Source organism: Mycolicibacterium neworleansense (assembly GCF_001245615.1).
Taxonomy (GTDB): Bacteria; Actinomycetota; Actinomycetes; order Mycobacteriales; family Mycobacteriaceae; genus Mycobacterium; species Mycobacterium neworleansense.
Window position 1 is genome coordinate 226,933 of record NZ_CWKH01000001.1, and the last position, 57,671, is coordinate 284,603.

The following is a 57,671-nucleotide window of genomic DNA, read 5'->3' on the forward strand; positions in this document are numbered from 1 at the left end:
GGTCGACTTTCTGGCCATCGGCCCGATGCCGGTGTTCAACGTCGCGGATCTCGCCGTGCTGGCAGGTGTGGTCTGGTTGATTGCGTTGTCGTTGTCGGGTTTTCCGTTCGACGGCACCGCTCGGAACTCGGGGCCGCATGCCAGAAGTTGATTCGGATCTGCGGGTCGTCCCAGCGGACAGCCCGCCCAGCGTTCCATGGCACGAGACGAGGGCGGCGGTGGTCGCTGCCGGGATCGGTGGCGTACTGGCCATCGGCGCACTGGTGTTCGCGATCCTGATGACGTCGCACCACTCGGTGTCCCCGGTTCAACCTGAGCGGCTCACCCCGGTCTCGCGCACGAAGCCGGCATCGTCGCGGGCGACGACAACGACTACCAGCACGTCGCCGCGGGCACCGGTGAGCACCAGTGACGACGCCGGACCATCAAATGCGCCTGCGCCGCCGCCGGCGGAAGCCCCGGTGGACACCACCCTGTTGCCGACCACCACCATGTCGAACCCGTACGCCACGACGCCGGCGCCCAGTGCGGGAGCGGTCTAGCCGATGCCGAACGGGCCGAAAGGCCCGATCGGGCCGAGGATGACAGAGGCGTCATCGGGTTCATTGGGGCAGGACACGTCGACGTACACCGTGATCGTGGATCTCGGGGCGGGCGGTGAAGACCGGTCGGGGTTGTGGATGCCCTTGACCGAGCACTCCGACAACGGCATCGTGCTGACCCCGCCTACCCAGTTGATCTCGACGTTGTAGCCCTGATCCTCGAGGTCGCTGATCACCGCATCGGCCGATTGCCCGGTGGCCGTGGGATCCGCCGCGGCTAGTGGAGCGGCGGCCACGGCGAGGATGCCGGAGCAGCACAACACCAAGGGGGAGAACGCATTAACGCACCGCGATGCTCGCGCCATGATGACCTCCCGGCGGGCCGGACCGCCGTGCCAGTCTATGCCGACAGGGGGTGGCGTGCGCCGGTCAGGAGTTCGAGGACTCGTCCGGGCACTGCACATCCACGTAGACCGTCACCGATGACTTCGGCAACGGGGGAACCCCGCGGTTGGGGTTGTGGATGGAATTGACCTGGCATCTGTCCAGCGGCAATGTGCTGGCGCCGCCCACCCAGTTGATGGCCACCGTATAGCCCTCGTCACCGAGCTCCGAGATGATCTGGTCGGCTGGTTGACCGCCCGGGGTGGGTTCCGCAGCCGCCGGTGGCGCGGTCCCGAATGTGATGGCCGGAACGATCACGGCCAGTCCGGCAATGTGTGAATTCCGCGTGTGCGTCAGCATCCCGACCCTCCTGGCGGTCGGGTCTCATGCTGTCGCTCTCACCGGTTGGCCCGGCCGTCGCCAGTAAGTGTATTCCTCCTGTACGGCAGGTGAACGCAAAGTTACGATACTTTGGTTGGGCGACGTTCGGGCTGGTCAGGGTAAGACGGGGGTGAAACGGTTCGGGCAGCGTCCGGGGAGATGTCGGACGCTGCCCGAACCGCTCATGGCGCCGGAGGTGCGGGAGCCGGCGGGACTGGCGGTGCGGCCGGGTCCACCGGTGCGGCCGGGTCCGGAAGGTACTGGGCGAGTCCCGGTGGGACATTGGTGCCCGGCAAAGGCGCCGTGCCGGGCAATGGCTCACCGAGTTGCTGCTGGGGCATCTGGCCGAGCAGCGAGCCCTTCAGGTTGCCGTTGCGGTACAGCTCGTGCAGCTGTTTGAGGTAATCGCGCCCCGAGATGTCGGCGTTCTCCTCACCCGGTGCCACCCCGACCATCGTTCCCTGGCCCGGGGCGGCGGGCTTCTCGTTCTGGGGGAGCAGATAACCGTTGTTGAAGGCACGCAGGCTGGGTGGGGCGGCGGCGGGCGGACCGCCGGGGGCCGCGTTCTGCGCCAGCAAGTTGTTCGGATTCAGGTCGACGCCTTGCGGCAAACCGAGCGGCCCGCCGGTCGGCGTGCCGTTCTGCTCGAGCAGGGACAAGCCGGTGGGTCCCAGCGGAGCGCCGATCCCCGGCACCATCGGCCCCTGGGGTGGAGGCGGAGGAGCGGGTGCGGGAACCGCCGGTTCGACAGGGGCATCCGGGGCCGGATCGGCAGCGGCGGTCGCCGAGGAGGCGACCGCCGCTCCGAGCGCCAGCACGCCGGCCACCATGATGCGATGTGACGGCTTCAGCGTGGGTTTCATGACAGTGGGTTCAGCCCGGCTCAGACGGACTTGGTGACGCCGTAGTAGGCCACCACGTCGTCGGTGTCGGTCGTGGAGCTGGTCAGGGTCGCGTAGGACCGCAGGAACGACTGGCCGACGCAGCCGTCGAGCTTGATGTGGACGTCCTTGAGTGTGACGCGAACGGGTGCGGCCTTGAACGACTTCTTGTTCACCGAAACGTTGTTCACGGTTCCGGGCTTGAGGTGGATCTCGATCGTGCCGGACAGCGGGACGCTCAGGCCGGTGGGGATCAGGCCGCCCAGGGTCGATCCGGAGGTGGACAGACCCACCGAACCGATGAGGCGGACCTGGCCCAGGTCGATGCCGCAACCGATCTGGTATCCAGTGTCCAGGGTGCCGCCGTTGAGGGTGGTCTTCCCTGCGCCGCTGACGGTTCCGGTGAAGGTGCCGGCCACCATGTACTCGCGCGAGGACACGGCGGTGGTCAGCGGGGCGACGGGCAGCTGGCTCTCGTTGCTGGCCGCCACGGTGAGCTTCCAGCCGTCGGGGGTGGTGACGACACCGGGCTCGGCGGAGGCGACTACGCCGTTGTCGATCGGCGGGCCGTCGACCGCGGCGGGGTCCGGCGGCGGGGGCGGGGGATCAGCCTGTGCAAGGGGCGCAATCGCTACAGGGGCCAACATGCAGACTGCAGCCAGGGTGGCAAAACGACTCAACATGCGTGAACTTGCGCCTCTCGTGGTTCTGGATCCTGATGGTCTGCGACGCGTCATGGTCGTCAGAAGCCATGGCATCCAAGGAATCTGTCGCGACGAATCATGAACCGGTCGCGTTTCGAAACGGTGAACAACGCCCCAACAGTTGCCGCCGCATTCCCATCCAGCTGGAGTCCGCCAAACTGTGAGCTTGCTGGTAATGGCGTGGGCCACAATGCCTTCCTTATATAGATAGGCGATTCCGCACCGCGCACACAATGGACGATCGGTAGAGGTGACGCGTTGGTCGTCCGTTCACCTTCTGGACACTTGACCCCTCGACGGTATGGGAGCAATGCAAGCGAGGCCTGCCCGCGTTCGGTCGACGAACGGATGGATGGGGCGGGTTTCTACCTTTGGAGGACACAGGTGACATCACAGCGACTCGGGCGAGGACTTGCTGTCTTCGGTATCGCACTGGGAGTCGGATTCGCAGTGATGCCAACGGCGTCGGCCGAACCCGATGGTGCCGTCCATACCGATCCCGCGCCGATCCCGGCGCCCGCCCCGAGTCCCGCGCCGGTGGGTTCGCCCGATCCCATGGCCGCTCCGGCTCCGGTCGGTGTGCCCGATCCGGCCGCGCCGCCGGTTGCCGCGGGTGACATCGGACCCGCCGCGGTCACCGCGTGCTCGCAGTTCGCCGATGCGCTGGACAACGCCGCCACGTTCTATGGGGACTTCGCCGACACGATCGAGGGCACCGAGCGTCCCGACTACGCGGATCCGATCGTGAACATGTCGAATACGAGTGGTCGCACGGCACTTCGCGAGTCGGCCGCGCAGGCGATGAGTGCGGCGAACACGCCCGGGCTGTCGCCGGACATCGCCAGCCCGATGCGCTCGTGGTCGCTGGACGCCACCAAGCTGCTGTTGAAGATGGGGCTGCGCGGTAGTGGGAACACCCTGAATGTGACCGCCAACGAGCTCAACGAGGACGCGCACAACGCACAGATGGCGTGCGCGCTGGCCGGCACGCATGCCTGATTCGGCTCCGATGCGTGCGGTATTGCGCTGTGCAACAGCCATTCTGGTGACGGCGCTGGCCTTGAGTGGCTGTTCGGGTGGCGGCAAGGACGAGTCGGCTGCGCCCAAACTGCTCGGGGACGCCGACCTCGACGGCCTGCTGCTCAGTGCCGACGAGATGAACACCCTGATGGGGACCACCGGGATGACGCCACGTCAGACGGTGCGGACGATGGGCGATCACCGCAACCTGCTGCCCAACCTCAACTGCCTGGGAGTGTGGCAGGTCAACGAGGCGGCGATCTACGGAGAAGGCTGGACTGCGATGCGTCAGCAGCTGCAGCGCTCACCCAACAATGACAACTGGGACAACCTGGTGGTCCAGTCGGTGGTGTCGTACCCGTCGGAGCAGCAGGCGCGCGATTTCTATCGGCAGTCGGCCGACCGCTGGGCCAAGTGTTCCGATCACAATGTCAACATCAACCTCAACGGGCAGCAGCTGCCCAAGTGGCGCAGCGGGCCGCTGACCGAGACGGACACTCAGTTGACGATGCCGTTCACCCGGGGCACGGGAGAGCAGCTCCGCTCCTGCCAGCGGGTGCTGGCGGTCGAGGCGAACGTGATCATCGACGCCCAAGCCTGCAAGCCGGCCAACTCGACGGTGACGCAGGCCGCCCAGGTGGCCGACGAGGTCAAAGCGCTCATTCGCGGCTGAGCCCGGGCCCGCCCTGGTGGCGGGTAGTCTGTTGCTCGCAGCTGGTTTGCCGGTACCGGGGTGTTTGCGGTGCCGGCATCGAGCGCCGCATGCTGATCGAGATGCGGCGTGAGAGGGAACCCGGTGGGAATCCGGGACTGTCCCGCAGCGGTATGCAGGAACGACCGCCGTCATCAGCACTGGCCCGCAGGAATCTGCGGCTGGGAAGCGACGGCCAGTAGGAGCACGGATTGCGTGCGCGCCTGTGAGTCCGAAGACCTGCCAGCCGTACCGGGCGCGCCGCGTCCGGTGGTTCATCGCCTCGTGGAATGGGCAGTGACCGAACGCGGTTCGCTCGTGGCGGGTGGCCGTGGTCGGTTCGGTGTCTCCTGGCGGTGGCCATCCCTCGCATGTTGAAGGACGTCGTCATGAGCACAACCGCAACACCCTTTTCCGCCACCATTCTGGGGTCACCCCGAATCGGGCCCAAACGTGAACTCAAACGTGCCCTCGAGAAATACTGGGCAGGTCGTATCGAGCGCGCAGAACTCGAGTCCGTCGCGGCGAGCTTGCGGCGCGACACCTGGGAGTCTCTCGTCGCGGCCGGGCTGGACTCGATTCCGGTCAACACGTTCTCCTACTACGACCAGATGCTTGACACCGCAGTTCTGCTCGGTGCCCTGCCAACCCGGGTGAACGGCATCGCCGACGATCTGGATCGCTATTTCGCTGCGGCCCGCGGCGACGACGAGAATGCTCCGTTGGAGATGACCAAGTGGTTCGACACGAACTACCACTACCTCGTGCCCGAGATCGGGCCGGAGGCCATCTTCACCCTCAATCCGGCCAAGGTGCTAGGGGAGTTGGAAGAGGCACGTGCACAGGGGATTCCGGCACGTCCGGTAATCGTCGGTCCCATCACCTTCCTGGCGCTGTCCAAAGCCGTCGATGGTGCGGAAGCGCCGCTGGCTCGCCTCGGTGACCTCGTAGAGGTCTATGCCGAACTGCTGGAACTGTTGGCAGATAAGGGAATCGAGTGGGTTCAGATCGACGAGCCGGTGTTGGTGACCGACATCGTCGACAATGCAGCCGAACTCGCCGAGCGAACCTACACTCGTCTTGGCGAACTGGCCAAGCGGCCGTCCGTTTTCGCCGCAACCTATTTCGGTGAGCGCAGCGATGCGCTGGCCGCCCTGGCGCGTACCCCAGTCGAGGCCATCGGCGTCGATCTGGTTGCCGGAACCGGTGCCGCGCCGGCCGCAGTGCCGGAGCTCGCCGACAAGCTCGTGGTGGCGGGTGTGGTCGACGGGCGCAATATCTGGCGCACTGACTTGGAGGCAGCTCTGGGCAGCCTCTCCAAACTGCTGGGCAGCGCCAAGACGGTGGCGGTGTCGACATCGTGTTCGACACTGCATGTGCCTTACACCCTCGATGCGGAGAACGACCTGGACGCTGCGCTGCGGAGCCGGCTGGCCTTTGGCTTCGAGAAGGTCGCTGAGGTGGTGGCGCTGGCGCGCGGTCTCAAAGACGGACGTGAGACCATCTCGGCGGAGATCGCAGCGTCCAACGCGGCCCTCGAGTCGCGCACATCCGATCCACGGCTCCACAACGGCCAAGTCCGGGAACGGATCTCAGCGATCGTTGCTTCGGGCGCCAAGCGGGGACCGGCCGATCGGCGGCGGGCCGCCCAACAGGGCCGGCTGAAACTTCCTGCGCTGCCTACCACGACGATCGGGTCCTACCCGCAGACCTCGGCCATTCGTATTGCCCGCGCCGAGCTCAGGTCCGGGAAGATCGACGCCGCGGAGTACGAGCGTCGGATGAAGGCCGAGATCGCCGACGTCATCAAACTGCAGGAGCAGCTGGGCCTCGACGTGCTGGTGCACGGCGAGCCCGAGCGCAACGACATGGTGCAGTACTTCGCCGAGCAGCTCGACGGGTTCTTCGCCACGCAGAACGGTTGGGTGCAGTCCTATGGCAGTCGGTGCGTGCGTCCGCCGATCCTGTACGGGGATGTGGGCCGGCCCGAGCCGATGACGGTCGAGTGGATCACCTATGCCCAGTCTCTGACGGCCAAGCCGGTCAAGGGCATGCTCACCGGCCCGGTGACCATTCTTGCCTGGTCGTTCGTTCGCGATGACCAGCCACTGGCGGATACGGCTGCACAGGTGGCACTGGCGATTCGGGACGAGACGGTCGATCTGCAGGCGGCCGGCATCGCGATCATCCAGGTCGACGAGCCCGCACTGCGTGAGCTGCTGCCGTTGCGCTCGAAAGACAAAGAGGCGTACCTGAACTGGGCGGTGGACGCGTTCCGCTTGTCCACCTCGGGGGTGGACGATTCCACCCAGATCCACACCCATCTCTGCTACTCGGAGTTCGGTGAGGTGATCGGCGCCATCGCAGATCTCGATGCCGATGTGACCTCGATCGAAGCGGCCCGGTCCCACATGGAGGTGCTCGATGATCTCAACGCCGCCGGATTCTCGAACAGCGTCGGACCCGGTGTGTACGACATCCATTCGCCGAGGGTCCCCGGAGTCGAAGAGATAGCCGCGTTGCTGCGGGAGGCGCTCGATGCGGTTACGGCCGAACGACTCTGGGTCAACCCGGACTGCGGGTTGAAGACTCGTACCACCGACGAGGTGACCGAGTCGCTCAAGCACCTGGTCGCCGCGGCCGCCGAGGTTCGCAGAGGATAGCGGGTCAGCTCGTGGCAGCCTGAGCATCCAGCCAGGCTGCCAACGGCGCGCCGATCGGGGTCGCGTAGGCTTTTCGAATCGCCGAGCGTGGCTGTCGTGTGCGCGAAGTGGTCGATTTCTGTGCACAAGACCCACGCTCGGTACGGCTTACCTCCTGCGCGTCAACCGAATTCGATGACGTTGGTCGGTGCCCGGAATCGCGCGAGCCTGCGGGATCGGTAGATCAGACCTGCGGCGCGCGACAAGACCTTGCCGCGCCCCGTGGGCATGTCAAGCTCGTGTACTGCGAGAACTCCAGGTATGGAACGTAATTCGTCATACCGGTCGGCGGTGAAGGAGAACGGCATCGGCGGCGCGGTGTAGTGCTTGCTGAGTCTGATACCGCGTCGTTGTGAGTACCAGCTCAAAAAGCTCGGGACGCTGTCGAAAACCAGTTGCCCGCCGGGGAACCGGGCAGCGCATGCGGCAATCAGGTCGAACACGGCGTGCTGCTCCAGGTACTGGAACAATCCTTCGGCGGTGATGAGCACACCGTCGGTGGCGTCCACCTGGTCCATCCAGGAGTGGTCGAGCGCGGATTGCGCCAGGTGTCGCAGCCTGTCGGATGGCGGCAACAATTGCTGACGCAAGAGCACGATCGGGTCGAGATCGACTGAAATCCAGGTCATCTCGCCGTTGTCGAGGCGCCAGAAGCTGGTCTGCAGTCCCTCGGCCAGGGCGACCACGGTGGCGCGGGGATGCGTCCGGAGGTACCGCCGAGACGCGATGTCGAATGCCAGAGCTCGGAGCGCGGTGGCCTGGTGGGTACGGCCGAAGTGGTGATAGTCGTAGCCGAGATCTTCTCGCAGGGTGATCGCCAGCGGGTCGTCGATGATGCCGTCAGGCCGGGCGGCCTCTGTCGCTCGCTGGTGCAGAGTCAGGAGTGCGGTCTCTGATACCGCGGTCAGATGACGCGCGTCGACGACTGGCATGGCACGACCGTACCTGCCGGCGGATTGGCGGCACACCCACCGTGCCGTGTCGAGAGTCGTTGCCCCGGTTGACAGGTGATCGCGACATCTCGGGAACTTTCTGTGGCTCGTGACCGACTAGCTCGAGGACAAGGCTCGTGCGAGGAGGTGATGACGTGACTGCCCCGATCTGGCTGGCGGTACCCCCCGAGGTGCATTCTGCGCAGTTGAGCACGGGCCCGGGTCCCGGATCTCTTCTCGCCGCAGCCGCGCAGTGGGAGGCGCTGAGTACTCAATACAGCGCGGCAGCAGCCGAACTCACACAGATCCTCGCTGACGTGCAGATCAACAGCTGGGAAGGGTCCAGTGCAGCGCAATACGCAGCTGCCCATGGACCCTACCTGGCGTGGCTGGAAAAGGCGTCAGCCGACAGTGCGGTCACCGCCGCACAGCACCACACAGTCGCAGCCGCATACAGCAGTGCACTCGCGACCATGCCTACCCTGGTCGAACTCGCCGCCAACCATGTCACCCACGGCGTGCTCCTGGCCACCAACTTCTTCGGTGTCAACACCATACCGATTGCGGTCAATGAAGCCGACTACGTGCGGATGTGGCTACAGGCCGCCGAAACGATGATGACGTACCAGGCCATCGCGGCGAGCGCCTCCGAGGCGGTCCCGCCACCCCAGCCGGCCCCGTCGATCCTGGCGCCCGGAGGCGAAGCACAAAGCGAGCAGCAGAACACTTCGGGTTCAACCTCGGACAGCCAGCCCCTGAGCGACATCTGGAGGCTGATCTCCGAGCTCATCTCAGGTGCGGGCAATCCCGAAAAACTTCTCGAGACGTTTCAACAGCTCTTCGACCAATTGGGATTCAACCCGGCCGAGGCCGCCATCCTCGCGGTCATCGCGCTGGTGCTGTACGACATGCTCTGGTACCCGTATTACGCCTCGTATTCGCTACTGCTGCTGCCGTTCTTCCTGCCTGCGCTCAGTGCCCTCAGCGCACTGAGTGCACTGGCGCACCTGCAGAACAAGGTGCCGCCCCTCGTTGTGTCGCCGGCGCCCGTCGAGGTCAACACCGGCCATCGCACCACTCCGACCGTCGGTGCCGGCGCGATATTGGGCCCGCCCGGGCTATCCAGCGCCGTTCCCCAGACCGGCGGTTCCAGCTCTGGTGCGCCGGCCGGCGGCGGTGCAACGGGCCCGACAGCGTCTCCGATCGCCGGCTACGTCGTCCCTGGTCTGGATCCGCCCGCCGTGGCATCGGGACCCAAGTCGGGCACGAAATCCCCTGATGCGATCGCAGATACCTTCAGCACCGTTGCTGCGGCGCGAGCAGCTGCTGTCGCTCGTGGCCGTCGAAGGCAGACCGGCCGGAAACGAGACCGCGCGCGAAGTTACCGGTACGAGTTTCTGTCCGCCGACGACACTGTGGATGCCACCGTCGAAGAGCCGGACCCGACCCGATCCCGGTCGCGGTGGTCCAGCGAAAAGGGGACGACCACTCTTGGCTTCTCCGGGGCTGCACCGGTCACCACGACTGCATCGGCCTCAGGGATGGTGCGCCAGGCGCGCACCGGCGCCGGGGAAGCCGTCCCGATGCTTCCCGGTACCTGGGTGGTCGATTCAGATGAGCGACGCGAATAGCTGGAACTCTCAACCCATTTGATCCGACCAATCTTTCAGTCGCACACCGGCGCAGCGCAGTGCCGCACGAGGAGAAGACATGACGCTGAATGTGAAAGGGGAGGGTCTCGGGGCGCAAGTCACGGGAATCGACCCCAAGAATCTCGACGACATCACGAGGGAAGAGATCCGGGAACTCGTCTACAAACACAAACTCGTTGTTCTGAAAGACGTTCATCCCGCTCCCGAAGAGTTCCTGAAGCTGGGCCGCATCCTCGGCGACGTCGTCACGTACTACGAGCCGATCTATCACCACATGGACCACCCGGAGATCTTCGTCTCCTCGACAGAGCAGGGGCACGGCGTACCCCGGACCGGCGCCTTCTGGCACATCGACTACATGTTCATGCCCGAACCGTTCGCATTCTCGATGGTGGTTCCGCTGGCAGTGCCCGGAAGCGACCGCGGGACCTACTTCATCGACCTCAACAGGGTGTGGGAGTCCCTTCCGGACGCCGTACGTGACCCGGTGCGTGGCACGTTCGCCACGCATGATCCGCGGCGCCACATCAAGATTCGCCCACACGACGTGTACAAGCCGATCGGTGAGGTCTGGGACGAGATCTCTGAGACCACGCCGCCGATCAAATGGCCGACGGTGATCAGGCACCCGAAGACGGGACAGGAAATCCTCTACATCTGCGCGTCAGGCACCACCAAGATCGAGGACGAGCACGGAAACGTGCTGGATCCTGCTGTACTACAACAGCTCATGACTGCCACCGGGCAGCTCGATCCGGATTTCGTGTCACCGTTCATCCACACCCAACACTATGAGGTCGGCGATGTCGTGTTGTGGGACAACCGGGTTCTGATGCACCGGGCGAAACACGGCACCGCGCCGGGCACTCTGACCACTCATCGGCTGACCATGCTGGACGGCCTCACGACACCGGGATATGGGGTATGACCATGAGCACCGTCGAGACGCTGCCCCTGACGACGAGTGGCCACGGCACCGCGCACATGGCGCCGATCCCCGAAGATCTGCTGATCAAGGTGCTGGAACCCTATTCCTACAAAGGGTGCCGCTATCTGCTCGACGCAGAGTACGAAGCCACGGAGACATCCGTCTTGGCCGTCGGGAATTTCAGTATCAAGGAGCCCGCATACATTCGGGACACCGGCCACTTCAACGCTGCCGAGTGGGTCTTGTGCTTCAACCAACTCGCATACAGCGCGTTCGCGCCGGCAATCCTCAACGAGGTCATACCCGAATTCCGGGGGTGGTCGATCGAGGACTACTTCAACTACCAACTCCCCAGCATGTTGATCAAGACGACGGCATCGCGGTTCAGGCGTCCGATCAAATCCCAAAGGTTCTCGGCACGGCTGCTGTGCAAGGACTTCGAGGTGGTGGATCGAACGATTCGCTACCTGAAGATTCCGTGCACAGTCGAATTCTGGGATGAGGACGGCGGCGCCGCATCCGGCGAGGTCGAACTCGCGGCGCTCAACATTCCCTGACACCTGTACGAGAGCGGCATGGCTATGACACCCCCACCACCGACGGTGTTGGAACGCATCTTCGAGCGGGCAAGGCGGCGGCCCGAGGCGATTGCCCTCCGTCGTTGTGACGGAACCAGTTCTATCCGCTACCGCGACCTCATGGTCGAAGTAGACAGGCTGGCAGCCGATCTCGTCGCCGCGTCGGTCTCTCGGGGAAGCCGAGTGTTCGTCATCTCGGACAACGGCCCCGAGACCTACCTGGCAGTGTTGGCCTGCGCGCGAGTCGGGGCCATCTCGGTCATGGTGGACGGGGGAATGCCCGCGGCGGCGATGAACCGGTTCGGCGAGATCACCACTCCGGGTGCGACCCTGGTCGCACCCGGGTGTCGGATGCCTACCGCCGAGCTCTCAGGTGCGCTCCGGTCGATCCCCACCTTCGAGGTCGAGATCGCTCAAGACTCTGCTGTTGTTGATGGCGACCCGGTCTCGCGTCCGGTGCCCGTCGGTCCCGTCGGAGGGGCGGACGATCCGCTGGCGATGATCTTCACCAGCGGCACCACAGGGACGCCAAAAGCAGTGCTCCTGGCCAATCGGACGTTCTATTCCGTGGCCGACATCCTGCAGCAGGATCAATTGACGTGGGTGGACTGGGTCGTCGGCGAAACCACCTACTCGCCACTGCCTGCCACACACATCGGCGGACTGTGGTGGATCCTCAACTGCCTGATGCAGGGCGGGTTGTGTATCACCGGCGGCGAGAACGGGTTGTCGCTCGGGGAAATTCTCAACGCCAACGGCGTCGCGACCACCTGTCTGGTGCCCACCCTTTTGACCCGGCTGGTGTCCGAGCTGCGCTCCACCGGCGCTCCGGTTCCACCGTCGCTGCGGATGGTCGGATACGGCGGCTCCCGCGCGATCGCCTCCGACGTCAGCTTCGTGGAAGCGGCCGGCGTTCGTACCGCCCAGGTCTATGGGCTCAGTGAGACTGGTTGCACCGCACTGTGCCTCCCCACCGATGACGGGTCGATCGCCAGGATCGAGGCCGGAGCGGTGGGGCGGCCCTATCCCGGCGTGCAGGTTCACCTGGACGGCGACGGCAGCGGACCGCCTTCGCGTCCGGGCGCAGACTCGGCTTCGTCAGGCACGCTGTGGATCAAGTCGCCGGCGAACATGCTGGGGTACTGGGGAAATCCCGACCGGACGGCCGAGGTCCTGGTCGACGGATGGGTCAACACCGGCGACATTCTCGACAGGCACGACGACGGCTTCTTCTATATCCGGGGCAGGTCGTCAGAGATGATCATCTCGGGCGGAGTCAACATCGCGCCCGATGAGGTCGATCGAATTGCCGAGGGGGTTGCCGGAGTCGGCGAGGCGGCCTGTTATGAGATCCCCGACGGGGAGTTCGGCGCGTTGGTGGGGTTGGCTGTGGTCGCGTCGACGGCTCTGGATGAGTCAGCGGCCAGGAAGCTCAAACACGCCATCGCCGCGCGCTTCCGGCAGGAGTCGGAACCGATGGCCAGGCCGTCGACCATCAGGTTCGTGCATCAGATCCCACGAACCCAGTCCGGCAAGATCATGCGGACCTCTCTGGGCGCGGTGGCCGGTGGCTGACGGTCTGAGGGGCAGGATCCTGGCTGCGCTCTCGGAGGTGCTCTATGTCGACGAGTCGGATCTCGTCGACGGCGATGCGACAGACCTGCGGGACCTGGGGCTGGACTCGGTTCGATTCGTGCTGTTGATGAAGCAACTCGGCATCGACCGGAATTCAGACATACCGCGGCGCCTGGCGGACAACCTGTCGATCGCCGGCTGGGTCGAGGAGTTGGAGAAGCTGGGTGAGCCTGTCTGAAGATCCTCATGCGCAACGGATTCCGCTGAGCCGATCGCAGCAGAACATCTACAACGGTGTGGTGCAGGACCATGATCCCCTCCTGTACCTGATCGGGAGGCGCTACCGGTTCCAGCCGACACCACAGCTGGAATTCCTGGCCGCTCTGCGGAAGACCATCTTCGCCAACCCTGTTCAGTTGTGTGTTCTGGTTGCGCCTTCCGATCCAGACGAGTATCCCGGCCTGGAGCTCCGGCTGGACGTCGATGACATCGTGCACGTGCGCGGCGATCACGACAGCGAATCGCTGACCTGTGAGTGGGAATCGGGCATCTTCGCAAAGCCGTTGGCGCGCTTCACCGTGCATCTCGACGACGCCGGAATGGTGTGTGGACTTGATGCCCAAGCGCACCACATCCTGCTCGACGGGGGAGCGATCGGCATTGTCGAAGCCCACCTGGGGCGCTTCCTCGCCGGTGACGGTTTGGCTGATATCGACTGCGTCCGTCAAGGTCTGTGCGGTGTCGCCGGCGCACACCGCCGAGAGGCGATCCAGATCGACGAATCGTTCGAGCGGCTGACCTCTGTCGTGCGGCGAGAGCTCAGCGCGGCCGCCGAGGAAGGGCGCCACGGACATGCCGCTGCCGACGCTGTGGTGACAGCGGCCAGGGGCAACCTCGTCGAATCCGACGTGATCACCGGGGAAGACTACGACCAGATCCTCGATCTGGCCGACCGCGAGAACGTCCCGCTCAACGTGCTCGTCGCGGCGGCGGCAACGGCAGTGGACGCGAGCATTCGGCACAGCACCGAATGCCTCCTGGTGCACGCGGTCGACAATCGCTTCGGTCATCCTGACCTCGATGTCGCTACATGCCTGGTCAATTCGATTGCGCAGCCTGTCCGGTTCTCGCCGCATGCATCGGTGATGGATGTGGTGCGCGCGGTGGACCGGGGCTATGTCAGAGCCGGCCGGCGCCGCTGGCTGCGCGAAGAGCACTACCGCCGGATGTATCTGGCGATCAATCGGACAACGTCCGTAGAGACGTTGGCGCTCAACTTCCTCCGTGAGCCGTGCGCGCCTGAGCTGTCGCCGTTCTTGTCCGACGCACCGGTGACGTCGGATATCGGCCCGATCGAGGGCATGACCGTGGCGGCGGTGCTCGACGAGCAACGCCGCGCGCTCACCCTCAACATCTGGAACAGAGCTGATGTGTCGCAGAACGGCGCCGGTCTGGCGCGCCGGGTCGCGGCCGCCCTGAGATCAATGACGACGATGTGGGATTCGCCAATCGCGATGACCGTGGGCGAATGGTGCGCGATCGCCGGTGACGGAGCACCGCGTTCGGTTACGGAAAACCCTGGACCCGAGGACCCTGAACCCGAGGGCTCGGTGGCATCCGCCTGGTTTCTCTATCGCCCCGAGTCCGTCGCGGAATGTCGTCGACGTCGTCCTCATGTGGATGCCTGGATCGCCGCGCTGCTTGAGATCAATGTGGCACCAGGCGATGTGGTGGTGTTCACCGACGACGACACGGACAAGACGATCGACCTCTTGATCGCATGTCACCTGGCGGGCTGTGGATACAGCGTCTGTGACGACAGCGATCAGGTGGTCGGGCGGGCCGAACGGATCAGCCGGTACGGCAACGGCATCTCAGCGCACATCATCGATGTGGAGGGGGCGGCCATCGCGCCGATCCTCGGCGGGGAGCGCCGGCGCCTGGTGGAGGCTCGCGTCGAACAGACGGCCGACGACCCGGACCTCGCCACCAGGACCGCCTACGTCATGCCTACGTCCGGATCGACCGGGGAACCCAAACTCGTGCACGTCAGCCATGGGTCGCTCGCGACGTTCTGTGCTGCGGTGACCAGGGCGTACGGCTGGGGGCCAGACGACACCATCCTCCAATGTGCGCCGCTGACATCCGATATTAGTGTCGAGGAAGTCTTCGGTGCCGCTGCCGGCGGGGCGACACTCATCCGCTCGGGCGCGGTGAAAGCCGGTGATCTGCAGGCGCTTACCAGGGATCTGATGGCCTGTAAGGCGACCGTAGTGGATTTGCCCACCGCGTTGTGGCAGCTCTGTTGCGAGGACGTCGACACCATGGCCGGCATCGGCCGCTCTCAGGTGCGGCAGATCGTGATCGGCGGCGAGGCCGTCCGTCCGGGTGCCGTCGACAAATGGGTCAATACCGCTGCCGCCGAGAATATTTCGCTGGTGTCGAGCTATGGCCCGACTGAGACCACGGTCGTGGTGACCTACCTGCCGATCGTCGATCGGGGCCGGGTGGTCGAACACGATGCGCGCCTTCGGCTGGGCCGGCCGCTCGTTCCGAACTCGGTGGTGATCGCATTCGGCGAGGTCGTGGTGGTGGGGGACATGGTGACCGAGGGCTATCTCGGAGTGGACAGCTCCAGTTTCGGCTGGGTCACCACAGCTGACGGCCGCCGGCAGCGTGCCTTCGCGACTGCCGACCGGGTGACGATGGACGGCGCCGGGTACCCGAGGTTCGCCGGCCGGAAAGACGCGCTCGTCAAGATCTCGGGCAAGCGGGTCGACACCGCCGTGATCACCAGTCGGATCGCGGCGGACCCGGTGGTCATCGATGTCGCCGTTGAACTGCACAACGGTGGTCTGGGGGTCTGGTTCGAGACGCTGCGGACCCGCGGTGGTGACGAAGACCCGGCCATGGCAGCACGTATCAGCAACGTCCTGGTGGATTCGCGGGTGCCATCCTTTGTCATTTCAGGCGTCGTGAGTATCCCCAGGAAACCCAATGGGAAGATCGACATCGCAAGGCTGCCGACATCGCCCGGTTCAGGACCGCACGGGCGGGTAGACCCCGAGGCCGGAGAACGGGCGGCCGGCCTTGCCCGAATGTGGAGCGCCCATCTGGGCCGGTCGATCACCCCCGGTGCATCGCTGCTGGGCGAGGGCATCGGGTCGCTGGACCTCGTCAGGATCCTGCCGGATACGCGCCGATTTCTTGGTCGGCAGGTGTCGATCCTCGATCTGATCAGTGCCGATACCGCAGCGAACCTGGTGAACGACCTGTCGGTGAGCGACGGGTGGATGGACAGCACCACCGCCGCGGAGATCGACCGTGATTTCACCGCACTGGCGACGCAGGACCGCCGCCCGGTGCCGGGCCCACGGCGATCATCGGGCAACCGGAGCGCTGAACCGATCCTGATCGTGGGCGCGTCCGGAATTCTGGGATGCGGGTTCGCGGAGGCGATCCTGGAGTTGACGCACTCCGGCGTGGCGCACCCGGATGTGGTGTTGGCCATGAGGTCAGCGCCGCCCGTCGACCGGGTCTGGACGGAGCTTCGGCACACGCCGGGTGTGCGCATCGAGCGCCTCGTCCCCGGGTTCAGTCCGGCCGAGTTGGGGGCGTTGATCCGGGAGACCGGGGCCGGCACCCTCGTCAACTGCATCGGCAACACCAAGGTGGTGGTCCCATACCGCGAACTCCGTTCAGCCAACGTGGAATTGGTGACCGCCATGGCTGAACAGTGCGCGGCTTCGGGTACCCGGTTGGTGCACCTGTCGACCTATGTCGTCAATGGAGATGTCACCGCAGCAGAGGTGGTCGACCCGCGTCAGGCTCCATACCCGTACGCGGCCTCTAAGGCGCTCGCGGAATTGGCGGTGGACGGGGTGAGCGCAGAGCTCGACTTCGCGATCGTGCGCTTACCCCGGGTCCTGGGGACGCCCGAACAGCTTCGTGGGTCCGCTGACATCCTGGCGTCGGTCGCCGACGCATGTCATGCACTGCAGGCCTATCCGGCGATTGAATTGACCGAAGAGGTGACGACCGGGCACGCGGCGGCAGGGAGCATTCTCGGCAGGTTGCCTGAGTTCGGCGGACCTGACGAGTTGGGCTGCGGGATCGATGTGATGCGCGGGCAGGCAGTCGTGTACCGGGAGTTGCTCGAAACCGTGGCCTCCGAAGAGGTCGACAGTCGCGAATGGAAGCGTCGGTTGGACGAAAGCGATTGGGCGAGGGCCAATCCGCGCCGCTGGTCGGTGATCGACGCTTGGATCGGATTGGGTGTGAAGCTCGGTGGACGCACCTATGCGGAGTACCTGGCCGCATACCCGGCTCTGCCGTTGGGCATCCACACCGTCGGTGAACTCGTGGCGACACCGCCGCCGGTGCAGGCACTGCTCGCCCAGGGATGTTCGGGAACTCGACGCGGTTGTCCGACGACCAATCAACGAGACACCACATGACAGTGAGGGATGGCAGTGACAGACGTAGCCGCACACAGTGCCGAGGCACCAGGCACCCGACAGATCCGCCTCGACGTGACGGGCATGTCCTGCGGTGCGTGCTCACGCCGGCTGGAGAAGGCGCTGAATGCGATCGAGGGAGTGGACGCCTCGGTCGACATCTCCACCAAGATCGCCACCGTCGATGCCCGTCACGACATCAGTGTCGCCGACCTCTGTGAGGCGGTTGAACAGGCCGGATACCGCGCCGAAGAGCGCATCGCCGGTAACGACGACTCGTGTTCGCCGGACGCGCCGGCCCAGAAAAGTCCCTCGATGGTGGCCAGGGCCATCCGCTGGGTGACCGTCGGGCACATGGGCGGCTGAATTTCTGCCGGGAACTGTCGGCGTGGCGCGAACGACCACTTCTATCGAGGACCGTTCGACCGCTGAGGAGCCATGGGCGAGAACCCGTCGACATCCACCGATGAGACACCGACGCCGGAGGCGCCGACCTCGCCACCGGTGGGGACAGCGCCCTACCGCGCGTTCCTGCTGCGCCTGCACTTCTATGCGGGGATCTTCGTCGGGCCGTTCCTGCTGATCGCCGCGGTCAGCGGCGGGCTCTACGCCATCGCGCCCACCATCGAGCAGTTCGTCTACCGCGACCAGCTTCAAACGAACAGCAGCGGCGACATGCTGCCGGTGGCCGAACAGGTCCGGGCCGCCCAGGCGCAGCGACCCGAGTTGACGGTCACCGCAGTGCGCCCGGCGTCCGGGCCCGGTGAGACCACGCGGGTCATGTTCGATGATCCGTCGCTGGGTGAGTCCGAGCGTCATGCTGTGTTCATCGACCCGGTGACCACCGTCTCGCGGGGAGAGCTCACGGTCTACGGCAGCAGCGGTGCGCTGCCGCTGAGGACTTGGATCGATCAGTTGCACCGCAGCCTGCACCTCGGGGAACCGGGTCGTCTGTACAGCGAACTGGCGGCCTCGTGGCTTTGGCTGATCGCGCTGGCCGGGATGTTCCTGTGGTGGAACAGATATCGGGGCACTCCGCGGCCCGGCGACCCGAAGCCCAGACTGCTGACGCTCGACCGCACCGCCCGGGGGAGGACGCGGACACTGAACTGGCATGGGGCGGTGGGGGTCTGGATCGCGGTCGGATTGCTGTTCCTGTCGGCGACGGGACTGACCTGGTCACGGTTCGCCGGCGACAACGTCACCGCGCTGCGGGCGGCGTTGTCGTGGACAACCCCGACCGTGTCGACGGCGATCGACGGCGCCCCGGCAGCAGCTCACCAGCACGGTGAACCGTTGGTCGGTGACATCGACCGGGTACTGAAGGCAGCCCGTCAGGCGGGTGTCGGCGGCGACGTCGAGGTCGGCATCCCCTCGAACTCACACACCGCGTTCACCGTGGCGCAGATCCGGCAGCCGTGGGTGATGTCGAACAACACGGTCGCCGTCGACGCAGCTTCCGCGACGGTGACCGACACATCGTGGTTCGCCGACTGGCCACTGGCGGCCAAGCTCTCCGCCTGGGGCATTCAGCTGCACATGGGGCTGCTGTTCGGGATCGCCAACCAGCTCGTGCTGCTGGGCCTGGCACTCGCGTTGGTCGCCGTGATCGTGCGCGGTTACCTGTTGTGGTGGCAGCGACGCCCCACCGCCGGCGGCCGGCCGGTGGGTCCTGCGCCGCGGCGCGGTGTGCTCACCGGACTACCGCCAGGGGCAGCGGTGGCCGTGGTCCTCGCGGTCGCCGCGGTCGGCTGGTTCATCCCGCTGTTGGGGGTCAGCCTGGTCGTGTTCGTAGCGGTGGACGTCGCGGTGGGATGGCGACAGCACCGCAGGCAGGGGCGGGGGCGCTAGCCGGTCAGATCGTCGCGTTCGGCGGCCGCGATCAGATCTTCGCGAGCGCGGGCCACGCGGGACCGAATGGTGCCGACCGGGCAGCCGCACACCTCGGCGGCTTCGGCATAGGACAACCCGAGCACCTGGGTCAGCAGCAGAGCGTGCCGGCGGTCGGGATCCAGGCCGTCCAGCAAGAGCCGGATCTCCACCATCTTCTCGAACCCCCCGACGGGGCGGTAGCTTTCGAGCACCTGCTCGACGTCCACGCCGTGCTGGGTGCGCGGCCGGCTCTGCTTGTGCCGAATCTGGTCGACGACCACCCGCCGCGCGATCGACAGCAGCCAGGTGCGGGCAGACGACCGGCCACTGAACCGGGGGAGCGCGGTGATGGCGCGCATGAAGGTCTCTTGGGTCAGGTCGTCGGCCGACCCGGAATCCCCCAGATAGGCCACGGTTCGCCAGACGTCGGTCTGGGTGGCCCGGATGAATTGCTCGAGCGCGGCCGAATCACCGCGGCCGGCGGCGAAGGCCAGCCGCGTAACGTGGTCCTCGCCGCGTTCGGTAGTCACGGTCATCGACACTATTCGATCCCGCCCGGGAACTCGGCAGCGGCCCGGAACGACTATCTATATCGGTGATGTACGCCACCGAGCTGGTGGCTGATCTATTGGGAGTGGTCGTGACGACAGCAACTGTCCCCGGCGAGGACGTGACCCAGCGCATAGCGCTGGACGTCACCGGAATGTCGTGCGGGGCCTGTGCTGCCCGCGTGGAGAACAAACTCAACAAGGTCGACGGGGTGCGGGCGTCAGTGAACTTCGCCACACGCGTCGCCACGGTCGAGGCTGCCCCCGAGGTCGGTGTCGAACAATTGTGTGCGGTCATCGAGCGAGCCGGTTACCAGGCGGCCCCCCGGGTCGAGCGATCCACCACCGACGTCGACCCGGACGCCGACCATGCGCGCAGCCTGCTCCTGCGGCTCGCCATCGCCGCCGTGTTGTTCATCCCGCTGGCCGATCTCTCGGTGATGTTTGCCGTGGTGCCCGACACCCGATTCGCCGGGTGGCAGTGGGTGCTCACGGCGTTGGCGGCACCGATCGTGACGTGGGCCGCATGGCCGTTCCACCGCGCAGCGCTTCGCAACGCGCGGCGCGGAACCTCCACCATGGAGACCTTGATCTCCATCGGCGTCACCGCCGCCACGGTGTGGTCGATGTACACGATCTTCTTCGATCACCAGACCTATCACGCCGCGGGCGTCTGGCAGGCCCTGCTCGGCAGCGACGCCATCTATCTGGAGGTCGCCGCGGGGGTGACGGTTTTCGTGCTCGCGGGCCGCTATTTCGAGGCCAGGGCACGCTCGCGGGCCGGGGGAGCGCTGCGGGCGCTGGCCGCGCTCGGCGCCAAGACGGTGACGGTGCTGCTGGCCGACGGCGGCGAACTCGTATTGCCCGCCGACGAGCTCAAAGAAGGACAGCGATTCGTCGTCCGGCCCGGTGAGGCCATCACGGCTGACGGCCTGGTGGTGTCCGGCGCGGCCGCCGTCGACGTCAGCGCCATGACCGGGGAGTCGAAACCGGTACAGACGCAACAAGGTTCGAGCGTCGTCGGCGGCACTGTCGTACTCGACGGGCGGTTGATCGTCGAAGCCGCCGCGGTGGGGCCGGACACCAGGTTTGCCGGGATGGTCCGGCTCGTGGAGCAGGCGCAGGCCCAGAAGGCCGACGCGCAGAGACTGGCCGATCGCATCGCCTCGGTGTTCGTGCCGTGTGTGCTGGTGATCGCGGCGGCCACCGCCTTCGGCTGGCTGTTGGCCGACGGCGATGTCAACCGAGCGGTATCGGCCGCCCTGGCGGTGCTGGTGATCGCCTGCCCGTGCGCCCTGGGGCTGGCCACGCCGACGGCGATGATGGTGGCCTCGGGCCGGGGAGCCCAGCTGGGCATATTCCTCAAGGGACATCGCGCCCTGGAGGCGATCCGTGCGGTCGATACCGTCGTGTTCGACAAGACCGGCACCCTGACCACGGGGCAACCTCAGGTCATCACCGTCACCGTGGCCGAGGGATGGACCGAGGATGGGGTCCTCGGGCATGCGGCCGCCGTCGAGTCGGCCTCCGAACATCCGGTGGCGCATGCCATCGTGACGGCTCGCGCCGGTCGCGAGATCGCCGAGGTCCAGGAGTTCCAGGCATTCGCCGGCCACGGTGTGGCCGGCTCGGTGGACGGGGCGGCCGTGGTGGTCGGGCGTCCGGCTTGGGTGACCCGCGACCGGGTGGTATCGGCCAACCTCGCGGCTGCCCGCAAGGCGGGCGAATCCGCCGGTCAGACCGTGGTATTCGTCGCGTGCGGTGACACCGTGTGCGGTGCCATCTGCATCGCCGATGCCGTCAAGGAGTCGGCGGCGGGTGCGGTCGAGCAGCTGCACACCCAGGGCATGAAAACGATGCTGTTGACCGGAGACAACGCCGCGACGGCCGCCGCGATAGGGGCGGCCGTGGGAATCGACGATGTGGTCGCCGAGGTACTGCCCGAGGACAAGGTCGGCGCGATCGAGAAACTGCGCGAGCAGGGCCGGGTGGTGGCCATGGTCGGCGACGGGATCAACGATGGTCCCGCGTTGGCCTGTGCTGATCTGGGCCTGGCCATCGGCCGAGGGACCGATGTGGCCATAGGCGCCGCTGACATCATCCTCGTCCGCGACAACCTCGATTCGGTCCCGCAGGCGCTGGGCCTGGCCAGGGCGACGATGCGGACCATCAGGGTCAACATGATCTGGGCCTTCGGGTACAACGTCGCTGCGATTCCGATCGCCGCGGCCGGCCTGCTGAATCCGCTGATCGCGGGCGCGGCGATGGCGGTGTCGTCGTTCCTGGTGGTGTCGAACAGCCTGCGGCTGCGCAATTACGGCAAGGTCCAAGCGAATTCGTTGCGGGATTCGGACGTTCAACCGCCGGCGCCGGCCGGCGCCGCGCGCATGTCCGGCTGAGACGAGTCCAGCGGGACCAGGCAGATACCCAACCAGGTCGCGGTCAACGCCGCAGCGCTCAGGGTGCCCACTGCCGCCGGAACCCAGGAGGCGGTGTGGGCGGTGTGATGCCACCAGAATGCGCCCGCACCGTCAACACTGGCCAGCGCCGACGCGCATGTCGCAAGACAGCACCACCGAAATCGGCGTCGCACCAGAGCGAAAGCCGACACCGAAGCCGCGAGAGTGAACAGGGCGGTCGCCACCAGCGATATCCAGTGACCGTTGCGCGTTGCGCCGGCGGGTACTTCGCCGGTGGCCTGCAAGACCACGGCTGTCGCCGCCAAGCCGGTGGCAAGTGCCGCCACGACTCGGGCCCGCGCGGTGCTGATCCACACGTCCTCGAACACCCGGCGCTCGATGGCCCGCAACTCGGATTCGACCGTGGCTGCGATATCCCTTGATGTCACCGAGATACCCCGCTCATCAATGTATTCGACGGTCCGGAGGCGAGCAGCGCATTGCGTTCGCTGGGCGTCAGACCACCCCAGATACCGTGCTGTTCGGCAGCGGCGAGTGCATGGTCACGACATGCCGAGAGGACGGGGCAATCTTCGCACAGCTGCTTGGCCCGCTGAATTCTGCGGGCCCGGGTGGGCCGGTCTTCGCCATCTGCGCCGAAGAACATCGCCTGGTCGAAATTTCGGCACCTGCCGAGCTGCTGCCAGTCCCACAGCTCGACGCGGGGCACGGGCAACTGGTGTGACTGGTGCATGCGCAGCACATCCTCTACGTCTCGTCGTTCTGCCGATCGGCGACCTGGGGGATCGACGGATGGTGGTGCGGCGTAGGTCTCGATCGCCTCAGTGATTGGTCGGGAACACGGCGGCATTAGTTCCTTTTGCGGCCTGACCGGGACCTGCTGGGCGTAGCCTCATATGCATGACCAGCAATGAAACAGTCGAGTCGGCGAAGTGCGACAACCCGAACTGTAAGTGTGAGAACTGCACCTGCGGGAGCAATTGCACCTGCGGTTCTGGCGCCGCCGACTAGTTGTGATGTCCAGGGGCGCTGTCCTGTTGGGTATCGGTCAGCCTGTGTGACAGGTGCAGGCTTCCGGCCCGGACGATTCGGTTCAGCTTGGGGCGCGGCTCAGCGACGGTTACGGGAAAGTTCGTGCAGCATCGCGTTGTACGCATCGAGCTCGTCGTCGTACCCGCGATCGCTGTGGCGATCCTCACGTGCTCCCGCCCGGCGATCCTGACGCGCCCACTGGGCCACCAGGGCGATCACCACGATGAGCACCGGCAGCTCGCTCGAACCCCACGCGATGGCGCCGCCGAGGTGTTGGTCATCCGAAATGCTCTGCAACCAAGGCAGATTGACAGACCGGTAGAAACTCTCACCGAGCGATGACGTCATCGTCATGGTGGCGATGCCGAAGAAGGCGTGGAACGGCATCACGGCGAAAAGAAGCCCGAGCCGCCCGAGGAAGGGGAGTCGTCTCGGTCCGGGGTCGATCCCGATGATTCCCCAGTAATACAGGTAGCCGGTCAGCAGGAAGTGCACGCTCATGAACTCGTGGCCCCAGTGATACCGGATCAAGGTGTCGAACAACGGGGTGAAATAGACGAGGTACAGCGACCCGACGAACAATATGAAAGCCGTCACCGGATGCGACAGGAACCGCGTCACCGGCGCATGCACGAACCACACCAACCATTCACGTGGCCCCGGCGTTCCGCCTTTCGCCGCGGCGGGCAGGACTCGTAGCGCGAGCGTGACGGGGGCCCCGAGCACCAGTAGTACGGGGACGAACATGTTCAGCGCCATGTGCTCACCCATGTGCACGCTGAACATCGCCGATCCGTAGGCACGCACTCCGGAGCTCGTGGTGATCAGCAGTGCTGCACAACCCAGGCACCAGGCAACAGTGCGTCCCACCGGCCACTGGTCACCGCGTCGCCGCAGCCGTGTCACCGCGATGAGATAACCCACCGCAAGGGCGATGGCTGTCGTCCCGATCAGCGGATCGAACCTCCACTCCGTGACGAGGCTGACCGGGCTCGGGGGTGAGTCGAGCTGGTAGCCCAAAAATATGTCCCACGTTGAGAACTCGTGAACGGTGAACCGGGGCGGTACGCCGCTCGCGGCGAGCGTCAGCGCAGCGGTGACGACGATCATCGCGCCCGCAGACACGGCGTCGACCCACCGCGACGGGGCACGACGCGTCAGAAGAAGCGCCCCGTCGCCGACCCACACCAGTACCAGCAGCACACCGGCGACGGCCACGGCCCGCCCGTAGGCAGATCCCAGGATCGGTAGTCCGCCCAGCATCAGCGTGGCCAGCACGGCACCGTAGATGATGGCGACCGCTCCGCACGTCAGCTGCAGCATCTGGACCCGGCGCCGGAACGCGACGTCTCGCAATACGGCGGAAGTGATTTTCGTTCCGGCCAGGACCGCGACCGCCACTGAGAAGACGATCACGGCACTGGTGGCGATGTCATGATCCGGGCCCTGTCCGGCATTGCCCGTCACGGCTACCGCGACCACCCCGATCAACGCCGGCAGCAGTGCCACGCAATGACCCATCCAGTGGAGGGTGAACCGCACGCCGACCGCCAACACCAGCGCGCATATCGCTGTCACGCACCAGCCGCGCGCGACCTCTGATGCCGCGATGGTGCTGCCGAGGCCGGGTCCGGCGACCAGCCGGCCGATGGGAATTCCCGCGTCGGCGGACGCCGAGACGACGACCATCGCGGAGGCGCAACAGGCCCAGACGATGGCGATGCGTTCGACGAGCAGATGCGCCGCGAAGGACACCGTGTCGATTCGCCCGTCCTCGCGAGGTGTCGCGGTCGTCACGATCCAGACGAGCGCTCCGAGGCACAGCGCGCCCGCCAGGGTGCCCGCCCAGTGCCCGAACAACCGGGCTGCGCTGGTGGCCGGTCCCGGGTCGGCGATCCCTGCCGCGGCCAGCCGTTGTGCGCCCAGGTGCACGGCGCTCACGGACAACACCGCAGTGCACCCTGTGACGATGCCGAGCAGTGTCAGGCGTTCCCGCCACACCCCGGCCGCAGTGGACATGCGCACACGCGCCATAGTCGAACCGGCCTTCCGCCGCGCAAACGAGTCAAACGTCGCGGCCATGCGATTCTACGACAATGCGTCGTAGTGCTGATGGGCGCGGGAACTTCGGCGCCCGCATCCGCGACCAACAACGGGGGACGACCGTCCCCACACACGTGTAGACAGGACCCGGAATGATCGCCGATCTTGCGCTCCGCTGGGCGGTAACGGTGTTGTTCGCCTTCAGCGCGCTTGAGTGCACCTTCGCGTTGATGGGTTCTCGCGGCCGCCCGGGCACTGCGGTGAGTCAGCTGCTCCATTTGGCGATGGCCATCGCGATGATGGTGATGGCCTGGCCGCGTGGGGCCGAGCTGCCCACGCTGGGCCCGATGTACTTCTTCCTGGGCGCCGCTGCCTGGTTCCTGGCCGGATTGCTGAGGTCCGGGACGACCCAGGGGCGGGTGGCCGACGGCTATCACGCCGCGATGATGCTGGCGATGGCCTGGATGTATGCCGTGATGAACGGCAATGTGCTTGGGCACCAAGCAGAAACGGCCGCCGCGGGTAGCCACGGCGCGCACGCGATGCACATGACGGGGCACCATGGCGGCGGTGCGGCGATGGCGATGGAACAGGTCTCGGTGCAGCCGCCCTGGATCCCTGCCATCAACTGGCTGTTGACCATCGGCTTCGTGATCGCCGCCACGTTGTGGCTGTACCGCTACTTCGCGGCACGTCACGGGGCCGAAACGCCGCCGTTCTCGCACTTCGGCACACTGTGCCGGGCAATGATGGCCGCCGGGATGGCGATCATGTTCGGCGTGATGCTGTAGCCGCTCAGGCGGCCGGGTCGTCGGCGGCGCGGAGGTGACGCCGGGGCGGTGTGGCTGGGCGCGATTCGTCATCGTCACCACGTGCCCGGGGTGATGGGTCATGCGAATGCTCGGCGCGCGACGCCAAGATCGACACGATCGCTGCCAACGCCACCGGCACATGACTCAGCACCCGGACCGGAGTCACCAGCCCCGCCAGCGCGTCTGACACCACGTAATACGCGAGGAATCCGCAGTAGATCGCCAGCACGCAGGCGAGACCGGGCGCGATCCGACGGCGGAAGGCCATCGCCACTGTCGCGATTCCCAGTGCCGCCGACCACGCCGTGGACTCATTGAGCAGGTGGGCTCCGCTGGCCGACCCGTGATGTGCGGCGACCATACCGAAATTCATGCCGACCGCCTGCGCGACCGCCAAACTCACCTGGGCGATCCCGATGACGACGATCGCGGTGGTCAGCAGATGCCGGCTCAGCCGGTTCCAGAGGCCGCCCAGCGCACCGGGCTTCTGGTTCGGGCGTCCACTCACCGCGCCGATCAATCCGTTGTTGGCCAGGTCGCGCAATTGCAGCCCCAGCGCTTCGGCCCGGTCGTACCAGTCGGCACACTCCGGGCAGTCACGTAGATGCTCGTCGACGCGCGCAGAGGGGACCGGCTCACGCTCCCCATCGAGGCGCGCCGAAAGCGCCTCTCGTGCCACCACGCAGTCCACCGGGCCATTCTCCCGCATTGGTCTCGGTGATTGCACATCTGCTCGGCCCACAACCACGAACGCCGACAGCGCCGGTCACACCGTCGGCGAGTACGGCAGATTGCTGCTGGTCTGCGGGTCGACATGCACCGGCCTGCCCACATAGGGAAAGGCCCGTTGCGGGCAGGCCGGACGGTCGCAGATCCGGCAGCCCGCTCCGATGGGCACCGTGGCTTCGGGATCGCTCAGATCGATGCCCACCGAATAGACGAGCTTGTCGGCATGGCTCAGATCGCAGCCGAGCCCGATGGCGAAACTCTTGGGCGTACCCCGGTACCGGCTCGGTGCTGATGCCGACGTTCTTGCGATCCAGAAATAGCTCCGGCCGTCAGGCATCTGAGCGACCTGGGTCAAGAACTCGCCTGGACGGGAGAACGCTTGGTGCACTACCCACAGCGGACAGTTGCCGCCCACCCGGGAAAAGTGAAAAGCAGTGGCGGACTGGCGTTTCGATATGTTTCCCGCGCTGTCGGTACGGACGAAGATGAACGGGACCCCACGCGCATCCGGCCGCTGCAGGGTCGACAGGCGATGGCAGATGGTCTCGAATCCCACCTCGAAGCGGCGGGCGAGCTGATCGATGTCGTACCGCAACTCCTCGGCGGCGGACAGGAACATGCGGTAGGGCAGCAATAGGGCGCCGGCGAAATAGTTGGCAAGCCCGATCCGCGCGACGTCCTTTGCCTCCGAGCTCAATTGGTCATCGGTGGCGACGATGGAGTTGATCAGTTCAGAGTGCAGCAACAAGGCGATCTGGGTGGCCAGCTGGAATGCGCGTTGGCCGGGCAGTAACCACCGGGCCACATGCAGCGTCCCGGCCTCGGGCTGGTACCGGCGTTTCACGCTGGAGCCCAGGACATCTCCGTTGTCCACGATCACCGAGACGCCGAACTCGGTGGACAGCAGATCGGCCAATTGCCGGTCGAGCCCGCCGACCTGGAGGCGGTGCCGGGCAAAGAGATCCTCGGCGGCGCGGTCGAGGACGTCGATGTAATTGCGCCGGTCGTAGAAGAAGTCACGCACCTCTTCGAACGGCATCGGCTGCTGGGTACCGGCTTGCGCATCCAGGTTGGTCCGGCCGTGGACCGCCTCCAGTTCGGCGGTGGCGTCGTGCAGGCGGCGATGCATGCTCACCATGGCCTGGCCGACCTCGGGCATGCGCGCCACGAGCTCCTCGATCTGGGCGGTCGTGGCGCCGTCGGCGAGGACTTCGCGCAGGTCAGACACCAACCGCGCGTCGGCGTCGGGGGCGAAGTACTGGGTCGGTAGGTCGAAGCGATCGGACAGCGCCAACAACACGGGGACCGTGATCGGCCGCTGGTCGTTCTCGAGTTGGTTGACGTAGCTCGTCGACAGTCCCAGCGCGCGCGCCAGCGCGACCTGTGTAAGGCCTCTCTCGTCGCGTAGCCGTCGCAGACGGGCGCCGGCGAATGTCTTGGTCACCGGTGACGAGGCTACCCCGATCTGGTTTCACAACATTTGCAAAAGCGGCCGCCAAAGGACACAAAAATACGCATTTACAGGTGGTTTCCCTGGTGACCGCGTCTGCGTACCGTGCGGAACATGCTTGAACATGACGTCAGAACCCGGCGCAGTGCCGAAGACTTCCCGCGCAGTGAACACCTGGCTTGGAAGATCGCCGAGATCGCCGCCGACCCGGTGGCCGTGCTGCCCGAGACCGAGGCGATGGTGATCAACCGCATCATCGACAACGCCGCGGTGTCGGCCGCGTCGGTGATCCGCCGGCCCGTGACGGTGGCCCGGGCCCAGGCACTGGCCCACCAGGCACCGCGCGGTGCCACCGTGTTCGGCGTCGACGGCACGGTTTCGCCCGAATGGGCGGCCTGGGCCAACGGCGTCGCGGTTCGCGAACTGGACTTCCACGACACGTTCCTGGCCGCCGAGTACTCCCATCCGGGTGACAACATCCCCGCGCTCGTCGCCGTGGCACAGCAACTCGGCGTGAACGGCGCTGATCTGATCCGCGGCATCGCCACCGCCTACGAGGTGCAGGTCGATCTGGTCAAGGGAATCTGCCTGCACAAGCACAAGATCGACCATGTCGCCCACCTCGGGCCGTCGGTTGCCGCCGGCCTGGGCGCCATGCTGCGGCTGGATCCCGAAACCATCTACGCGGCAATCGGTCAGTCGTTGCACCTGACCACCGCAACCCGCCAGTCGCGCAAGGGACTGATCTCCAGCTGGAAGGCCTACGCGCCGGCATGGGCAGGAAAGGTGGCCATCGAGGCCGTGGACCGCGCGATGCGCGGCGAAGGGTCGCCCGCGCCCATCTGGGAGGGTGAGGACGGTGTGATCGCCTGGATGCTCGCAGGTCCCGAGCACACCTACCAGGTTCCGCTGCCCGCCCCGGGCGAACCCAAACGCGCCATCCTGGACACGTACACCAAGGAGCACTCGGCGGAGTACCAGAGCCAGGCGCCGATCGACCTGGCCCGCCGCATGCGCGAGCGTATCGGCGACCTGGATCAGATCGCCACGATCGTGCTGCACACCAGCAACCACACGCATGTGGTGATCGGTACCGGATCCAACGATCCGCAGAAATTCGATCCGGACGCGTCCCGCGAGACCCTGGACCACTCGGTGATGTACATCTTCGCCGTCGCGTTGCAGGACGGCACCTGGCACCACGAGCGGTCTTACGCCCCCGAGCGGGCTCACCGTCCCGACACCATCGAACTGTGGCGCAAGATCTCCACCGTGGAGGATCCGGAGTGGACCCGGCGCTACCACTCGAACGACCCGACCGAGAAGGCGTTCGGTGCCAAGGCAATCATCACCCTCAAGAGCGGTGAGACGATCGTGGACGAACTCGCGGTCGCCGATGCGCATCCGCTCGGAGCCCGTCCCTTCGAACGCGAACAGTACGTCGCGAAGTTCGCCGAACTGGCCGAGGGCGTCGTCGAAGCCGAAGAGCAGCAACGGTTCCTGTGCGCGGTCCAGAACGTTTCGGCGGCCAAGTCCGGTGGGCTCGGTGCGCTCAACGTCCGGGTCGATCCGCGGGTGTTGGACAAGGCGCCGACGATCCCCTCGGGGATATTTCGATGACGGGGCTACTCGGCTCCGAGGTCCCGGCCTCGGAGAAGCGCCGGAAGTTTCGTCGAGGCCTGGAGTCGGGGCGGCTCCTGCGTTTTCCCGGTGCGTTCTCCCCGCTGGTGGCCAAGCTCGTCGCGCAGATCGGTTTCGACGGCGTCTACGTTTCCGGTGCGGTGCTGTCCGCCGACCTGGGTCTGCCCGACATCGGGTTGACGACGCTGACAGAAGTGGCGGGCCGTGGCGCCCAGATCGCTTCAGCCACAGACCTTCCGACGTTGATCGACGCCGACACCGGATTCGGCGAACCGATGAGTGCGGCCCGAACGGTGACGTTGCTCGAAGACGCGGGCCTGACCGGACTGCACCTCGAAGATCAGGTCAATCCCAAGCGATGCGGGCATCTCGACGGGAAAGCAGTGGTGGAGACTTCCGAGATGGTCAAGCGGCTGCGCGCCGCTGTCTCGGCGCGGCGTGACCCGGACTTCATCATCTGCGCCCGCACCGACGCTGCGGGGATCGAGGGGATCCCCGCAGCGATCGACCGGGCCAAGGCCTACGCCGGCGCGGGGGCCGACCTGATCTTCACCGAGGCGCTGCACACTCCGGCGGATTTCGAGCAGTTCCGGGAAGCGGTCGATGTTCCGCTGCTGGCCAACATGACCGAGTTCGGAAAATCCGAGCTGCTGACGACCCGGCAGTTGTCCGAGATCGGCTACAACATGGTGATCTACCCGGTGACCACGCTGCGCTTGGCGATGCACGCAGTCGAGGTAGGACTGCGTGAAATCGCTTCGGCAGGAACACAATCCGGACTGATCGATCAGATGCAGCATCGAAGCCGGCTGTATGAGCTCCTGCGCTACCACGACTACAACCAGTTCGACTCGGACATCTACAATTTCTCGCTGCAAGGGGCGACAGCATGACCGTTACCGCGAACGACACAGTCAAGCCGAGTATCCACAAGGGTCTGGCCGGTGTGGTGGTCGATACCACCGCCATCTCCAAGGTTGTCCCGGAGACCAACTCGCTGACCTATAGAGGCTACGCGGTGCAGGATCTGGCTGCGCACTGCAGCTTCGAGCAGGTCGCCTACCTGCTGTGGCACGGGGAACTCCCCACAGATCAGGAACTGGGGCTGTTCTCGCAGCGCGAGCGGGCTTCTCGGCGCATCGACCGCTCGATGCAATCACTATTGGCCAAGATTCCCGACAACTGCCATCCGATGGACGTGGTCCGGACCGCAATCAGCTATCTCGGCGCCGAGGATCCCGAGGAGGACGACAGCAGCCCGTCCGCCAACTTCGCCAAGTCGTTGCGGATGTTCGCGGTGCTGCCCACCATCGTCGCCGCCGATATGCGCCGGCGGCGGGGATTGGAGCCGATCGCGCCGCACAGCCACCTGGGCTACTCGGAGAATTTCCTCAACATGTGCTTCGGCGAAGTGCCGGATCCGGTGATCGTCAAGGCTTTTGAGCAGTCGATGATCCTCTACGCCGAGCACAGCTTCAACGCCTCCACCTTCGCGGCGCGCGTGGTCACCTCAACGCAGTCCGATATCTACAGCGCCGTTACGGCCGCCATCGGGGCTTTGAAGGGGTCGCTCCACGGCGGCGCCAATGAGGCAGTGATGCACGACATGCTTGAGATCGGCAGCGCCGATCGCGCCGCGGAATGGTTGCACGGCAAGTTGACCCGCAAGGACAAGGTGATGGGGTTCGGTCACCGGGTCTACAAGAGTGGCGATTCCCGGGTGCCCACCATGAAGGCCGCGCTGGCCAGTGTGTCCGAGGTTCGCGACGGTCGGCGGTGGCTGGACATCTACGACCGCCTGGAGCAGAACATGCTCGCCGCCACCGGGATCAAGCCCAACCTCGACTTCCCGACCGGGCCGGCCTACTACCTGATGGGATTCGATATCCCAAGCTTCACACCGCTGTTCGTGATGAGCCGGATCACCGGCTGGACCGCCCACATCATGGAGCAGGCCGGGTCGAACGCCCTCATCCGGCCGCTCAGTGACTACAGCGGGCATCCACAGCGGGCGCTGACCTAGTACCAGCAAGCTCGGAAAGGAAACAGTGGTCGACAAGGTTCTGGTCGCCAACCGCGGAGAGATCGCCATCCGCGCGTTTCGCGCGGCCTACGAGCTCGGTCTCGCAACGGTCGCGGTCTATCCGTACGAGGACCGTAATTCTCAGCACCGGTTGAAGGCTGACGAGTCGTATCAGATAGGTGAGGAAGGACATCCCGTCCGGGCCCATCTTTCGGTCGACGAGATCATCCGGGTTGCTCTCCACGCGGGCGCCGACGCGATCTATCCCGGTTATGGGTTTCTCTCGGAGAACCCCGAGTTGGCCAGGGCATGCGATCAGGCCGGTATCGCGTTTGTGGGGCCTTCGGCCGACGTGCTGGAGCTGACCGGCAACAAGGCCCGCGCCGTCGCCGAGGCCCGTAAGGCCGGACTGCCGGTGCTGGCATCGTCGGACCCGTCGAGTTCGGTGTCCGAGTTGCTGGCCGCCGCCGAGGCGATGAGTTTCCCGCTGTTCGTCAAGGCCGTCGCCGGTGGCGGTGGCCGGGGGATGCGGCGGGTCAACGACGTGGGCGATCTGAAGGAGGCGATCGAGGCCGCCAGCCGGGAAGCGCAGTCGGCGTTCGGGGATCCCACGGTGTTCCTCGAGCAGGCAGTGATCAACCCGCGCCACATCGAGGTGCAGATCCTGGCGGATACTCAGGGCAACGTGATCCACCTCTTCGAACGGGACTGCAGCCTGCAGCGGCGCCACCAGAAAGTCATCGAGCTGGCGCCCGCCCCCAATCTGGATCCTCATCTGCGGGAACGGATCTGTGCCGACGCGGTGGCGTTCGCCCGCCAGATCGGGTACTCGTGCGCGGGTACGGTGGAATTCCTGCTCGATGAGCAGGGACGGCACGTGTTCATCGAGTGCAATCCCCGGATCCAGGTCGAGCACACGGTGACCGAGGAAATCACCGATGTCGACCTGGTGTCGTGTCAGCTGCGCATCGCGGACGGGGCGTCGTTGTCCGATCTCGGACTCGCCCAGGACGCGTTGAAGATTCGCGGTGCTGCCCTGCAGTGCCGGATCACCACTGAAGATCCCAGCAACGGATTCCGTCCCGATACCGGCCGCATCACCGGATATCGCTCACCCGGTGGCGCCGGCGTCCGACTGGACGGCGGCACCAACCTCGGGGCCGAGGTGTCGGCGCATTTCGATTCGATGCTGGTGAAGCTGACCTGCCGCGGCCGCGACTTCCCGACGGCGGTGGCCCGCGCTCGCCGCGCCGTGGCGGAGTTCCGGATCCGCGGACTATCGACCAACATCCAGTTTCTGGCCGCGGTCCTGGAGGACCCCGAATTCGTCGCCGGGAGGGTGACAACGTCGTTCATCGAGCAGCGGCCCCAGCTGCTCACCGCGCGCGCCAGCGCCGACCGCGGCACCAGGATTCTCAATTATCTGGCCGATGTCACCGTCAACCAGCCGCATGGTCCCCGTCCGTCAGCGGTCTACCCGCGCGACAAGCTTCCCGCGTGCGACTTGAGCGTGGCTCCACCCCCGGGTTCCAAGCAGCGCCTGACCGAGCTCGGCCCTGACGGTTTCGCCCGATGGCTGCGCGACAGCAGCGCAATCGGCGTGACCGACACCACCTTTCGCGATGCGCATCAATCGCTGCTGGCCACCCGGGTGCGCACCAGTGGACTGCTGCGCGTCGCGCCCTACATCGCCCGCACGATGCCGCAGCTGCTGTCCGTCGAATGCTGGGGCGGTGCCACCTACGACGTCTCATTGCGGTTCCTCAAGCAGGATCCCTGGGAGCGGCTTGCGGCGTTGCGCGAAGCGCTGCCCAACATCTGCCTGCAGATGTTGTTGCGGGGGCGGAACACGGTGGGCTACATACCGTATCCGGAATCGGTGACCCACGCGTTCGTCGACGAGGCCGCGGCCACCGGTGTCGACATTTTCCGGATCTTCGACGCACTGAACAACGTGAAGTCGATGCGCCCGGCGATCGACGCGGTCCGCGGCACCGGCACGGCGGTCGCGGAAGTCGCGATGTCCTACACCGGAGATCTGTCTGATCCGCGTGAATCGCTCTACACGCTGGACTATTACCTCTTCCTGGCCGAGCAGATCGTCGAGTCCGGCGCGCATGTTCTGGCCATCAAGGACATGGCGGGCCTGCTGCGGGCGCCTGCGGCCACGACGCTGGTGTCTGCTCTGAAATCGCGGTTCGATCTGCCCGTGCATGTGCACACCCACGACACCCCGGGCGGCCAGTTGGCCACCTATGTCGCGGCGTGGAATGCCGGTGCCGATGCCGTCGACGGTGCGGCAGCTCCGCTGGCCGGAACCACGAGTCAGCCGGCGTTGTCCTCGATCGTGGCCGCCGCTGCGCACACCACCTACGACACCGGGCTGTCACTGGACGCGGTGTGTGACCTTGAGCCGTACTGGGAAGCTCTGCGCCGGGTCTACGCACCATTCGATGTCGCGGTTGCCTGTCCTTCATTTCCCACGGGGCGCGTGTACACCCACGAGATTCCGGGCGGGCAGCTGAGCAATCTGCGTCAGCAGGCCATCGCGCTCGGTCTGAGCGGTCGCTTCGATGACATCGAGGCGAACTACGCTGCGGCGGACCGGATGTTGGGCCGGCTGGTGAAGGTCACCCCGTCGAGCAAGGTGGTGGGCGATCTGGCACTGGCGATGGTCGGCGCGGGCATCGATGCCGACGACTTCGCCTCCGACCCGGCTCGCCACGACATCCCCGACAGTGTGATCGGGTTCCTGCGGGGTGAGCTGGGGGACCCTGCCGGCGGTTGGCCGGAACCGTTGCGCACCAAGGCTCTGCACGGCCGGGATCCGGCCAAGCCGATCCAAGAGTTGTCCGCCGAGGACGAAACGGTGCTGGCTGCGCCGGGGCCGAAGCGTCAGGCGACCTTGAACCGGCTGCTGTTCCCTGGCCCCACAGCCGAATTCGAGGCGCATCGAGATGAGTACGGCGATACCTCGCGGCTGAGTGCCAATCAGTTCTTCTACGGGTTGCGGCACGGCGAGGAGCACCGGGTCAAACTCGAACCCGGGGTCGAATTGCTGATCGGGCTGGAGGCGATCTCCGAACCCGACGAGCGGGGGATGCGCACGGTGATGTGCATCCTCAACGGACAACTACGACCGATTGTGGTGCGGGACCGCAGTATCAGCGGCGGGGCCCCAGTAGCCGAGAAGGCCGATCGGGCCAATCCGGCCCACATCGGTGCTCCCTTCACCGGCGTGGTCACGGTCAACGTCTCCGAAGGCGATACCGTCGAGACCGGTCAATCCATCGCCACCATCGAGGCCATGAAGATGGAGGCGACCATCACTGCGCCTGAATGCGGCACGGTCAAAAGGATCGCGATTGCGCAGACCGCGCAGGTCGAAGGTGGCGACCTTCTCGTCGTCGTCGGTCAGTAGGTCGACCGCGGGATCGGCCATGCGGTCGAGGAGGCGGCCTGGGCCTGACCGCGGCCCCAAAATCGGCTCACGAGAAATTTTGTGAATTGAGGCAGTCGTCGGTGCCGGCTGCCTACACGGACTTGGCTGTGACGTGACCCGCGGGGCCGAAAACCGACCACAACCGCCCAGGCTGCTGCGCGGCGCTGTTCGCCATGATCTTCCCGCCGCGTTGCTACCGCACTCACAGCAACTTCACAGTTGGGCGTGTTGGTGCGAAGCCGGTGCATGCGTTGCGGAGAGCGCGAAAAGCGCTGTTGTACTGCGCGTTTGAAATTGACGCCGAATTTTCCTGGCGGTGGTGAGTCGTCTCGCGCGCCGCGTTGAGTGCCGAAAGGGACGCCCCACCGCCGGAAAAGTATTGGTTAGTCTCACCTCGCTGATCTGAGGAGGCTGCGGGTCGGGGCGTGGCGCACACCTATTGGTGGCGCCCCCTGACTCGCACCGTGGACAGGGGGACTTGGCTTTGACGTGTGATGAAGTGCTGCAGCGCAGCGCAACTGGCATCTCGGTATCTCGAACGCAGCGCGCGGCGTGACCAACGTGTCGTCGCAGGCGGGGGTTGCCACGGCCGAATCGCTGACGCGGCATGATGGTGACTCGCCGGACTATCCGGTGCTTCCACGGGAACTCAGGAACGTTTCCGACGCGGTGCGGCGCACTCCCGGGCCGCCGGTTCCACAATTGTTGCGGCCAAGCGCGATTCGTGTCGCCACCGATGGAGATTCCGCGATGATCGCGGAGTGGATGAATCGACCACACCTGGCCAAGGCCTGGGAGTATGACTGGCCCGTCGAACGCTGGCGCGCGCATCTGAAAGCTCAGATCGAGGGCGACTACTCACTGCCACTCGTGTTGAGCATCGCCGGGGTAGACCGCGGGTATCTCGAAATATACCGGGCGGCCAAGGATTCCATCGCCGATCGATACGACAGCCAGCCGCACGATCTGGGTCTGCACGGAGCCATAGCTGACGTGGAGTTGGTAGATCGTGGCCTCGGCCCCAAACTCCTGCCCAAGATCGTCGCAAGCATCCTGACCGCCGATCCGGACTGTCAGCGGATCATGTTCGACCCCGACCACCGCAATGCCACGGTGCGCGGGTTGTGTGAATTCGTCGGGTGCCGGTTCCTCGGCGAACACGAGATGTCCAACCGCAGGATGGCGCTCTACGAACTCGGCCGGAACACCGCCCGGCAATGGATGACCTGAGTCCCGGCTTGGCCAAAGCTGCTGTCTGGCAGATGTTCCCAATCAGTTCAACAGATTTCGTACTGCAAAAGGAAAGGTGAGGCTGGCCGCGTGGGCCGGCCAGGTATGCACATATGACCGCGACCGATTCATCCATATCGTCCGCCGTATCCGAACCGCTGATCTCGATCCTGCGTGACGATCTCGAACTGCCCTGTCAATCACTCAGTGCCAGTACCTGTCTGGTCGATGACCTCGGCATGGATTCGGTCTCGTTCGCCGTGGGCCTGGTGGCGATCGAAGAGAAGTTCGGCGTGCAACTCAGCGAGGAAGACCTCATCAATTGCCGCACCGTCGGAGACCTACAGTCGGCGATCGACGGCCGGAGTGCGTCGTGAACCCGCTCGCGGGCGCCCTGCGCGAGGCGATGGTCGGCTCACCGCACGACCTGGTGGTCCTGGACCGCGATACCGATGCCTGGCAGCGCCGTCCGTGGCCGGAGGTGCACGGTCTCGCCGAAGGTATTGCGGCATATTTGCTGGGCCGGGACCGGCCGGGCGCGGTAGGGCTGGTCGGCGAGCCGACCGTGGAAATTGTCGCTGCCATTCAGGGGGCGTGGCTCGCGGGTGAAGGCGTGTCGATCCTTCCGCGGCCACAGCGGCGCGCCGAGCCGTCGGAATGGGCGCACGCCACGTTGTCCAGGTTCTCCGGAATCGGCGTGACGACGGTCTTCAGTTACGGCAGCACGCTGGAACTGTTGCGGACCGTTGACTCGCCACTGACGGTGTGCGACATCGCCGATGCCGCACGCACACCTACCTCGACACACCTGCAGTATCCCGACCATGCCGACGTCGCGATCCTGCAGGGCACTGCCGGGTCCACCGGCTCCCCACGCACCGCGATGCTGGCGCCGGAAGCCGTGCTCAACAACATGCTGGCAGTCACGCAGCGATTGTCCCTGAGCCGCAACGATGTCTGCTGCTCCTGGTTGCCGATCTATCACGACATGGGCCTGGCGATGGTGTTGGCGTCGACGATGTCGGGGATGCCGCTGTGGCTGGCGCCGACAGGTGCCTTCTCCGCGGCGCCGCTGCGGTGGGCCGAATGGCTGTCCGAATCGTCGGCGACTTTCACCGCTGGGCCGAATTTCGGATACTCGGTGCTCGGCCGCTTCGCCAACCGCGTGTCCGACGTCGACCTCGGCGCGGTGCGTATCGCGATCAACGGGGGCGAGCCCGTCGACTGTGCCGGTGTCGACCGGTTCACCATAGGCATGAGCCGGTTCGGCTTCGACGCGGCGGCGATGACGCCCAGCTACGGGATGGCCGAGTCGACCTGTGCGGTGACCATTCCCGCGCCCGGGGAGGGCTTGCGCATCGACATCCCGGATGCGGCCGATACCGGTCGGCGCTATGCACTGCTGGGACGCCCGGTACCGGGCATGGAGATCCGCATCGTTGCCTCGCAACACGACGAGACCGGCGTGTCCGGCGAAGTCGAGATCCGCGGCTCCTCGATGATGTCGTCCTACCTCGGGGATGCTCCCGTCGAAGCCGGCAGCAACGGCCAGTGGTTCCCTACCGGTGACATCGGCTATCTCGTCGACGGTGCACTGGTGATCTGTGGCCGCTCCAAGGAGATCATCACCATCGCCGGACGCAACATCTTCCCGACGGAGATCGAACAGGTCGCGGGTGAGGTGGACGGCGTACGCGAAGGTGCTGTGGTGGCCGTGGGCACCGAGTCCGGAGTCGCGCAGTCGCGGCTTCTGGTGGCCGCGGAGTTCGTCGGCACCGAACAGGACACCACACGCAGCGCGGTGATCCGGCGAATCGTGTCGGTCTGCGGTGTCACGCCGGCGGACGTCGTGCTGATGGCACCGGGATCGTTGCCACGCACATCGTCGGGAAAGCTCAGGCGACTTGAGGTCCGGCGTCAACTGGAGGGCGCGCGTTGATTGCGTAGGGCGCGATGAGTTTCTGGCTCGCCCCGAGTCCAATCAACGTCCATTGTTGATCGAACGGGAGAGAACGCGTGCCCCAGCTGCTCAAAGTCCAGAACTTCAACGTCTCCAGCGACGGATTCGGCGCGGGTGAGAACCAGAGCTTCGAGCGACCGTTCGGCCACGCCGAGCCGGGGGAGATGTTCGCCTGGGCGGGCGCCACTGCGAGCTGGCCCAACCGCACCGAACCCGGTGGCAGTCGCGGGCTCGACGACTACCTGACCCGCGACTTTCACCACAACATCGGCGCGGAGATCATGGGCCGGAACAAGTTCAGTCCGTACCGCGGTGCCTGGGAGAACCACGAATGGCAGGGCTGGTGGGGTGACGAGCCGCCCTTCCACACCCCGGTGTTCGTCATGACCCATTACCCGCGGCCGTCGTTGACCTTGTCCGACACCACGTTCCACTTCGTCGATGCCGATCCGGCCGCGGTTCTCGAACAGGCCCGGGCGGCCGCGCAGGGCAAGGATGTGCGCCTGGGCGGGGGCGCGATCACCATCCGGGAGTTCCTCGACGCCGACCTGGTGGACACCCTGCACGTGGCGGTGTCACCGATCGAGCTGGGCAGCGGGACCCGCCTCTGGGAGTCACCCGATGAGCTGGATGACAGGTTCCATCACGACGTCGTACCCAGCCCCGGCGGCTCGGTCACCCACCATCTGTTCTGGCGCCGCTGAGCCGGCCCGAGCACCGCGGGCGCGGATCAGTCGCGGCAACGAACCCCGCGCTCGAAGGTGCGGATGACGGCGGGCGCGGCCGCGTGCTGCGGCATCAGCCCGTCCTTGGAGTCCTGGCAGGCCCACATCACCAGCCCGTACAGCGCGTGTTCGAGCCACTGTGTGCTTGATTCCGGATCGAATACGCCGTCGGCCTGGCCGCGTTCGATCAGGCTCGTGAGATAGGCGTTGTCCGGTATCGCCTCGGGCGGCAGCCCACGGAGAACGTTGGGGTCGTCGAAGAGGAACAGGAGCCGGTTACCGACCGAGATCATCGCGTTGATCACCCGTCGCATCGCCTCGATCGCGCAGCCGTCCTCGGGCGCGGCAGCGGCCACAGCGTCGCTCACCACCCGCACCGAGTCCACGATGGTGGCGTTGATCAGGCTTTCCCGGTCGGGAAAGTAGCGGTGCACGGTGGTGCGGCCGACACCGGCCGCCTTTGCGATATCGGGCAGGGTGGCGGTCCGGTCATCAGCCAGAACTGCGGCGGCGGCCTCGATGATCGCGGCGCGGGTGCGCGCCTGGGTGCCCGAGAGCTCGCCTGTGCTCATCCGTCGATGGTATCGGCGTACGTCACGAGGACCTTGCCACCGGTATCGGCGTCGTCCGGTCCGCCAGGAAACGCGCCGGACGTTGCCGGATCGGCAGCGGCCACCAGAACCACCGCCCCAGGATCGCGGCAATGGTGGGAGTCATCAGCGAACGCACGACGAGGGTGTCGAACAGCAGACCCAGGCCGATGGTCGTACCGCCCTGGCCGATCGCGATGAGATCGCTGGTGGCCATCGAGGCCATCGTGAACGCGAACACCAGGCCGGCGGCGGTGACGACGCCACCGGTGGCGCCCATGGCCCTGATGATGCCGGTGTTGATGCCCGCGCCGACCTCCTCCTTCATCCGGGAGACCACCAGCAGGTTGTAGTCCGATCCGACCGCCAGCAGGATGATGACCGAGAACGCCAGCGTCATCCAGTGCAGATCGATTCCGAGCAGGTACTGCCACACCAGGACCGACAGGCCGAACGATGCGGCCAGGGACAGTATCACGGTGCCGACGATGACGAACGACGCGATCAGGGCACGGGTGATCAGCAGCATCACGATGAAGATCAACGTGATCGCGCCGCATGCCGAGATCAACAGATCCCACTGGGCGCCGACCTGGATGTCCTTGTAGGTGGCCGCGGTACCGCCCAGATAGATCTTGGCGTCGGCGAGCGGTGTCGCCTTGATCGCCTCACGTGCCGTCTTCAGCAGCGGATCGACGTGCGAAATACCTTCGGCGGTAGCCGGATCCACGTCGTGGGTGATGATGAACTGCGCCGCTTGACCGTCCGGCGAGACCATCAGCTCCAGCCCGCGTTTGAAGTCAGGGTTGTCGAACGCCTCGGGCGGCAGATAGAACGAGTCGTCGTTGCGGGCATCGTCGAACGCCTGACCCATCACCGATGCCGTATCGGTCATCTTGGCGATCTGGTCCACCATGCCGTTGAACGTGCTGTACATCGTTTTCATCGTGCCCTGCATGGACTTCGAGATCGCGATCATCGGCGGCAGTTGCGCCACCAGCTGTGGCATCAGCTGATCCATCTCGTTCATGTTCTTCACCGACTCCGACAGAGTCTCGGTCATGGTGTCGATGCCGTCCAGCCCGTCGAACATGGAGCGCATGGAATGGCACATCGGGATGTCGTAGCAGTGCGGTTCCCAGTACAGATAATTCCGGAGCGGCCGCATGAAATCGTCGAAATCAGCCATGTGATCCCGCATTTCGTTGGTGCTCGCCTGCATGTCGTTCATGCTCGCGGTGAGCTCGTGGGTGATGTCGGTCATCCGGTTCATCAGGCCCAGCATGTTCTCCATGATCCCGATCATCCGGCCGAGATCATCGGTGAGAGTGAGCATGTCGCCCATGCGTTCGCGCAGGAACTGCAGGTTCTCAGTCATGGACACCGACTGCATGCTGACCTGGAAGGGCACCGAGCTGTGCGCAATCGGGCGGCCCAGAGGACGGGTGATGCTCTGGACGCGCGCCACGCCTGGCACGCGGATCAGCTCCCGGGCGATCTTGTCCAGGACGATCATGTCGGCGGGGTTGCGCAGGTCGCGTCCCGCATCCACCAGTAGCAGATCGGGATTCATTCTCGCGGCGGTGAAATGCCGCTCGGCGGCGGCATATCCCACGTTGGACGGGAGGTCCTTGGGGATGTAGAGCCGCTCGTTGTAGGAGGTCTTGTAACCGGGCAGGGCAAGCAGGCCGACGAGGGCGACCGCGATCGCCGCCGCCAGGATGGGGACCGGCCAGCGCACCACCGAGGTGCCCAAGCGGCGCCAACCGCGCGAGCGGATCTCGCGTTTGGCGTCGAGCAGGCCGAACCTGCTCCCGACCACCAACATCGCCGGGGCGAGGGTGAGTGAGGCCAGTACCACCACGGACATGCCGATGGCACTGGGGACACCCATCGAGCTGAAGTAGTTCAACCGGGTGAAGTGCAGGCACAGCATGGCCCCGGCGACCGTCAGGCCCGAGCCGAGAATGACGTGCCCGACACCGTGAAATGCGGTGTAGTAGGCGTCTTCTCGTTCCTGACCCTTCTGCCGTGCTTCCTGGTATCGGCCGACGAGGAAGATGGCGTAGTCGGTTCCGGCCGCGATGGCCAACGAGGTCAGCAGGCTCACCGAGAACGTCGACAACCCCAGCAGGCCGGCGTGGCCGATGGCTGCCACGACACCGCGCGCCGCCGACATCTCCAGCAGCACCACGATCAGCATCAGCAGCATCGTGGCGATCGACCGGTAGACGACGATGAGCATCACCGCGATCACGGCGATCGTCACGAAGGTGATCTTGATCATGCTCTTGTCGCCGGCTTCGTTCATGTCCGTGGTGAGCGGACCTTGGCCGGTGACATAGGCTTTCACGCCGGCCGGCGGGTGGGACTCGTCGATGATCTTGCGGACCGCGGCGACTGATTCATTGGCCAGCGTCTCACCCTGATTGCCGGCCAGGTTCACCTGGACGTAGGCGGCCTTGCCGTCGGTGCTCTGCGAGCCGGCCGCGGTGATCAGGTCACCCCAGTAGTTCTGCACGTGCTGAACGTGTTCGCTGTCGGCCTGCAGCGTACGGACCAGCTCGTCGTAGTAGTGATGGGCCTCGGTGCCGAGCGGCTCATCACCCTCCAACACGACCATCGCGATTGTGTCCGAGTCGAATTGATCGAACCGCTCGCCGATCTTCTTCATCGCCACCAGCGCCGGTGCGTCCTGGGGCGACAGCGACACGGCGTGCTCGTGGCCGACGACCTCGAGCTGTGGGATGAGCGCGTTCAGGACGACGACGAGCGCGACCCACGCCAGGATGATGGGGACGGCGGCGACGCGGATGACGCGGGCGACGCCTTTGTGCTCAGCAGTGGCGCTGTGGTTGCTCATCAGGCGGCCTTGTCCAAGCAGAAGGCCTGGGCGCTGTGCTGATTCACGGTCTGTTCGTCCCGGACATCGCCGTTGACGATGATCCGGCAGGTGATCACGTCGCTGTCTCCTTGTGCAACCACATTCGCGAACACCGTCGGCAGGGTGGTGACCACCTCATGCCGCCACGGCAGCGAGCTGAAGCTCTCGGTGTGGGGTTGGGCGTCGGCATCGAGGAAGCTGACGTGTCCGCTGGTTCCGCTGGGTCCCTCGATCTCGTAGATGACGCGCTTCGGGTTGAACTCCACGATGTCGTCACCGGCTGAGGCGCCAGGCTCGGTGTTGATGTGTGTACCGAATATCCCGTGCATCCGGTTCATCGCGAACCCGCTGATCGCAAGGGCCACCACCAGCGCCAATGGGATCCAGAAGCGTCTCGCAAGCCGAAATACCGCCGCCACGGCAAACCCACCTCTCCGGTTCGGCGCACGCCGAAAAACCCTGCCGACCGCGCTCAACCGGCTGAACGTAACAGCCCCTTAGTGGATCTTCAACGTTCCATTAAGGAATGTAGATATTCCTCACAGTTACCTGCTGAAGGGAATTTTTTGTGTACCTACACCGTGAGCAAACGCAGCGGAGATCCCGTGCAGTAGGCGGCGATGTCCTCGACGATATCGCGGTAGAAGATCGTCATCACGTTCTCTGTTACGTAGCCGAGGTGCGGGGTCAGCAACGTGTTCGACATTGCGGCCAAGGGGTGTCCCGGGGGCAGGGGTTCCTGTTGGTAGACATCGAGGGCCGCGCCGCGAATCTGTTTGCCACGCAGCGCTTCCACCAGTGCGGACTCATCGATGAGGCCCCCGCGTGAGGTGTTCACCAGGATCGCCGACGGTTTCATCGCGGCCAGCTCAACCGCGCCGATCAGGCCGCGGGTCGATTCGCTCAGCACCATGTGCAGCGACACCACGTCGGCCTCGGAGAACAGGGCGTCCCGCCCCACTCGAACCACGCCGGCCTTGGCGGCGCGCTCGTCGGTGAGATGGGGACTCCACGCGATGACGTTCATGCCGAATGCCTTGCCGATCGCGGCAACGCGGCTGCCGATCCGGCCCACCCCGACCAGGCCCAGCGTCCTGCCGTGCAGATCGGCGCCGATGGTGCTCTGCCAGAGACCATTACGGATGCGCTGATCCTCGGTGACCACGTGCCGTTGCAGCCCCAGGATCAGTGCCCAGGTGTGTTCCACGGTCGGGGTGATCGCACCGCCGGTACCCGACACGGTGATACCGAGGCGGTGCGCGGCGGCGACGTCGATGGCGGCGTTGAACGGACCTGTGGTCACGAGGAGTTTCAGGGCGGGCAGTTGGGCGAGCAGCGCCGCATCGAGGGGCGTGCGCTCACGCATCGCGACGACGACCTCGTGACCGGCCAGCGTTTCGATGAGGTCCGGGCCGCCCGCGATGTGCTCCCGCAGTGCGGTGATCTGGACCGGGCGGGGAATCGGTGACCAGTCGACGGTATCGGCGATGCCCTGGTAGTCGTCGAGGACGGCGATACGCAGCGGTGCGTTCATCGATCAGTAGGCGTTCGGATCGTTCTGCACCGCAAGAGGAACCGGATGCTGGTAGAGCCGGGACGCGTTCTCCCAGGTGATCTTCCGGATCACCTCGGCGGGCAGGCCCTGGATCTGTTCGTGGATCGTGCGCTGGGTGTGCGGCCACGTCGAGTCACAGTGCGGATAGTCGGCTTCGAGCAGGATGTTGTCGGTGCCGATCCGCTCATGCTGCACGAACGAGGACTGGTCCTCGACCGCGCAGAACCAGAAGTTCCGGCTGAACACCTCGGCGGGGGACAGGGTTTCGCCCAGCGCCTTCCAGGTCCCGTACATCTCGTGGTAGCTGAGCATGTGGTCGAGCCGATCGAGGAGTCCTGCCACCCAACCGATTCCGCCTTCGGACAGGCAGATCTTCAGGTCCGGGTACCGGCTGGGCAGGCCCGAATACAGCCAGTCGACCGCAGCGGTGATCGCGTAGGCGAAAAACAGCACGCCCTGGACGTCCGGCGGGGCATCGTCGGTGGTGGACGGCGCCGAGCCGGAGGACCCGATGTGCAGGTTGACCACCGTGCCGGTCTCGGCGCACGCCGCCATCATCGGCTCCCAGTAACCCGAGTGGATCGTCGGCAGCCCGAGCATGGCGGGGTTCTCACTGAATGTCACGGCGTGGAAACCGCGTTCGGCGTTCTCGTAGATCATCCGGGCACCGACCTCGGGGTCGAGCAGCCACGGCAGCTGGCAGGGGATGATGCGGTCCGGGTAGGCCCCGGCCCACGCTTCGAGGTGCCAGTCGTTCCAGGCCCGCACCGCGGCCATCGCGAGTTCGCGGTCCTTGGTCACCTGTTGCAGCCGCTGGCCTGCGAATCCGGGGAGGAACGAGGGGAAGTTCAGCGACGCATACACGCCGTTGAGGTCCATGTCCTTGACGCGTTCGTGGATGTCCCAGGCCCCGCGGCGCATCTCGTCGAACCGGGCCGGTTCGAAACCGTATTCGGACACCGGCCGGCCCACCACGGCGTTGAAGCCGACGTTGGGCAACGACTGCCCGTCATACATCCAGGTCTGCCCACCGTTGTCGGTGTCGACGACCCTCGGGGCACGGTCGGCGAACTTGCGCGGCACCCGGCCGGTGAACGTGTCCGGCGGCTCGACGATGTGATCGTCGACAGAGATCACGGTGTAGAGACGGTCGGACCGCTGCGGTTCGGGCAGAAATGTGACCGTGCGGTCGGCACCCTTCTGTGCCGTGGTGAAGTCGAGATTGCCGGCGAGTTCGTCGATGGACTTCATGGACAGTCTCCTAGGTCAGGACTTCAGGATCGGCCTTGATGGTCAGGCGGGCGGCTCCGGCCCAGTACACGTCGGCAGCCCGCTCGATGAGCGAGGCCTTCATGCCGTGCATGTCGGAGCGGTTCATCGCGGTGGGCTCCCGGCCGGTGAGCATCACCTCGTAGGCCAGTTTGCATACCCGGTCGATCGACGCGGCCCGGTACACGGCCTCGGCCACGGTGCCGCCGGTGGCGATCACGCCGTGATTGGCCAGGATCGTGAGGTTGGCAGTACCGATCCGCTCGGCGAGCTGGCGGGCCCGCGGTGCCGAATCCACCTCGCCGTCATAGGTTTCCACAAAACACATGTCGTCGAGGAACAGTGACCCGGTCTGGTGCACCAGGGCCGGCAACTCGCCCAGCGCCGCGACGAGGCTCACGTAGTAGGGATGGTTGTGGATGACGACGCGGGCGTCGTCGCGCATGCGGTGCAGTTCGGTGTGGATGTGGATGGCCGGGGTGACATCCCAGCGGCCGCGCACCACCTTGGCGTCTTCGTCGACCACGCAGATGTCGGATGCGGTGAGCTCCTGCCACCACAGACCCCACGGGTTGACCAGCATCTCGGTGCGGCCCATGGGCTGCCAGGTGATGTGGCCTGCCATGTTCTCGGCGAATCCGATGGCGGCCAGGTGCCGGAATGCCACCGCCAGTGCCTGCTCCTCGGTCAGGTCGACGCCGATCGGCGGGGGCACCGACGGTGACCACACCTTCAACCCGCCCTGGCGCATCTCACCGACGTTCATGGCCGTCTCCCAACCGCGTCCGGATATCCTCGCGGAGTTGACCTTTGGCGATCTTCCCGCCAGAGGACCGGGGTAGTTCATGGAGCACGATGAGGCGCTCGGGAAGCAGCTCCTTCGACATCCCCTGGGCCAGCAGGTGTTCGACGAGCTCAGGTAGATCGATGCGTCGGCCGTTCGCGGGCTCTACATAGATACAGACCTTCTCGCCGAAGACCGGGTCCGGCATCGCCACCGCGGCCGCTACGGCCACCCCGGGATGCGTTGTCACCGCGTCCTCGACCTCGCCGGCGCTGATGTTCTTACCGCCGCGCACGATGAAGTCCGAGGTGCGGCCGGTGACCGACAGGTAACCCTCGGCGTCGACCTCGCAGACGTCGCCCATCCGCATCCAGCCGTCGGGGGTGTAGAGCTTGTCGTGGTCCACACCTCCCAGATAGCCGAGGCTGGTGGCCGGTCCGCGGCAGGCCGGTTGCCCACGGCCCGAGGAGGTCACGTCGTCATCGCCGTCGAACAGGCGGACCGCCATCTCCGGAACCACCCGTCCGGCGGTGCGCAGCCTGCGCTCGCGGGAATCCTGCAGCGTCGTCCCGCTCAACAGCCCGGTTTCGTTGGAGCCGTAGAACTGCAGGATGGTGGCACCGGTGAGCTCTTCGAAGTCGGCGGCCCGCCGATATGGCAGCGCCTCACCGCCGGTGAACACCACGCGCAGCGAGCTCAGGTCGTGCTCACGCGATGCCCGGTCGGCCATGATCATCATCAATTGGGTGCTGACACAGCACAACACACTTACGCGGTGGCGGGCGATGGCCTCGCACGCGGCAGCGGCGTCGAACTTTTCCAGCAGGATGGTGGTGGCACCGAGGTAGATCGGGGTGGTGTGGGCAGTCCAGATGCCGAAGCCGAACGGCGCCGGGATCACCGGCAGGAAGATGTCGTCGGAACTCAGGGCCCCGTTGGCGACTGCCTGTTGATGGAAGTAGTGCCACCGGTTCTGGGTATGCACAACACATTTGGGCAGGCCCGTGGTTCCGGAGGTCGAGTTGATCAGAAAGACGTCATCGGCTCCGACGCCCGCGGCCGGTGGTCGCGATGGGGTGTCGGTGTCGAGGGACAAACGGTCCAACACCAGTGCTGTGATCTCAGGCGTCAGCGACGACACGGTGGCCTGTGCCGATGACTGCCGGGCTGGGTCACTGATCAGCAGCCGCGGCTGGGTGGTCCGCAGGATCTGGGTGGCCTCCCGGGTTCCGGCGCGGGCGCCGATCCCCACCACGACGGCGCCGCAGCGCTCGATCGCCACGAACAGCACATGGATGGCGGCGGTATCGCCGTGCCAGACCGCGACGCGGTCTTTCGGCCGGACGCCCAGGCCCGCCAGCTGCGCCGCGAGTACCGATGCGGCACAGTCGAATTCGTTCCAGGTGAACGTGGTGCCCGCGTAGTCGACGTAGGCCGGCTGGTCGGGATGGGCGCGGGCGTGTTCACGCACGGTCTGCGAGAGCGTGCGGTCCGACCACCATCCGGCCGATCGATAGCGGGCCGCGTCCGCGGCGGGGGCGGCGTCGCCAGCCTTCATGACCAAATCATATGAAAATAAGGATGTGTGTCAACGGTCACATTGTCTGCGCGCGCGATCACGCCCGCCGCGGGGTGGTCTGAGCCCATGAGCGCACCATCGTCGGATCGACGACCCCCTCGACGCCCGGGTACTGCTGGGCGTTGACCAGATGCGCCGCGGCCAGATCGCGGGCCCGCTGCGCATCGCCCATGTCTATCGCGTCGATCACCTGCCGGTGGTCTTCCAGTACCGCCCGGCGCTCTTCGACGGGCACGGTCGAATGATCCGTCACCTGCACCGACCAGTTTTGCTCGTGGGCGGACCACAGGGCTTCCAGTGCGCCCGCCAGGATGATCATCGTCTCGTTGCCGCAGTGGTGTACCAGCGCTTCGTGGTAGCGGCGGCTCGCCGAGGTGGCTTTCAACAGATCCGACACCGATCTGACCGACTCTTCATGTAATTCCCGAAGAATGGGCACGACCGTACGCTTGCGGTCCGGGCGCTGGGCGCACAGCGCGGCGCACGCCGGCTCGACCTGCAGCAGGGCCATGCCCACGTCGGCCAGACCGACCTGCCCGGCGCCCAGCACCAGCCCCATGGTGTACGCGAGGTTTGCCGAGTCCGGTCGGTGGACCACGGCGCCGCCCAGCTTGCCGCGCCGCACCGTCAACAGCCCCTCGGCCTCCAGGATGCGCATCGCCTCACGCAGGGACGGCTTGCTGATCGGGTATTCGACGAGGAGCTCGTCCTCCTTGGGCAGGATGCTGCCGTCGGGAAGTTCCCCGGTCAGGATCCGGCGCCGCAACTGGTCGGCGACCTGTTCGGCAAGTCGCTGAAATCGGACGTTCGGCTGCGCCACGCATCGAGTGTGCCAGATGTGCGGCCGGCGAGGGTGCTGTGCGGAGCCTTGTTTCCAAATGATTTGTCTCATACGGTGAGCCATGCAGAACTGGACGATCGGCACACTCACCGTCCATTCCGTCCTGGAGACCGTGGTGCCGACCAGGCCCGACCGCCTGTTCCGCGGGCTGCCGCCCGAACTGCCGAGCTGGCTGTCCCCGCACTACGTCGACGACACCGGCAACCTGCTGGTGGCGATCCAGTCGTTCTTGATCGAATCCGGCGACGAACTCGTCGTCGTGGACTGCTGCTTCGGGGAGGGCCACGACCTGCCGTACCAGATCCCCATGGACCCCGACCAGTACGGACAGTCCTTGGCGGCGGCCGGCTTCACCCCGGACGATGTGACCACCGTCGTCTGCACCCATCTCCACCTCGACCACGCCGGCCGCAATACGACGCTGCGTGACGGTGCTTGGCTGCCCACGTATCCCAACGCCGCATACCTGCTCACCTCCGACGAGTACACGTCGTGGCAGCAGTCCTCGGCGCCGAACCGCGCCGGCGCCGAAACCGTAGAACCTCTTGTCGCACAAGATGTTCTGCGACTCACCGAGATGGACCACGCGATCACCGACGAGATCCGGTTGATTGCCACGCCCGGGCACACCGCGGGGCACGCCGCGGTGCGGATCGAATCCGGCGGTGAGGTGGCGGTGATCAGCGGGGACGTCATCCACCACCCGATCCAGATCACTCACCCCGACGCACAGGCCCTGCCGGACGACGACCCGGCTGCGGCCGCGGTGACGCGTAACCGGCTGCTGCGGAGCCTTGTTGACGAGCATGCGCTGCTGTTCGGGACGCACTTCGCGGCCCCGGCAGCGGGCACCGTGATATCCGACGACGACAGGATGATGTGGGTGCCGATGTAGAGGGGACTGCCTCAGTCGGCGGTGTGGACGATCAGGATGTCCACCCTGACACGACGGGCAACGTCGGCAGGCACCGAGCCGAGCAGGCGCCCGGCCACCGAGTTCAATCCGATGTCGCCGACGACGATCAGATCCGCATCGACCTCTTTGGCGAGTTTCACCAGAGCCTCGACCGGGGCACCTTCGATCGCCCGCTCGACGATATCCGAGGCGCCGGCGGCCTTGGCTCGGTCGCGCGCCGTCTGGAGGATCTCGTAGACCGGGGCGGCGCCGTGCATCCGGTAACCCTCGCGCTTGAGGCTGTCCTCGGCACGGGTGTCGACCACGTGGTCGGGCGACGGCGGTCTCGACCAGCCGCCCTTTTCGGCCACCGGTTGATGAGCGCTCGCGACGATCAGCTTCGCGCCCTCCTGAGCGGCGATCATGGCTGCGCGATCCACCGCGCGCAGTGAAGAGTCCGATCCGTCAGTACCGACAACGATCGTCCGATAGGTGCTCATGTTGTCTCCGAACTGTCGGCTACCAGGACAAACAGGACATTAACGCACGCCAATCGTCCGCCGGTGGAATTTCTGCCCCGTGCCGTGTCAATGACAACCGAAGCAGGGTCAACCGTCGGTCGACGCCGTACAACACAAAAGCGCCCCCGGCAGGAATCGAACCTGCGACCTAGGGATTAGAAGGCCCTTGCTCTATCCAACTGAGCTACGGAGGCAGCGCTCGAAGATTCTATCTTGCCTGTGCCCAACACCACGCAAACCGTGTCACCGGCAAAGCGGACCCGCGCGGGCAGTGGCGGACTAGCGTGGACGCTGCACTGGCGGCCAGGGGGAGGGGAGAGGGACCACGCTATGAGCGACGTGCCGGAGGTGGATGCGGCCGGACTGCCTGAGGAGCTGAGCGCAGTCGATCAGCTGTTGCATCGGGGAGAGGCAAACCCGCGCACCCGGTCCGGGATCCTGGGAGTCGAGATTCTCGACACCACACCGGATTGGGACCGATTCCGGGCCCGTCTGGACCACGCGTCGCGCAAGGTTCTGCGACTGCGCCAGAAGGTCGTCATCCCCACACTGCCGACGGCCGCTCCGCGCTGGGTCGTCGACCCTGACTTCAATCTCGACTACCACGTGCGACGGCTGCGGGTTCCGGCCCCGGGAACCTTGCGCGACGTCTTCGATCTGGCCGAGGTGGCCCTGCAGTCTCCGATGGACATCACCCGTCCGCTGTGGAGCGCCACGTTGGTCGAAGGCCTGGCCGACGGGCGGGCGGCGACCATCCTGCACCTGAGCCACGCGGTGTCCGATGGGGTGGGCATGGTCGAGATGTTCGCCAACATCTACGACCTCGAACGCGATCCCGAACCCGCCGCCGCGGCGCCGTTGCCCATCCCGCAGGACCTCTCGCCCAACGACCTGATGCGTGAGGGCATCAACCGGCTCCCCGGATCGATCGCGGGCGGTGTGCTCGGTGCGCTCGGACAAGCTGCCCGCGCGGTGACCAAGGTGGTACGGGACCCGGTCTCGGCGGTCAGCGGCGCAGTCGACTACGCGATGTCCGGTGCCCGCGTGATGGGTCCGGCGGCCCACCCGTCGCCGCTGCTGCGTCGCCGGAGCCTGTCGACGCGCACCGAAGCGATCGACATCCCGTTCTCGGACCTGCACCGGGCGGCCAAGGCCGGCGGCGGTTCGATCAACGACGCCTACCTGGCCGGGCTGTGCGGCGCATTGCGTCTCTACCACGACGCGAAAGGCATCTCGATCGACACGCTGCCGATGGCGGTGCCGGTCAACCTGCGCTCGGAAGACGATCCGGCCGGCGGCAACCGCTTTGCCGGGGTCAATCTCGCCGCACCCGTTGGCATCGTCGACCCGGAGACCCGGATCAAGGCCGTCCGGGCACAGATGACGAGCAAGCGCGAGGAGCGCGCCATCGACGTGGTCGGCTCGATCGCGCCGGTGCTGAGCCTGCTGCCCGATGCCGTGCTGGAGTCGGTGGCCGGGTCGGTGGTGAACTCCGACGTGCAGGCCAGCAACGTTCCGGTCTATCCAGGCGACACGTTCATCGCCGGGGCAAAGATATTGCGCCACTATGGAATAGGCCCCCTACCCGGGGTGGCCATGATGGTGGTGCTGATCTCGAGATCCGGCTATATCACCGTCACCACCCGCTACGACCGGGCCGCCATCACCGACGACAAGCTGTTCGCCCAATGCCTGCTGGACGGCTTCGACGAGGTGCTGGCACTCGGCGGCGACGGCCGCGCGGAACCGGCCTCCTTCAGCAGCGACAACTCGGCAACGAACGGGAGTGCTGCACAGTGACATCGAATGATTCGGCTCCCCGCATAACCAAGCAGATGCGGCTGCCCGGGACGCTCGCCGAGATCGAGGGGAGCCCGGAGGGCCCGGAGATCGGTGCGTTCTTCGACCTGGACGGCACGCTGGTGGCCGGGTTCACCGGCGTGATCATGACCCGGGACCGGTTGCGACGCCGCCAGATGGGCGTCGGAGAGTTCATCGGGATGGTGCAGGCCGGCCTCAACCACCAGCTGGGGCGTTCCGAGTTCGAGGACCTGATCGGCAAGGGCGCCCGCATGCTGCGCGGCAACTCGCTCAGCGACCTCGATGAGCTGGGCGAGCGGTTGTTCGTCCAGCATGTGCAGGGCCGCATGTATCCGGAGATGCGCGCCATGGTGCGCGCCCACATGGCCCGTGGCCACACCGTGGTGCTGAGCTCGTCGGCGCTGACCGTTCAGGTGGAGCCCGTCGCCCGCTTCTTGGGGATCGACAACGTGCTGTGCAACAAGTTCGAGACCGACGAGGACGGTCTGATCACCGGCGAGGTCGAGACCCCGGTGATCTGGGGTCCCGGCAAAGCCCGTGCGGTGCAGAACTTCTCGGCAGCCAACGGCGTGGACCTGACCAAGAGCTACTTCTACGCCGATGGCGACGAGGACGTCGCCCTGATGTATCTGGTCGGCAATCCCCGGCCGACGAACCCGGCAGGCAAGTTGGCCGCGGTGGCCGCCAAACGCGGCTGGCCCGTACTGAAGTTCAGCAGTCGCAGCGGCAGCAGCCCGGTCGCGCAACTGCGCACACTGGCCAGCCTGGCCACCATCCCGACCGTGGCCGCCGGTGCGATCGGACTCGGGTTGCTCACCCGCAACAAGCGCACGGGGATCAACTTCTTCACCTCGAACTGGAGCAAGCTACTCATGCTCACCACGGGCATCGAGCTCAACGTCCTCGGTGAGGAAAACCTGACCGCCCACCGTCCGGCGGTGTTCATCTTCAACCACCGCAACCAGGCCGACCCGATGATCGCCGGCCGGCTGGTCGGGGTGGACTTCACCGGTGTCGGGAAGAAGGAACTGGAACGCAACCCGCTGATGGGACCACTGGGCAAGGTCATGGACGCGGCCTTCATCGACCGTGACGACCCGGAGAAGGCCGTCGAAGGCCTGCACAAGGTGGAAGAGCTTGCCCGCAAAGGCTTGTCGATCCTGATCGCCCCGGAGGGCACCCGGCTCGACACCACCGAGGTCGGCCCGTTCAAGAAGGGGCCGTTCCGCATCGCCATGGCCGCGGGTGTTCCGATCGTGCCGATCGTGATCCGCAACGCCGAGGTGATCGCCCACCGGGACTCCAGCACCTTCAACCCCGGCAAGGTCGACGTCGCGGTGTACCCGCCGATACCGGTGGACGACTGGACCGTCGACAACCTGGCCGACCGCATCGCCGAGATCCGCCAGATCTACCTCGACACGCTGAGATCCTGGCCGCAGGACGAATTGCCGACGTTCGACATCTACACCCGTGCCACGCCCGCCGAGAAAGCCGCACCGCGCCGGGCCACCAAGAAGGCGCCGGCCAAGCGGGCGCCCGCGAAAAAGGCCGCGCCCAAAGCGGGTACGGATACGTCACGGTCGACTCCCAAGGGCCGGCCGTGACCGCGGGGCTCGACGATTTCCCCAGCTTCAGCACCACCGACGATGCGCTGGTGCTCGCCTCGGTGTCGTCACCGGCCGAACTCGAGCTGCTCAACGACTGGCTGAAAACGCAGCGGCGCGAACACCCCGACTCGACGGTCGAGGTGCTGCAGTTGCCGGCCACCGACGAACCAACGCCCGGTGTGGTGGCCCGGTTGGTCGAGGAGCTGGAATCGGACGAGGACCGGCTGGTGGTGCCGGTACGGGTGTTCTGGGTGCCCGCCGGATTGCCCACCCGGTTGAAAGTGGTCGGCCTGATCTCCGGCCGCGACACCTACCGGCCGCCCGAGATCTTGCAGCGCCGCATCCTGCGCAAGGACCCGGCACGCGCACGGATCGTGGCCGGCGAACCGGCCAAGGTGTCCGAGCTGCGCAAGCAGTGGAGCGAGACGACGGTCGCCGAAAACCCCCGGGAATTCGCACGATTCGTGCTGCGCCGGGCGGTGCTGGCGATCGAGCGGGTCGAGCTTCGGCTGCTGGGCCCCGAATACAAGTCGCCGCGGCTGGTCAAGCCGGAGATGCTCGACTCGGCGCGCTTCCGGCAGGGCCTGGAGCAGATTCCCGGGGCGACGGTGGAGAAGGCCGGCGAGATGCTCGACGAGCTGTCCACCGGATGGAGCCGGTTCTCCGTGGACCTGATCCCGACCCTGGGCCGGGCGATCTTCAGCCGTGGGTTCGATCCGCGGATCGACTACGACCGCTCCGAGATCGAGTCGATGCGCCATGCCCTGGAACAACATCCGGCGGTGTTGCTGTTCTCCCATCGGTCTTATCTCGACGGTGTCATCGTCCCGGTGGCGATGCAGGAGAACCGGCTTCCGCCGGTGTACACGTTCGCCGGGATCAACCTGTCGTTCGGCCTGATGGGTCCGCTGTTCCGGCATTCCGGCGTCATCTTCCTGCGTCGCAAACTCGATGACCCGCTGTACAAATACGTGCTTCGGCAGTACGTGGGCTACATCGTGGAGAAGCGGTTCAACCTGAACTGGTCCATCGAGGGCACCCGGTCGCGCACCGGAAAGATGTTGCCGCCCAAGCTCGGACTGCTCGCCTATGTCGCCAATGCCTACCTCGACGGCCGCAGTGACGACATCCTGCTGCAGCCGGTCTCGATCAGTTTCGACCAGCTGCACGAGACGGCCGAGTACGCCGCGTATGCCCGCGGGGGAGAGAAGACGCCCGAGGGTTTGAGCTGGCTGTACAACTTCATCAAGGCGCAGGGCGAACGCAACTACGGCAAGATCTATGTTCGCTTCCCCGAGGCGGTTTCGATGCGCGAGCATCTCGGCGAGCCGGGCGGCGTGATGGTCCACGACGAGGCGGCCAAACGCCTGGCGATGCAGAAGATGGCCTTCGAGGTGGCCTGGCGGATCCTGCGGGTCACCCCGGTCAACGCGACCAATCTGGTCTCGGCGCTGCTGCTCGGCGCCCGGGGCGTGGCCCTCACCCTCGATCAGCTGCACCACACCCTGCAGGACTCGCTCGACTACCTGGAACGCAAGAACACGCCCATGACCAACAGCGCGTTGCGCCTGCGGACCGCCGAGGGCGTGCGCTCGGCCGTCGACGCACTGTCCGGCGGGCACCCGGTGACGTTGGTGGACAGCGGCCGCGAGCCGGTGTGGCGGATCGCCCCGGAGGACGAACTGGAGGCGGCGTTCTACCGCAACTCGCTGATCCACGCTTTCCAGGAGACCTCGATCGTCGAACTGGCCCTGGCGTATGCCGCCCGCGTCGCCGACGATCCGCTGCAGGCGTTCTGGGACCAGGTGATGCGGTTGCGCGACCTGCTCAAGTTCGATTTCTATTTCGCCGATTCGGCGGCATTCCGCGACAACGTCGCCGAAGAGATGTCGTGGTACGACCGCACGCCGGAAGGGCAGGCGGCGGGCGGATGGGAAGCGAAGGTCACCGCCGGGGGCGACGACATCCTTCAGATGTTGCGGCGCAAACGACCGCTGTTGGTGGGGGCCATGCTGCGCCCGTTCTTCGAGGCCTACGGGATCGTCGCCGACGTGCTGCGCGACGCCCCGGCCGAGATCGGTGAACGAGACCTGACCAAGCGAGCGCTGGGCGTCGGGCGCCAGTACGTCGCCCAGGGCCGGGTCGGCAGCAACGAGTCGGTCTCGGCGCTGCTGTTCGCCACTGCGCGGCAGGTGGCAGCCGATCAGAACTTGCTGGTCAACGGTCCCGACCTGCAGGCGCGTCGCAACGCCTTCCGTGACGAACTACGCGGGATCGTCGCCGACATGGACAAGGTCGACGAGATCGCGCGTGAGCAGTTCTACTACCGGGACAAGCAGCGCCGCGCCGAGTCGGACCTGTCGGACTAGCCGCCGGACTCACCTTTCGGCTGGGGGCGGGGGTGTGGTGGGGCCCACGCCATACCCTTGGACCATGACTTCTGCCGGCCACATGGCCGCCTCCAGCGTGCGCAACAGCGTGGTGTGGCCCGTGCTGGTCGGCGTGGGCCTGTTGGCCGGGGCGGTGGCCGCGGGCATCGGGGCGCTGTCCCTGGCCGACGCCCTCACCGCCACCGGCCTGCCCGATCCCGGGCCGGTCACCACCTACGGCCTGCCGTTCGTGCGAGCCGCCGGCGAGATCGCCGCCGTCCTCGCGGTGGGTTCGTTCCTGTTCGCGGCGTTCCTGGCCGCACCCCAGACCAACGGCGTACTCGATGTCGCCGGTTACCGGGCGCTGCGGCTGGGCTCCGCGGCCTCGGGGGTGTGGACGGTGTGTGCGGCGTTGCTGGTTCCGCTGACAATCTCCGACGTGTCCGGCCAGCCGCTGCTCGACCACCTGGGGCCGGTCGAGGTGTGGTCGGCGGCTGGTCTCGTCGACGTCTCGGCGGCCTGGCGCTGGACGGCGATCCTGGCCGCGGCCGTGACCATCGCCAGCCTGCCGGTGCTGCGCTGGGGCTGGACGCCGGTCCTGCTGGCCGGGTCACTGCTGACCTTGATGCCGCTGGTTCTCACCGGGCACTCCTCGTCCGGCGGCGCCCACGATCTGGCCACCAACAGCCTGTTCATCCACCTGGTGGCCGGCGCGCTGTGGGCCGGCGGATTGCTGGCGTTGCTGGCACACGCGATGCGGGCCGGCACCGACGGCCCGAACACCGCGCTGGCGGCACGCCGCTTCTCGGCGCTGGCGCTCTGGTGTTTCGTCGCGATGGCCCTCAGCGGTGTGCTCAACGCACTCGTACGGATCCAGCTGCCCGATGTCGTGCGCACCAGCTACGGCTGGTTGCTCGTGGCCAAGGTTGTCGCGCTGAGCCTGCTGGGCGTGCTGGGCTGGCGGCAGCGCCGGGTCAGTCTGACCGCCTTGGCCGCGGATCCCGGTGCCCGCAGACCGCTGATCAGGTTGGCGCTGACCGAGGCCGCGCTGTTCGGCGTGACGTTCGGTATCGCCGTCGGGCTGGGGCGCACCCCGCCGCCGCCCGAGCCGAGGATCCCCAGCCCCACCGAGGTCGCGATCGGATACGACTTCGCCGGACCCCCCACGGTCGCGCGGGTGTTGTTCGATTGGCGATTCGACCTGCTGTTCGGCACCGCGGCGATCGTCGGAGCGGCGCTGTACCTGGCCGGCATGTACCGGCTGCGCCGCCGCGGCGACGCCTGGCCCGTCGGCCGCACGTTCGCCTGGCTGCTGGGATGCGCGGTCCTGCTGTTCACCACCTCGTCGGGGCTCGGTCGCTACATGCCGGCGATGTTCAGCATGCACATGATCGCCCACATGCTGCTGTCCATGCTGGTGCCGGTGCTGCTGGTGCTCGGTGCGCCGGTGACCCTGGCGCTGCGGGCATTGCCCACCGCGGGCCGCGGCTCGCCACCGGGCCCCAGGGAGTGGCTGTTGTCGGCCCTGCACTCGCGGGTGTCCCAGTTCCTGACCAATCCCATCATCGCGACCGTGATGTTCGTGGCCGGGTTCTACGG

Annotated in this window: 47 protein-coding genes, 1 tRNA gene, 1 pseudogene and 1 riboswitch (2 of these 50 only partly in view); of the genes and pseudogenes, 28 read left to right on the top strand and 21 right to left on the bottom strand. The window is 66.1% G+C overall.

All coding sequences use genetic code 11. The annotated features are described in order from the left end of the window. A protein-coding gene (locus BN2156_RS01095; protein WP_090509307.1) for a signal peptidase II crosses the window boundary here: on the top strand, positions 1–151 show its final stretch. 404 nt of this gene lie to the left of the window's left edge; the window shows 151 of its 555 coding nt (coding positions 405–555); the start codon falls outside the window, past its left edge; its stop codon occupies positions 149–151. Continuing rightward, the gene (locus BN2156_RS30505; RefSeq protein ID WP_131725119.1) at positions 138–542 is read left to right on the top strand and encodes a hypothetical protein; all 405 of its coding nucleotides are present in this window, start codon (positions 138–140) and stop codon (positions 540–542) included. Before BN2156_RS01095 ends, BN2156_RS30505 begins: the two co-directional genes overlap by 14 nt. Here BN2156_RS30505 and BN2156_RS01105 read toward each other — a convergent pair. The 4 genes from BN2156_RS01105 to BN2156_RS01120 form a co-directional block, all read right to left on the bottom strand. Continuing rightward, positions 539–907: a hypothetical protein gene (locus BN2156_RS01105; RefSeq protein WP_090509311.1), complete on the bottom strand. Its 369-nt coding sequence runs from the start codon at positions 905–907 to the stop codon at positions 539–541. The two genes, BN2156_RS30505 and BN2156_RS01105, sit on opposite strands and share 4 nt — an antisense overlap. Before the next feature lie 64 nt (positions 908–971). Continuing rightward, positions 972–1,286: a hypothetical protein gene (locus BN2156_RS01110; RefSeq protein WP_090509313.1), complete on the bottom strand. Its 315-nt coding sequence runs from the start codon at positions 1,284–1,286 to the stop codon at positions 972–974. A gap of 203 nt (positions 1,287–1,489) precedes the next feature. Next, positions 1,490–2,170, bottom strand: a complete 681-nt coding sequence (locus tag BN2156_RS01115) for a hypothetical protein (RefSeq protein ID WP_090509315.1) — start codon at positions 2,168–2,170, stop codon at positions 1,490–1,492. A 20-nt stretch (positions 2,171–2,190) separates the two neighbouring features. Beyond that, on the bottom strand, positions 2,191–2,871 hold the full coding sequence (locus BN2156_RS01120) for an MspA family porin (RefSeq protein ID WP_090509318.1): 681 nt from the start codon (positions 2,869–2,871) through the stop codon (positions 2,191–2,193). 474 nt (positions 2,872–3,345) lie between these two features. Between BN2156_RS01120 and BN2156_RS01130 the strand changes: the two genes are divergently transcribed. The 3 genes from BN2156_RS01130 to metE all read left to right on the top strand — a co-directional run bounded on the left by BN2156_RS01130 (position 3,346) and on the right by metE (position 7,266). Next, the gene (locus BN2156_RS01130; protein WP_090509323.1) at positions 3,346–3,891 is read left to right on the top strand and encodes an Rv2240c family protein; all 546 of its coding nucleotides are present in this window, start codon (positions 3,346–3,348) and stop codon (positions 3,889–3,891) included. Next, positions 3,884–4,585 carry a sensor domain-containing protein gene (locus BN2156_RS01135; protein WP_235625181.1) on the top strand — a complete coding sequence of 234 codons (702 nt, stop codon included), beginning with the start codon at positions 3,884–3,886 and terminating at the stop codon, positions 4,583–4,585. The genes BN2156_RS01130 and BN2156_RS01135 overlap by 8 nt, the downstream gene beginning before the upstream one ends. Before the next feature lie 82 nt (positions 4,586–4,667). Then, a riboswitch (cobalamin riboswitch) is annotated at positions 4,668–4,847 on the top strand. Between the two features lie 145 nt (positions 4,848–4,992). Continuing rightward, positions 4,993–7,266, top strand: a complete 2,274-nt coding sequence (gene metE, locus BN2156_RS01140; protein WP_162490706.1) for a 5-methyltetrahydropteroyltriglutamate--homocysteine S-methyltransferase — start codon at positions 4,993–4,995, stop codon at positions 7,264–7,266. A 161-nt stretch (positions 7,267–7,427) separates the two neighbouring features. On the opposite strand, the gene BN2156_RS01145 is transcribed toward metE, so the two are convergent. Continuing rightward, a complete protein-coding gene (locus tag BN2156_RS01145; RefSeq protein WP_090509338.1) occupies positions 7,428–8,237 on the bottom strand; it encodes a class I SAM-dependent methyltransferase in 810 nt (269 codons plus the stop codon). Between the two features lie 173 nt (positions 8,238–8,410). On the opposite strand from BN2156_RS01145, the gene BN2156_RS01150 reads away from it, so the two are divergent. The 8 genes from BN2156_RS01150 (at position 8,411) to BN2156_RS01185 (ending at position 19,278) form a co-directional block, all read left to right on the top strand. Continuing rightward, complete coding sequence (locus BN2156_RS01150) at positions 8,411–9,868, top strand: PPE domain-containing protein (protein ID WP_276020743.1); 1,458 nt, start codon at positions 8,411–8,413, stop codon at positions 9,866–9,868. A gap of 79 nt (positions 9,869–9,947) precedes the next feature. Beyond that, positions 9,948–10,817: a (3R)-3-[(carboxymethyl)amino]fatty acid oxygenase/decarboxylase gene (gene scoE / locus BN2156_RS01155; protein WP_090509340.1), complete on the top strand. Its 870-nt coding sequence runs from the start codon at positions 9,948–9,950 to the stop codon at positions 10,815–10,817. Between the two features lie 2 nt (positions 10,818–10,819). Then, positions 10,820–11,374: an FcoT family thioesterase gene (locus tag BN2156_RS01160; RefSeq protein WP_210436616.1), complete on the top strand. Its 555-nt coding sequence runs from the start codon at positions 10,820–10,822 to the stop codon at positions 11,372–11,374. 24 nt (positions 11,375–11,398) lie between these two features. Then, positions 11,399–12,970 (top strand): fatty acid--CoA ligase FadD10, encoded by a 1,572-nt coding sequence (gene fadD10, locus BN2156_RS01165; RefSeq protein WP_090509344.1) that lies wholly within the window; start codon positions 11,399–11,401, stop codon positions 12,968–12,970. Between the two features lie 4 nt (positions 12,971–12,974). Then, complete coding sequence (locus BN2156_RS01170) at positions 12,975–13,208, top strand: acyl carrier protein (RefSeq protein WP_090515312.1); 234 nt, start codon at positions 12,975–12,977, stop codon at positions 13,206–13,208. Beyond that, on the top strand, positions 13,195–17,427 hold the full coding sequence (locus BN2156_RS01175; protein ID WP_162490707.1) for an AMP-binding protein: 4,233 nt from the start codon (positions 13,195–13,197) through the stop codon (positions 17,425–17,427). The genes BN2156_RS01170 and BN2156_RS01175 overlap by 14 nt, the downstream gene beginning before the upstream one ends. Before the next feature lie 15 nt (positions 17,428–17,442). Next, positions 17,443–17,793, top strand: a complete 351-nt coding sequence (locus tag BN2156_RS01180) for a heavy-metal-associated domain-containing protein (RefSeq protein ID WP_235625182.1) — start codon at positions 17,443–17,445, stop codon at positions 17,791–17,793. Positions 17,794–17,865: 72 nt separating this feature from the next. After that, entirely contained in the window at positions 17,866–19,278 is a 1,413-nt protein-coding gene (locus tag BN2156_RS01185) for a PepSY-associated TM helix domain-containing protein (protein WP_090509347.1), read from the top strand. Here the strand turns inward: BN2156_RS01185 and sigC are convergent. Next, on the bottom strand, positions 19,275–19,835 hold the full coding sequence (gene sigC / locus BN2156_RS01190; protein WP_090515318.1) for an RNA polymerase sigma factor SigC: 561 nt from the start codon (positions 19,833–19,835) through the stop codon (positions 19,275–19,277). The two genes, BN2156_RS01185 and sigC, sit on opposite strands and share 4 nt — an antisense overlap. A gap of 62 nt (positions 19,836–19,897) precedes the next feature. Between sigC and BN2156_RS01195 the strand changes: the two genes are divergently transcribed. After that, positions 19,898–22,246, top strand: a complete 2,349-nt coding sequence (locus tag BN2156_RS01195) for a heavy metal translocating P-type ATPase (RefSeq protein ID WP_264035236.1) — start codon at positions 19,898–19,900, stop codon at positions 22,244–22,246. Here BN2156_RS01195 and BN2156_RS01200 read toward each other — a convergent pair. The 3 genes from BN2156_RS01200 to BN2156_RS01210 form a co-directional block, all read right to left on the bottom strand. Next, on the bottom strand, positions 22,204–22,695 hold the full coding sequence (locus tag BN2156_RS01200; protein WP_090509349.1) for a hypothetical protein: 492 nt from the start codon (positions 22,693–22,695) through the stop codon (positions 22,204–22,206). The two genes, BN2156_RS01195 and BN2156_RS01200, sit on opposite strands and share 43 nt — an antisense overlap. After that, on the bottom strand, positions 22,692–23,000 hold the full coding sequence (locus BN2156_RS01205) for a WhiB family transcriptional regulator (protein WP_090515320.1): 309 nt from the start codon (positions 22,998–23,000) through the stop codon (positions 22,692–22,694). Before BN2156_RS01205 ends, BN2156_RS01200 begins: the two co-directional genes overlap by 4 nt. Positions 23,001–23,377: 377 nt before the next feature. Further along, complete coding sequence (locus tag BN2156_RS01210; protein WP_407661583.1) at positions 23,378–25,333, bottom strand: cytochrome c oxidase assembly protein; 1,956 nt, start codon at positions 25,331–25,333, stop codon at positions 23,378–23,380. A gap of 161 nt (positions 25,334–25,494) precedes the next feature. On the opposite strand from BN2156_RS01210, the gene BN2156_RS01215 reads away from it, so the two are divergent. Beyond that, positions 25,495–26,133 carry a DUF5134 domain-containing protein gene (locus tag BN2156_RS01215; RefSeq protein ID WP_090509352.1) on the top strand — a complete coding sequence of 213 codons (639 nt, stop codon included), beginning with the start codon at positions 25,495–25,497 and terminating at the stop codon, positions 26,131–26,133. 4 nt (positions 26,134–26,137) lie between these two features. Here BN2156_RS01215 and BN2156_RS01220 read toward each other — a convergent pair whose 3' ends face one another. After that, positions 26,138–26,863 carry a DUF2275 domain-containing protein gene (locus BN2156_RS01220; RefSeq protein ID WP_090509355.1) on the bottom strand — a complete coding sequence of 242 codons (726 nt, stop codon included), beginning with the start codon at positions 26,861–26,863 and terminating at the stop codon, positions 26,138–26,140. A gap of 57 nt (positions 26,864–26,920) precedes the next feature. Continuing rightward, a complete protein-coding gene (locus tag BN2156_RS01225; RefSeq protein WP_090509357.1) occupies positions 26,921–28,327 on the bottom strand; it encodes a short-chain fatty acyl-CoA regulator family protein in 1,407 nt (468 codons plus the stop codon). Between the two features lie 120 nt (positions 28,328–28,447). On the opposite strand from BN2156_RS01225, the gene prpD reads away from it, so the two are divergent. The 8 genes and pseudogenes from prpD to BN2156_RS01265 all read left to right on the top strand — a co-directional run bounded on the left by prpD (position 28,448) and on the right by BN2156_RS01265 (position 39,333). Continuing rightward, positions 28,448–29,953 (top strand): 2-methylcitrate dehydratase PrpD, encoded by a 1,506-nt coding sequence (prpD, locus tag BN2156_RS01230; protein WP_162490708.1) that lies wholly within the window; start codon positions 28,448–28,450, stop codon positions 29,951–29,953. Continuing rightward, a complete protein-coding gene (prpB, locus tag BN2156_RS01235; RefSeq protein ID WP_090509363.1) occupies positions 29,950–30,867 on the top strand; it encodes a methylisocitrate lyase in 918 nt (305 codons plus the stop codon). Before prpD ends, prpB begins: the two co-directional genes overlap by 4 nt. Next, a complete protein-coding gene (locus BN2156_RS01240) occupies positions 30,864–31,997 on the top strand; it encodes a bifunctional 2-methylcitrate synthase/citrate synthase (protein WP_090509366.1) in 1,134 nt (377 codons plus the stop codon). Before prpB ends, BN2156_RS01240 begins: the two co-directional genes overlap by 4 nt. Positions 31,998–32,022: 25 nt before the next feature. Further along, positions 32,023–35,418, top strand: a complete 3,396-nt coding sequence (locus BN2156_RS01245) for a pyruvate carboxylase (protein ID WP_090509369.1) — start codon at positions 32,023–32,025, stop codon at positions 35,416–35,418. Positions 35,419–36,072: 654 nt separating this feature from the next. Continuing rightward, a complete protein-coding gene (locus BN2156_RS01250) occupies positions 36,073–36,669 on the top strand; it encodes a GNAT family N-acetyltransferase (protein WP_090515324.1) in 597 nt (198 codons plus the stop codon). A 107-nt stretch (positions 36,670–36,776) separates the two neighbouring features. Next, positions 36,777–37,046, top strand: a pseudogene (locus tag BN2156_RS01255) (acyl carrier protein); the annotation flags it as partial. Beyond that, entirely contained in the window at positions 37,043–38,608 is a 1,566-nt protein-coding gene (gene mbtM / locus BN2156_RS01260) for a long-chain-fatty acid--ACP ligase MbtM (RefSeq protein WP_090509375.1), read from the top strand. The pseudogene BN2156_RS01255 and the gene mbtM, both read left to right, overlap by 4 nt. Positions 38,609–38,685: 77 nt before the next feature. Continuing rightward, a complete protein-coding gene (locus BN2156_RS01265) occupies positions 38,686–39,333 on the top strand; it encodes a dihydrofolate reductase family protein (RefSeq protein ID WP_090509377.1) in 648 nt (215 codons plus the stop codon). A 26-nt stretch (positions 39,334–39,359) separates the two neighbouring features. On the opposite strand, the gene BN2156_RS01270 is transcribed toward BN2156_RS01265, so the two are convergent. The 8 genes from BN2156_RS01270 to BN2156_RS01305 form a co-directional block, all read right to left on the bottom strand. Then, entirely contained in the window at positions 39,360–39,926 is a 567-nt protein-coding gene (locus BN2156_RS01270; protein WP_090509380.1) for a TetR/AcrR family transcriptional regulator, read from the bottom strand. Between the two features lie 22 nt (positions 39,927–39,948). Next, the gene (locus BN2156_RS01275) at positions 39,949–42,807 is read right to left on the bottom strand and encodes an MMPL/RND family transporter (RefSeq protein ID WP_090509381.1); all 2,859 of its coding nucleotides are present in this window, start codon (positions 42,805–42,807) and stop codon (positions 39,949–39,951) included. Next, positions 42,807–43,247: an MmpS family transport accessory protein gene (locus BN2156_RS01280; protein ID WP_090509384.1), complete on the bottom strand. Its 441-nt coding sequence runs from the start codon at positions 43,245–43,247 to the stop codon at positions 42,807–42,809. Before BN2156_RS01280 ends, BN2156_RS01275 begins: the two co-directional genes overlap by 1 nt. A gap of 155 nt (positions 43,248–43,402) precedes the next feature. Next, on the bottom strand, positions 43,403–44,362 hold the full coding sequence (locus BN2156_RS01285) for a D-2-hydroxyacid dehydrogenase family protein (protein WP_210436560.1): 960 nt from the start codon (positions 44,360–44,362) through the stop codon (positions 43,403–43,405). Between the two features lie 3 nt (positions 44,363–44,365). Then, complete coding sequence (locus BN2156_RS01290) at positions 44,366–45,634, bottom strand: amidohydrolase family protein (RefSeq protein ID WP_090509387.1); 1,269 nt, start codon at positions 45,632–45,634, stop codon at positions 44,366–44,368. Positions 45,635–45,644: 10 nt separating this feature from the next. Further along, a complete protein-coding gene (locus BN2156_RS01295; protein ID WP_090509390.1) occupies positions 45,645–46,418 on the bottom strand; it encodes a class II aldolase/adducin family protein in 774 nt (257 codons plus the stop codon). Further along, positions 46,405–47,994: a class I adenylate-forming enzyme family protein gene (locus BN2156_RS01300; protein ID WP_090509392.1), complete on the bottom strand. Its 1,590-nt coding sequence runs from the start codon at positions 47,992–47,994 to the stop codon at positions 46,405–46,407. Before BN2156_RS01300 ends, BN2156_RS01295 begins: the two co-directional genes overlap by 14 nt. 58 nt (positions 47,995–48,052) lie before the next feature. After that, entirely contained in the window at positions 48,053–48,835 is a 783-nt protein-coding gene (locus tag BN2156_RS01305) for a FadR/GntR family transcriptional regulator (RefSeq protein ID WP_090509395.1), read from the bottom strand. A gap of 82 nt (positions 48,836–48,917) precedes the next feature. Between BN2156_RS01305 and BN2156_RS01310 the strand changes: the two genes are divergently transcribed. Continuing rightward, positions 48,918–49,751 carry an MBL fold metallo-hydrolase gene (locus BN2156_RS01310; RefSeq protein ID WP_090509398.1) on the top strand — a complete coding sequence of 278 codons (834 nt, stop codon included), beginning with the start codon at positions 48,918–48,920 and terminating at the stop codon, positions 49,749–49,751. An 11-nt stretch (positions 49,752–49,762) separates the two neighbouring features. Here BN2156_RS01310 and BN2156_RS01315 read toward each other — a convergent pair whose 3' ends face one another. Continuing rightward, positions 49,763–50,251 carry a universal stress protein gene (locus BN2156_RS01315; RefSeq protein WP_090509401.1) on the bottom strand — a complete coding sequence of 163 codons (489 nt, stop codon included), beginning with the start codon at positions 50,249–50,251 and terminating at the stop codon, positions 49,763–49,765. 141 nt (positions 50,252–50,392) lie between these two features. Then, positions 50,393–50,466, bottom strand: a tRNA-Arg gene (locus BN2156_RS01320). 136 nt (positions 50,467–50,602) lie between these two features. On the opposite strand from BN2156_RS01320, the gene BN2156_RS01325 reads away from it, so the two are divergent. The 4 genes from BN2156_RS01325 to BN2156_RS01340 all read left to right on the top strand — a co-directional run. Then, positions 50,603–52,072 (top strand): wax ester/triacylglycerol synthase family O-acyltransferase, encoded by a 1,470-nt coding sequence (locus BN2156_RS01325; protein WP_090509403.1) that lies wholly within the window; start codon positions 50,603–50,605, stop codon positions 52,070–52,072. Positions 52,073–52,107: 35 nt separating this feature from the next. After that, positions 52,108–53,700, top strand: coding sequence for an HAD-IB family hydrolase/lysophospholipid acyltransferase family protein (locus BN2156_RS01330; RefSeq protein ID WP_090509406.1), 1,593 nt, complete (start codon positions 52,108–52,110; stop codon positions 53,698–53,700). Beyond that, complete coding sequence (locus BN2156_RS01335) at positions 53,697–56,072, top strand: glycerol-3-phosphate 1-O-acyltransferase (protein ID WP_090509409.1); 2,376 nt, start codon at positions 53,697–53,699, stop codon at positions 56,070–56,072. Before BN2156_RS01330 ends, BN2156_RS01335 begins: the two co-directional genes overlap by 4 nt. Before the next feature lie 64 nt (positions 56,073–56,136). Further along, on the top strand, positions 56,137–57,671 hold the 5' portion of the coding sequence (locus BN2156_RS01340) for a bifunctional copper resistance protein CopD/cytochrome c oxidase assembly protein (protein WP_235625183.1). It continues 490 nt past the right edge of the window; only the first 1,535 of its 2,025 coding nucleotides appear in the window; it begins with the start codon at positions 56,137–56,139; its stop codon lies beyond the right edge, outside the window.

Bases quoted from the DNA above. Each gene is read 5' to 3' on its own strand.
- BN2156_RS01215 (WP_090509352.1), top strand. From the start codon at position 25,495: ATGATCGCCGATCTTGCGCTCCGCTGGGCGGTAACGGTGTTGTTCGCC.
- BN2156_RS01185 (WP_090509347.1), top strand. From the start codon at position 17,866: ATGGGCGAGAACCCGTCGACATCCACCGATGAGACACCGACGCCGGAG.
- BN2156_RS01145 (WP_090509338.1), bottom strand. From the start codon at position 8,237: ATGCCAGTCGTCGACGCGCGTCATCTGACCGCGGTATCAGAGACCGCA.
- BN2156_RS01325 (WP_090509403.1), top strand. From the start codon at position 50,603: ATGAGCGACGTGCCGGAGGTGGATGCGGCCGGACTGCCTGAGGAGCTG.
- BN2156_RS01285 (WP_210436560.1), bottom strand. From the start codon at position 44,362: ATGAACGCACCGCTGCGTATCGCCGTCCTCGACGACTACCAGGGCATC.
- BN2156_RS01130 (WP_090509323.1), top strand. From the start codon at position 3,346: ATGCCAACGGCGTCGGCCGAACCCGATGGTGCCGTCCATACCGATCCC.
- BN2156_RS01110 (WP_090509313.1), bottom strand. From the start codon at position 1,286: ATGCTGACGCACACGCGGAATTCACACATTGCCGGACTGGCCGTGATC.
- BN2156_RS01115 (WP_090509315.1), bottom strand. From the start codon at position 2,170: ATGAAACCCACGCTGAAGCCGTCACATCGCATCATGGTGGCCGGCGTG.
- BN2156_RS01295 (WP_090509390.1), bottom strand. From the start codon at position 46,418: ATGAACGTCGGTGAGATGCGCCAGGGCGGGTTGAAGGTGTGGTCACCG.
- prpB (WP_090509363.1), top strand. From the start codon at position 29,950: ATGACGGGGCTACTCGGCTCCGAGGTCCCGGCCTCGGAGAAGCGCCGG.
- scoE (WP_090509340.1), top strand. From the start codon at position 9,948: ATGACGCTGAATGTGAAAGGGGAGGGTCTCGGGGCGCAAGTCACGGGA.
- BN2156_RS01220 (WP_090509355.1), bottom strand. From the start codon at position 26,863: ATGCGGGAGAATGGCCCGGTGGACTGCGTGGTGGCACGAGAGGCGCTT.
- BN2156_RS01210 (WP_407661583.1), bottom strand. From the start codon at position 25,333: ATGGCGCGTGTGCGCATGTCCACTGCGGCCGGGGTGTGGCGGGAACGC.
- BN2156_RS01195 (WP_264035236.1), top strand. From the start codon at position 19,898: ATGTACGCCACCGAGCTGGTGGCTGATCTATTGGGAGTGGTCGTGACG.
- BN2156_RS01290 (WP_090509387.1), bottom strand. From the start codon at position 45,634: ATGAAGTCCATCGACGAACTCGCCGGCAATCTCGACTTCACCACGGCA.
- BN2156_RS30505 (WP_131725119.1), top strand. From the start codon at position 138: ATGCCAGAAGTTGATTCGGATCTGCGGGTCGTCCCAGCGGACAGCCCG.
- BN2156_RS01315 (WP_090509401.1), bottom strand. From the start codon at position 50,251: ATGAGCACCTATCGGACGATCGTTGTCGGTACTGACGGATCGGACTCT.
- BN2156_RS01120 (WP_090509318.1), bottom strand. From the start codon at position 2,871: ATGTTGAGTCGTTTTGCCACCCTGGCTGCAGTCTGCATGTTGGCCCCT.
- fadD10 (WP_090509344.1), top strand. From the start codon at position 11,399: ATGACACCCCCACCACCGACGGTGTTGGAACGCATCTTCGAGCGGGCA.
- metE (WP_162490706.1), top strand. From the start codon at position 4,993: ATGAGCACAACCGCAACACCCTTTTCCGCCACCATTCTGGGGTCACCC.
- BN2156_RS01310 (WP_090509398.1), top strand. From the start codon at position 48,918: ATGCAGAACTGGACGATCGGCACACTCACCGTCCATTCCGTCCTGGAG.
- sigC (WP_090515318.1), bottom strand. From the start codon at position 19,835: ATGACCGTGACTACCGAACGCGGCGAGGACCACGTTACGCGGCTGGCC.
- BN2156_RS01105 (WP_090509311.1), bottom strand. From the start codon at position 907: ATGGCGCGAGCATCGCGGTGCGTTAATGCGTTCTCCCCCTTGGTGTTG.
- BN2156_RS01270 (WP_090509380.1), bottom strand. From the start codon at position 39,926: ATGAGCACAGGCGAGCTCTCGGGCACCCAGGCGCGCACCCGCGCCGCG.
- BN2156_RS01300 (WP_090509392.1), bottom strand. From the start codon at position 47,994: ATGAAGGCTGGCGACGCCGCCCCCGCCGCGGACGCGGCCCGCTATCGA.
- BN2156_RS01205 (WP_090515320.1), bottom strand. From the start codon at position 23,000: ATGCACCAGTCACACCAGTTGCCCGTGCCCCGCGTCGAGCTGTGGGAC.
- BN2156_RS01330 (WP_090509406.1), top strand. From the start codon at position 52,108: ATGCGGCTGCCCGGGACGCTCGCCGAGATCGAGGGGAGCCCGGAGGGC.
- BN2156_RS01275 (WP_090509381.1), bottom strand. From the start codon at position 42,807: ATGAGCAACCACAGCGCCACTGCTGAGCACAAAGGCGTCGCCCGCGTC.
- BN2156_RS01160 (WP_210436616.1), top strand. From the start codon at position 10,820: ATGAGCACCGTCGAGACGCTGCCCCTGACGACGAGTGGCCACGGCACC.
- BN2156_RS01135 (WP_235625181.1), top strand. From the start codon at position 3,884: ATGCCTGATTCGGCTCCGATGCGTGCGGTATTGCGCTGTGCAACAGCC.
- BN2156_RS01240 (WP_090509366.1), top strand. From the start codon at position 30,864: ATGACCGTTACCGCGAACGACACAGTCAAGCCGAGTATCCACAAGGGT.
- prpD (WP_162490708.1), top strand. From the start codon at position 28,448: ATGCTTGAACATGACGTCAGAACCCGGCGCAGTGCCGAAGACTTCCCG.